The sequence below is a fragment of the Lichenifustis flavocetrariae genome (assembly GCF_026130545.1).
GTDB classification, from domain to species: domain Bacteria; phylum Pseudomonadota; class Alphaproteobacteria; order Rhizobiales; family Beijerinckiaceae; genus Lichenihabitans; species Lichenihabitans flavocetrariae.
Genome location: NZ_JAMOIM010000010.1, coordinates 169,588 through 215,362, shown reverse-complemented (window position 1 = coordinate 215,362; position 45,775 = coordinate 169,588). Strand labels below are relative to the sequence as shown.

Annotated in this window: 49 protein-coding genes and 1 tRNA gene (1 of these 50 cut by a window edge); 22 read left to right on the top strand and 28 right to left on the bottom strand. The window is 65.0% G+C overall.

Going from position 1 to position 45,775, the window contains the following annotated elements; all coding sequences use genetic code 11:
* Window positions 1–129: 129 nt before the first annotated feature.
* Window positions 130–807, bottom strand: a complete 678-nt coding sequence (locus M8523_RS16755) for an HAD family hydrolase (protein ID WP_282586029.1) — start codon at window positions 805–807, stop codon at window positions 130–132.
* Between the two features lie 99 nt (window positions 808–906).
* The gene (locus M8523_RS16750; RefSeq protein ID WP_282586028.1) at window positions 907–2,052 is read right to left on the bottom strand and encodes a histidine kinase dimerization/phosphoacceptor domain -containing protein; all 1,146 of its coding nucleotides are present in this window, start codon (window positions 2,050–2,052) and stop codon (window positions 907–909) included.
* A gap of 222 nt (window positions 2,053–2,274) precedes the next feature.
* Here M8523_RS16750 and M8523_RS16745 point away from each other — a divergent pair, with 222 nt between their 5' ends.
* The gene (locus M8523_RS16745; protein WP_428350737.1) at window positions 2,275–3,315 is read left to right on the top strand and encodes an alpha/beta fold hydrolase; all 1,041 of its coding nucleotides are present in this window, start codon (window positions 2,275–2,277) and stop codon (window positions 3,313–3,315) included.
* A 567-nt stretch (window positions 3,316–3,882) separates the two neighbouring features.
* Here the strand turns inward: M8523_RS16745 and M8523_RS16740 are convergent.
* The 5 genes from M8523_RS16740 to M8523_RS16720 all read right to left on the bottom strand — a co-directional run bounded on the left by M8523_RS16740 (window position 3,883) and on the right by M8523_RS16720 (window position 7,733).
* Window positions 3,883–4,371 carry an Hsp20 family protein gene (locus M8523_RS16740; protein WP_282586026.1) on the bottom strand — a complete coding sequence of 163 codons (489 nt, stop codon included), beginning with the start codon at window positions 4,369–4,371 and terminating at the stop codon, window positions 3,883–3,885.
* Window positions 4,372–4,698: 327 nt separating this feature from the next.
* Window positions 4,699–5,298 (bottom strand): phosphatase PAP2 family protein, encoded by a 600-nt coding sequence (locus tag M8523_RS16735; RefSeq protein ID WP_282586025.1) that lies wholly within the window; start codon window positions 5,296–5,298, stop codon window positions 4,699–4,701.
* Between the two features lies 1 nt (window position 5,299).
* Entirely contained in the window at window positions 5,300–6,790 is a 1,491-nt protein-coding gene (locus tag M8523_RS16730; RefSeq protein ID WP_282586024.1) for a sensor histidine kinase, read from the bottom strand.
* Window positions 6,787–7,455: a response regulator transcription factor gene (locus tag M8523_RS16725; RefSeq protein ID WP_282586023.1), complete on the bottom strand. Its 669-nt coding sequence runs from the start codon at window positions 7,453–7,455 to the stop codon at window positions 6,787–6,789. Before M8523_RS16725 ends, M8523_RS16730 begins: the two co-directional genes overlap by 4 nt.
* Window positions 7,455–7,733: a PepSY domain-containing protein gene (locus M8523_RS16720; RefSeq protein ID WP_282586022.1), complete on the bottom strand. Its 279-nt coding sequence runs from the start codon at window positions 7,731–7,733 to the stop codon at window positions 7,455–7,457. The genes M8523_RS16725 and M8523_RS16720 overlap by 1 nt, the downstream gene beginning before the upstream one ends.
* A gap of 244 nt (window positions 7,734–7,977) precedes the next feature.
* Between M8523_RS16720 and M8523_RS16715 the strand changes: the two genes are divergently transcribed.
* The 5 genes from M8523_RS16715 to M8523_RS16695 all read left to right on the top strand — a co-directional run bounded on the left by M8523_RS16715 (window position 7,978) and on the right by M8523_RS16695 (window position 11,194).
* Window positions 7,978–8,253 (top strand): PepSY domain-containing protein, encoded by a 276-nt coding sequence (locus M8523_RS16715; RefSeq protein WP_282586021.1) that lies wholly within the window; start codon window positions 7,978–7,980, stop codon window positions 8,251–8,253.
* A 43-nt stretch (window positions 8,254–8,296) separates the two neighbouring features.
* Complete coding sequence (locus tag M8523_RS16710) at window positions 8,297–8,830, top strand: cytochrome b/b6 domain-containing protein (protein ID WP_282586020.1); 534 nt, start codon at window positions 8,297–8,299, stop codon at window positions 8,828–8,830.
* A gap of 158 nt (window positions 8,831–8,988) precedes the next feature.
* Window positions 8,989–9,150 carry a hypothetical protein gene (locus tag M8523_RS16705; protein ID WP_282586019.1) on the top strand — a complete coding sequence of 54 codons (162 nt, stop codon included), beginning with the start codon at window positions 8,989–8,991 and terminating at the stop codon, window positions 9,148–9,150.
* Window positions 9,151–9,229: 79 nt separating this feature from the next.
* A complete protein-coding gene (locus tag M8523_RS16700; RefSeq protein WP_282586018.1) occupies window positions 9,230–10,324 on the top strand; it encodes a sulfite oxidase in 1,095 nt (364 codons plus the stop codon).
* Window positions 10,325–10,603: 279 nt separating this feature from the next.
* On the top strand, window positions 10,604–11,194 hold the full coding sequence (locus tag M8523_RS16695) for a PRC-barrel domain-containing protein (protein ID WP_282586017.1): 591 nt from the start codon (window positions 10,604–10,606) through the stop codon (window positions 11,192–11,194).
* Window positions 11,195–11,339: 145 nt separating this feature from the next.
* Here M8523_RS16695 and M8523_RS16690 read toward each other — a convergent pair whose 3' ends face one another.
* Together M8523_RS16690 and M8523_RS16685 are read right to left on the bottom strand one after the other, a co-directional pair.
* Window positions 11,340–12,122 (bottom strand): molybdopterin-dependent oxidoreductase, encoded by a 783-nt coding sequence (locus M8523_RS16690; protein ID WP_282586016.1) that lies wholly within the window; start codon window positions 12,120–12,122, stop codon window positions 11,340–11,342.
* On the bottom strand, window positions 12,115–13,002 hold the full coding sequence (locus M8523_RS16685) for a cytochrome b/b6 domain-containing protein (RefSeq protein ID WP_282586015.1): 888 nt from the start codon (window positions 13,000–13,002) through the stop codon (window positions 12,115–12,117). The genes M8523_RS16690 and M8523_RS16685 overlap by 8 nt, the downstream gene beginning before the upstream one ends.
* Before the next feature lie 277 nt (window positions 13,003–13,279).
* Here M8523_RS16685 and M8523_RS16680 point away from each other — a divergent pair, with 277 nt between their 5' ends.
* Genes M8523_RS16680 through M8523_RS16670 form a run of 3 tightly spaced genes read left to right on the top strand, consistent with a single transcriptional unit; the run spans window position 13,280 to window position 14,843 of the window.
* Complete coding sequence (locus tag M8523_RS16680) at window positions 13,280–13,948, top strand: ferritin-like domain-containing protein (RefSeq protein WP_282586014.1); 669 nt, start codon at window positions 13,280–13,282, stop codon at window positions 13,946–13,948.
* Between the two features lie 23 nt (window positions 13,949–13,971).
* Entirely contained in the window at window positions 13,972–14,628 is a 657-nt protein-coding gene (locus M8523_RS16675; protein ID WP_282586013.1) for a ferritin-like domain-containing protein, read from the top strand.
* Window positions 14,629–14,660: 32 nt separating this feature from the next.
* Window positions 14,661–14,843: a hypothetical protein gene (locus tag M8523_RS16670; RefSeq protein WP_282586012.1), complete on the top strand. Its 183-nt coding sequence runs from the start codon at window positions 14,661–14,663 to the stop codon at window positions 14,841–14,843.
* A gap of 139 nt (window positions 14,844–14,982) precedes the next feature.
* Here the strand turns inward: M8523_RS16670 and M8523_RS16665 are convergent, their stop codons facing one another.
* The 4 genes from M8523_RS16665 to M8523_RS16645 form a co-directional block, all read right to left on the bottom strand.
* Entirely contained in the window at window positions 14,983–15,294 is a 312-nt protein-coding gene (locus M8523_RS16665; RefSeq protein WP_282586011.1) for a hypothetical protein, read from the bottom strand.
* Between the two features lie 79 nt (window positions 15,295–15,373).
* The gene (locus M8523_RS16660) at window positions 15,374–16,753 is read right to left on the bottom strand and encodes a sensor histidine kinase (RefSeq protein ID WP_345894260.1); all 1,380 of its coding nucleotides are present in this window, start codon (window positions 16,751–16,753) and stop codon (window positions 15,374–15,376) included.
* Window positions 16,750–17,832, bottom strand: a complete 1,083-nt coding sequence (locus M8523_RS16650; protein ID WP_282586010.1) for an HWE histidine kinase domain-containing protein — start codon at window positions 17,830–17,832, stop codon at window positions 16,750–16,752. Before M8523_RS16650 ends, M8523_RS16660 begins: the two co-directional genes overlap by 4 nt.
* Complete coding sequence (locus tag M8523_RS16645; RefSeq protein ID WP_282586009.1) at window positions 17,771–17,977, bottom strand: type II toxin-antitoxin system ParD family antitoxin; 207 nt, start codon at window positions 17,975–17,977, stop codon at window positions 17,771–17,773. Before M8523_RS16645 ends, M8523_RS16650 begins: the two co-directional genes overlap by 62 nt.
* Window positions 17,978–18,199: 222 nt before the next feature.
* Between M8523_RS16645 and M8523_RS16640 the strand changes: the two genes are divergently transcribed.
* Window positions 18,200–19,129, top strand: a complete 930-nt coding sequence (locus M8523_RS16640; protein ID WP_282586008.1) for a LysR family transcriptional regulator — start codon at window positions 18,200–18,202, stop codon at window positions 19,127–19,129.
* 136 nt (window positions 19,130–19,265) lie between these two features.
* Here the strand turns inward: M8523_RS16640 and M8523_RS16635 are convergent, their stop codons facing one another.
* The 5 genes from M8523_RS16635 to M8523_RS16615 all read right to left on the bottom strand — a co-directional run bounded on the left by M8523_RS16635 (window position 19,266) and on the right by M8523_RS16615 (window position 23,635).
* Window positions 19,266–19,514: a hypothetical protein gene (locus M8523_RS16635; protein WP_282586007.1), complete on the bottom strand. Its 249-nt coding sequence runs from the start codon at window positions 19,512–19,514 to the stop codon at window positions 19,266–19,268.
* A gap of 984 nt (window positions 19,515–20,498) precedes the next feature.
* Window positions 20,499–21,122 carry a glutathione S-transferase family protein gene (locus tag M8523_RS16630; protein ID WP_282586006.1) on the bottom strand — a complete coding sequence of 208 codons (624 nt, stop codon included), beginning with the start codon at window positions 21,120–21,122 and terminating at the stop codon, window positions 20,499–20,501.
* A 126-nt stretch (window positions 21,123–21,248) separates the two neighbouring features.
* Window positions 21,249–22,028 carry an alpha/beta hydrolase gene (locus M8523_RS16625; protein ID WP_282586005.1) on the bottom strand — a complete coding sequence of 260 codons (780 nt, stop codon included), beginning with the start codon at window positions 22,026–22,028 and terminating at the stop codon, window positions 21,249–21,251.
* Between the two features lie 56 nt (window positions 22,029–22,084).
* Window positions 22,085–22,384, bottom strand: a complete 300-nt coding sequence (locus tag M8523_RS16620) for a putative quinol monooxygenase (RefSeq protein WP_282586004.1) — start codon at window positions 22,382–22,384, stop codon at window positions 22,085–22,087.
* A gap of 147 nt (window positions 22,385–22,531) precedes the next feature.
* Window positions 22,532–23,635, bottom strand: a complete 1,104-nt coding sequence (locus tag M8523_RS16615) for an NADH:flavin oxidoreductase (protein WP_282586003.1) — start codon at window positions 23,633–23,635, stop codon at window positions 22,532–22,534.
* Window positions 23,636–23,780: 145 nt separating this feature from the next.
* Here M8523_RS16615 and M8523_RS16610 point away from each other — a divergent pair, with 145 nt between their 5' ends.
* On the top strand, window positions 23,781–24,674 hold the full coding sequence (locus M8523_RS16610) for a LysR family transcriptional regulator (RefSeq protein WP_282586002.1): 894 nt from the start codon (window positions 23,781–23,783) through the stop codon (window positions 24,672–24,674).
* Here M8523_RS16610 and M8523_RS16605 read toward each other — a convergent pair.
* Window positions 24,622–25,542: a LysR substrate-binding domain-containing protein gene (locus M8523_RS16605; RefSeq protein WP_282586001.1), complete on the bottom strand. Its 921-nt coding sequence runs from the start codon at window positions 25,540–25,542 to the stop codon at window positions 24,622–24,624. The genes M8523_RS16610 and M8523_RS16605 overlap by 53 nt on opposite strands.
* Before the next feature lie 686 nt (window positions 25,543–26,228).
* On the opposite strand from M8523_RS16605, the gene M8523_RS16595 reads away from it, so the two are divergent.
* Window positions 26,229–26,432: a ribbon-helix-helix domain-containing protein gene (locus tag M8523_RS16595; protein WP_282586000.1), complete on the top strand. Its 204-nt coding sequence runs from the start codon at window positions 26,229–26,231 to the stop codon at window positions 26,430–26,432.
* 135 nt (window positions 26,433–26,567) lie between these two features.
* Entirely contained in the window at window positions 26,568–29,207 is a 2,640-nt protein-coding gene (locus tag M8523_RS16590; protein ID WP_282585999.1) for a GAF domain-containing protein, read from the top strand.
* A 29-nt stretch (window positions 29,208–29,236) separates the two neighbouring features.
* Here M8523_RS16590 and M8523_RS16585 read toward each other — a convergent pair whose 3' ends face one another.
* Complete coding sequence (locus M8523_RS16585; protein ID WP_282585998.1) at window positions 29,237–29,977, bottom strand: sensor histidine kinase; 741 nt, start codon at window positions 29,975–29,977, stop codon at window positions 29,237–29,239.
* Window positions 29,978–30,033: 56 nt separating this feature from the next.
* On the opposite strand from M8523_RS16585, the gene M8523_RS16580 reads away from it, so the two are divergent.
* Window positions 30,034–30,273, top strand: coding sequence for a hypothetical protein (locus M8523_RS16580; protein WP_282585997.1), 240 nt, complete (start codon window positions 30,034–30,036; stop codon window positions 30,271–30,273).
* 114 nt (window positions 30,274–30,387) lie between these two features.
* Here M8523_RS16580 and M8523_RS16575 read toward each other — a convergent pair whose 3' ends face one another.
* The 3 genes from M8523_RS16575 to M8523_RS16565 all read right to left on the bottom strand — a co-directional run bounded on the left by M8523_RS16575 (window position 30,388) and on the right by M8523_RS16565 (window position 32,544).
* The gene (locus tag M8523_RS16575) at window positions 30,388–31,479 is read right to left on the bottom strand and encodes a serine/threonine protein kinase (protein ID WP_282585996.1); all 1,092 of its coding nucleotides are present in this window, start codon (window positions 31,477–31,479) and stop codon (window positions 30,388–30,390) included.
* 2 nt (window positions 31,480–31,481) lie between these two features.
* Window positions 31,482–31,898: a DUF3010 family protein gene (locus M8523_RS16570; RefSeq protein ID WP_282585995.1), complete on the bottom strand. Its 417-nt coding sequence runs from the start codon at window positions 31,896–31,898 to the stop codon at window positions 31,482–31,484.
* A 556-nt stretch (window positions 31,899–32,454) separates the two neighbouring features.
* Window positions 32,455–32,544: transfer RNA gene (locus M8523_RS16565), tRNA-Ser, on the bottom strand.
* A 191-nt stretch (window positions 32,545–32,735) separates the two neighbouring features.
* Between M8523_RS16565 and msrA the strand changes: the two genes are divergently transcribed.
* A complete protein-coding gene (gene msrA, locus M8523_RS16560) occupies window positions 32,736–33,404 on the top strand; it encodes a peptide-methionine (S)-S-oxide reductase MsrA (protein WP_282586035.1) in 669 nt (222 codons plus the stop codon).
* 47 nt (window positions 33,405–33,451) lie between these two features.
* On the opposite strand, the gene M8523_RS16555 is transcribed toward msrA, so the two are convergent.
* Window positions 33,452–33,847: a hypothetical protein gene (locus tag M8523_RS16555; RefSeq protein ID WP_282585994.1), complete on the bottom strand. Its 396-nt coding sequence runs from the start codon at window positions 33,845–33,847 to the stop codon at window positions 33,452–33,454.
* Window positions 33,847–34,098, bottom strand: coding sequence for a helix-turn-helix domain-containing protein (locus tag M8523_RS16550; protein WP_282585993.1), 252 nt, complete (start codon window positions 34,096–34,098; stop codon window positions 33,847–33,849). The genes M8523_RS16555 and M8523_RS16550 overlap by 1 nt, the downstream gene beginning before the upstream one ends.
* A 277-nt stretch (window positions 34,099–34,375) precedes the next feature.
* On the opposite strand from M8523_RS16550, the gene mdh reads away from it, so the two are divergent.
* The 6 genes from mdh to odhB all read left to right on the top strand — a co-directional run bounded on the left by mdh (window position 34,376) and on the right by odhB (window position 42,464).
* Window positions 34,376–35,341, top strand: a complete 966-nt coding sequence (gene mdh, locus M8523_RS16545; protein ID WP_282585992.1) for a malate dehydrogenase — start codon at window positions 34,376–34,378, stop codon at window positions 35,339–35,341.
* A 126-nt stretch (window positions 35,342–35,467) separates the two neighbouring features.
* Entirely contained in the window at window positions 35,468–36,670 is a 1,203-nt protein-coding gene (sucC, locus tag M8523_RS16540; RefSeq protein WP_282585991.1) for an ADP-forming succinate--CoA ligase subunit beta, read from the top strand.
* 218 nt (window positions 36,671–36,888) lie between these two features.
* Window positions 36,889–37,776: a succinate--CoA ligase subunit alpha gene (sucD, locus tag M8523_RS16535; RefSeq protein ID WP_282585990.1), complete on the top strand. Its 888-nt coding sequence runs from the start codon at window positions 36,889–36,891 to the stop codon at window positions 37,774–37,776.
* 148 nt (window positions 37,777–37,924) lie between these two features.
* Window positions 37,925–40,885: a 2-oxoglutarate dehydrogenase E1 component gene (locus M8523_RS16530; RefSeq protein WP_282585989.1), complete on the top strand. Its 2,961-nt coding sequence runs from the start codon at window positions 37,925–37,927 to the stop codon at window positions 40,883–40,885.
* A gap of 10 nt (window positions 40,886–40,895) precedes the next feature.
* Complete coding sequence (locus tag M8523_RS16525) at window positions 40,896–41,228, top strand: YciI family protein (protein WP_282585988.1); 333 nt, start codon at window positions 40,896–40,898, stop codon at window positions 41,226–41,228.
* Window positions 41,229–41,231: 3 nt separating this feature from the next.
* Entirely contained in the window at window positions 41,232–42,464 is a 1,233-nt protein-coding gene (gene odhB, locus M8523_RS16520; protein WP_282585987.1) for a 2-oxoglutarate dehydrogenase complex dihydrolipoyllysine-residue succinyltransferase, read from the top strand.
* 27 nt (window positions 42,465–42,491) lie between these two features.
* On the opposite strand, the gene M8523_RS16515 is transcribed toward odhB, so the two are convergent.
* From M8523_RS16515 to ftsE, 3 genes are all read right to left on the bottom strand, one after another.
* Complete coding sequence (locus M8523_RS16515) at window positions 42,492–43,157, bottom strand: YdcF family protein (RefSeq protein ID WP_282585986.1); 666 nt, start codon at window positions 43,155–43,157, stop codon at window positions 42,492–42,494.
* Between the two features lie 103 nt (window positions 43,158–43,260).
* Window positions 43,261–44,244 (bottom strand): cell division protein FtsX, encoded by a 984-nt coding sequence (locus M8523_RS16510; RefSeq protein WP_282585985.1) that lies wholly within the window; start codon window positions 44,242–44,244, stop codon window positions 43,261–43,263.
* Window positions 44,245–44,262: 18 nt separating this feature from the next.
* Complete coding sequence (gene ftsE, locus M8523_RS16505) at window positions 44,263–44,925, bottom strand: cell division ATP-binding protein FtsE (RefSeq protein WP_282585984.1); 663 nt, start codon at window positions 44,923–44,925, stop codon at window positions 44,263–44,265.
* Between the two features lie 288 nt (window positions 44,926–45,213).
* Here ftsE and M8523_RS16500 point away from each other — a divergent pair, with 288 nt between their 5' ends.
* Window positions 45,214–45,775: the 5' portion of a glycosyltransferase family 2 protein gene (locus M8523_RS16500; RefSeq protein WP_282585983.1), read on the top strand. It continues 464 nt past the right edge of the window; only the first 562 of its 1,026 coding nucleotides appear in the window; the start codon lies at window positions 45,214–45,216; the stop codon falls past the right edge of the window.

Sequence of the window (45,775 nt, the reverse complement as noted above, 5' to 3'; positions counted from 1 at the left end):
AGCTTCATGGTCGAGGTGACACCGAGCCGGACGCCTGTGCCCGACTTCCGCGATATCGTTCAGCCTGGACCTTGCTGGCCACGCCCGGGTTGAGGACGGCGGCCGAAGACGCGGCTCCGCCGTCCTTCTTCATGCCGCTTGAAGCACCTGCAACAGGTGACCCGGATCGCGGTAGACGTCGACCGCGCCGGCTTTACGAAGCGAGTCCTCGGAGAAGCCACCGCACAGAAGCCCGGTGCTTTTCATGCCGGCCTTCATGGCCGCCTCGACGTCGTAGGGCGTGTCGCCCACGACGACGACGTCCTTGGCCGGCAGCTTCAGCCGATCGAGCGCCGCGAGGAAGATATCCGGGTGCGGCTTGGACCGTTCGGCGTCGTCCGAGGTGGTCTCGACCGTGGTCATCCCCTCGATGCCGGCCGCCTTCTTGTAGACCTTAAGGTCGTCGGTCTTGGCCGACGAGCCCAATGCGATGGTCTTGCCGGCGTCGATCAGGAAGCGGAACAGCTCCGGCACCTGCGGGAAGCCGATCACGCGGTGGAAATACTCACGCTCGAACAGGTCCTGCCGGTAGGCCTCGATCTTCTTGCCCTGCTTCTCCAGGATATCACCGTCGAGGAAGACGGGCAGCAGCTGGTCGCCGCCCTTTCCGATCTGCTCGCGGACCTTGATCAGGTCGAACTCGAAGCCGAAGGCGGAGAAGGTCCGCTGCCAAGCCTCGGCGTGGAAGTCGACGCTGTCGACTAGGGTCCCGTCGACGTCGAAGATCACGGCGGAGGCGTCGAGGATGGGTGGTCTGGTCTGTGTCATCGGGGGCAACGTCGCGCGACGCAGAAAGGTCACTTCGTCGTTGGCCCTCGTAAGTACCAGCCCCCGGTCGTCGCCCATCCGTCACAACCCTCGGCGGACCTAAGCAGGGGCGGGGAACGAGATGGCGACCCTCACTCCACCATCATTCTGGATATCCATCCTTCCGTCGATCTGCTGGACCAGCGACTTCACCAAGCCGAATCCGAGCGACCCTTCCCGTACGCTCTCCATTCCGGCTCCGTCATCCTGGACGACGATCTCCGCCATGCCCGGACCCTTGCGTTGGGCATGCGTCACGATCGTCCCGCTGGCCGGCGCCGGAAAGGCGTACTTGACGGCGTTGAGGACGAGTTCGGTGATCACGATGCCGAGCGGCACCGCCGTGTCGGCCTCGACCAGGAGGCCTTCTTCCGCATGCGTCTCCAAACGGATACGATCGTCGTCGTCGGTGACCAGCTTGAGGGACTCGCAAAGGTCTCGCACGTAGGTTGCGAGGTCGACGCGTTGGGCGTGCTCGGATTTGCTGAGCAGGTCGTGAACCCGGGCCATCGCGTTGAGGCGGTCCTGCGTGGCATCGAACAGCGCCCTTACGTCCTTGTCGGGCTGACGACGTCCCTGGAGCGCCACAAGGGAGGCGGCGATCGCCAGGCTGTTCTTCGCCCGATGGTTGACCTCGACCATGAGCATCTCTCGCTCGGCCGCGAGTTTGGTCAGGCGTTCATTGGCCGCCTCAAGCTCCCGGGTGCGTTCCGCAACCCTTGCTTCCAGGCTTGCCGTCAAGGCCCGGAGATCCGTCTCCGCGTCGTGCCGCCGGGTGACGTCCAGGTAAGACAGGAAATGATGGGTGACCGTACCCTGACCGTCACCGAGGGGGCTCGCGAACAGCATCGCCCAGAACGGCGAACCATCCTTCCGGTACTGCACGATCTCCAACGTCTGGTCGCGGTCCTGGGCGATGGCCGCCTTGTACTGTCGGATGGCCTCGGGATCGGTCTTCTCCCCGTTCATGAAGTGAGGATCCTGGCCGACGAGTTCCTCCACCGTGTAACCCGACAGCTTGGTGAACGCGGCGTTGGCGAATACGATCGGGTTCCCGTCAAGCCGGGCGTCGGTCACCATCATGGGCATCCGGGTCACCCGGACGGCCTCGACGAAGAAGCCGCCCTCCTCACGAATGGACTCGATGTCACGCTCAGAAGCCGTCCGCTCCGGCGTCCCGGCCATGTTCTCCTGGTAGTCGTTCATGGTGGGCTGATCCGGCGTGCGTCTTACGGAGGCGTGCCCGTATCTCGCCCGAGTGTGAAAGCGGTTTTGACTGAGACGGATTTCGGGCGAAGCACGCACCGATAGCGTCAGGTCGTTCGAGGAAGCCGACGGCGACCGGAACCTACTACGAGCTGGGCGGTTCGGTCCATGCTGCGCTGCACAATGCTGGATTGGGAAGCGCTCAACGGATCGGATATGCGAATGGGCATCGTGAGGACCGTCAGGAAGTCGACCGCCCGGTCCTCACGATCGTGGACGAGCCCACTTGTCCTCGCGACCTTTGCCGCTGCCGGAGCCCTGGCGGCCTCGGCGGTGATCAATCGGCAGGCGACCCAAAAGGCGGAGCGGGACAATCCTCCGACTGGACGGTTTCTCGACATCGAAGGCGTCCGCCTCCACTACGTCGAACGTGGGACGGGAGAGCCGCTCGTCCTGCTGCACGGCAACGGCAGCATGATCCAGGATTTCGAGACGAGCGGGCTCGTCGAGCTGGCGGCCAGGACCTACCGCGTCATCGTCTTCGACCGGCCGGGATACGGGTACAGCGAGCGCCCGCGAAGCACGGTGTGGACCGCCGATGCCCAGGCCGACCTCATCCATGCGGCGCTCCAACGGATCGGCGTCAAGCAAGCGACCGTCCTCGGACACTCTTGGGGAGCGTCCGTCGCCGTTGCGCTCGGCCTCCGCCATCCAGAAATGGTCGGCAGCCTGGTGCTGGCGTCGGGATACTATTACCCGACGCTCCGCGCCGACGTCGTCACGGCTTCGGGGCCGGCGGTGCCGATCCTCGGCGACCTGATGCGCTACACCGTCTCGCCGCTGCTCGGCCGAATGATGTGGCCTTTGTTGCTGCGGAAGCTGTTCGGTCCCTCGCCCACGCCGACCAAGTTCGACGGCTTCCCGGTCGGCATGGCGCTGCGGCCCTCCCAAATCCGAGCCGGCGCGGCGGAGTCCGCCCTCTTGCTTCCGGATGCGTTCGCGGCGCGCGCCAAGTATGTGCGCTTGAAGATGCCGGTCGCGATCATCGCCGGCGAGGAAGACCGCATCGTCGACATCGATCGGCAGTCGCAGCGTCTGCATGACGAGATTGCCCAGAGCACGTTCGACCGCGTCCCCGGGGTCGGTCACATGGTGCATCAGAGCGCCACGGAGCGGGTGATGGCGGCCATCGATCTGGCCTCGGAAAAACAGACGCGAACGGCTTCGACTGACAAGGTCGTGCCGTTCGCGGCGAAGGGATAAGGCTGCGAAAGGGCTCATACGGACCTGAGCGGGTCTTAGACCCCGGAGGGCCCTAAGGGCCCGTCGTTCAAGCGTAAGCCGGCACCAGGGCCTGAGCGGCGGGAAACGGGCCGGGCGGAGGACGGAACGCGGCGACGGGACAGGGCGGCGGATCGTCGTCATCGTCCCTTCGGGGCCGAACGTTCGTCCTTCCCCGCCACCGGGCTAGCAGCTTCGCAGACGTCAGTGGGAACGGGCTCGCGAAACAAGCCCCGTCTTCCCCCGGACGCTTCTCGGGAGCGCCTTCATCATCGCCGAATGCAAGACCCCCGCCCTCCCGCCGGGTCACCGTATCGGACGGGCGTGACAAGAAACTCCGTCCGTCGTGATCGATTCGAAAAGCGGTTCACTCGCGCGGATCAGCTCCGATCGGGGCGGGCCCTCATCGTCGACCGATCGTGTTGACCAGACTGACTTGCCGACATCCTCGTTGAACTCGAACCTGGGTTTCATCTCCGTTCTCCGCAGTCAGGGCCTCCCGGCGAGGGCCGGGAGGCGGGGATCACAGTGTTGGGGGCGTCGAGCTGCTCAGGCCGCCTTGGTCTGTCGACCAGGATCCTGATCGATCTGCCGGGAGCGAATGTCCTGCACGTTCGAGGTTCCGCTTCCGGCCGCGATCTCGATCCGCCGCGGCTTGAGCTGCTCGGGCACCTCGCGGACGAGGTCGATCGAGAGCAGGCCGTTCTCCAGGTTCGCCGCAGCGACCTTCACGTGATCGGCGAGGTTGAACGTCTGCTTGAAGTTGCGGGATGCGATGCCCTGGTGGAGGACCTGCCGCCCCTCGTCCGAGGCCTTCTTCTGCCCCACGACGATCAGCGTCGTGCCGTGCTGGGTCAGTTCGATGTCGTCCGAGCCGAAGCCTGCGACCGCCATGCTGATGCGATATTCGTTCTGGGCCTTCTTCTCGATGTCGTACGGCGGCCAGTCCGGTCGCGCCGTGTTGTTGTCGAGGAGGTCGAAGAGGCGGTCGAAGCCGACCGTGGAGCGATACAGGGGCGAGATATCGAAGGTTCGCATAGCCACATTCTCCTGATGAGCAACATGGATATCGAAGGGTCGCGACGGGGCGACGCCATCGATGTCGGGCCTTTCTGACCGACGAGCGGCGATTTGGGAGGCCCGAAGAACGGCTTCAAGAGGTCCGCCCAAAAAAATCGAGCCATTCCCGCTTCCGTTGCCGACCCTGAACCCGCGCCGCGTGTCGACGTCGTGCTTCACTGGGCAAGGATGTCACCGACCGGTAATCCGAGCGGAAGGAGACGCTGCCAAAGTCCGAGGCACTTCTCCTCGCCTAGTCAGGTTGCCTCGCGCAATCAACCCGCAGGCTACATTCTGCCGAGACTCTCAGGGCTCGACCCACCCTCGTCGGATCGGGACCACGAAAAAGCGACGGTAGAGCGGCTCGATCCAGCGGGGCGTCAACGTCCGTTCAGCCCAAGAACGGAACGGCGCGACGACCAGTAAGCCGGCGCAGGCGACCGGGATTGCGCCCACCATGTCGAGGGGAAAGTGTATCCCCAGGAACAGACGGGACCATGCGACGGGTACGGCAAGGGCCAGGGTGAGGAACCCCGCCCATCGGTGATGCGACAACGCCAACAAGCCAAGGCCCACGGCCACCAGGAACGTCACGTGGTCGCTGGGAAAGGAGCTGTCGGCGACGTGCTCGACCAGGGTCCGCCCGATCGGGACTTCGAAGGGGCGCGGGTGATACCAGACCGCTGCGGCGAGCTGGTTGAAACCCAGGGCTACCTCGGCGCCGCAGAACGCGAGCAACAGTCCGCTCCGGCCCCCGCGTCCGCCCCAGAGCCATAGGCTGGCGAGGAGGGGAGGAACGAGGAAGATCGCCCCCTGCGCGATGGCAACCGCCAGCGAGACCACTCCCGAGTTGGGATGTTCGGGCGCGTTCAAGGCGAGAAAGACGGCTTGGTTCCAGGCTTCCATGTCAGTCCTGTCCTTGATGATCGAGGTCGGCCGCCGCAGTCATGTTCCTCCTTGGAGGAGCGTCAGCGTGCCGACCTGCCATGCCGTCTCCAGCACCGCGCCTGATGGACAGAGGCCCGTTCCGTTCGCGGGATCCCTTTGCTGCCGGCAATCGAACTTCGGCCCTCAACCCTCCCCAGGTACCGGTTTCCAGCGTGATCACGCCCCCATATGCTTCGCAGAGGTCGCCCACGATGGCGAGACCGAGCCCGCTTCCCGGCTTCGACTGCGGCAGGCGGCCGCCACGGCTGAGCGCCATCTCCCTCCGGTCGGCGGAGATCCCGGGGCCATCGTCCTCCACCGCGATGCAGAGCGCCTCGCCCTCGGCGCGGGCGGAGAATGTCACGCGATTACGCGCCCACTTGGTCGCGTTCTCGCCCAGGCAGCCGATGACCTCGGAGAGGTCCTGTGGATCGACATCCGCCCGCAGGTCCGAGGCGATCTCGATCGCGAAGTCGAGGCTGCGGCCGGCCGGCAGGCGGCTGAGCACCCCGACTACGCTCTTAACCAGCGGGAGGAGCGGCTCCGCCATGCCCCGCGATACCCTCGCCCCGGCCCGTGCCTGGGCGAGTTCCCGCTCGACGGACCGACGCATGGTGTCCGCGACCCCCGCGATCTCGTCGGCGACCTGGTGTTCTCCCCGTGACCGCAGGGCCTCGGCGTCGCCCTGAAGCACCGCGAGTGGCGTGCGCAGGGCATGGGCGAGATCGGCGGCGCGCGCGCGGGCCTTGTTGATCGCGCCTTCCTGCGCCAGCAGGAGCAAGTCGACCTCGGCCGCGAGGGGAAGCACCTCGTCGGGGAAGTCGGCTCCCAGTTGCGTCCGGCGACCGCCGCGCACGTCGGCCAGCCGGCCGCGAACGGCATCGAGCGGCCTGAGCCCAATGGTTACTTGCAGCCAGCCGGCGCCGAGCAGAACGGCTCCCAGGGCGCCAAGGAAGGGAAGGAGATCGGTCAGGAAGTCGCGGGCGGCGGTGGTCAGCTCCGTCCTGTCGATTGCCACGACGGCGCGGACGTCGCCACCGCCCATGGCCTTGGGGAGCCCGACGACGCGCTCCACCGCGAACAGGCTGACAACCCTGGGACCAGAGATCACGTGCTGGTGGACCGCGCCATCCGCGATCCTGTCGGCCGGCAGCGTGAGGGCCGCGTCCCAGAGCGAACGTGATCGAAGGGCCGCGCCGCTCGGCTCGGGCGAGACCTGCCAGTAGAGCCCGCTCAACGGCTCGGCGAAGCGCGGTTCGGCAAGGGGTCGAGCGAGCTGCAACGCGCCGTTCGGCCCCCTTTCGATTCCGCTGACCAGCTGCCGGAGATGCGATCCGAGTTCGAGCGCGACCCGACGTTCGACGTGGCGTTCGAACAGGAAGTACAGGCCAACCCCGAAGACCGTGAAGACGACGACGATCGAGACGGCACCGACTGCGAGCAAGCGGAGTTTGAGAGCGCCGCGCCTCATGCGTGCGCCGCGTCGGGGATCATGTAGCCGAACCCGCGCCGGGTTTGAATCAACTCGACGCCAATCTTCCGGCGTAGTCGACCGATCAGCACCTCGATCGCGTTGAGGTCACGGTCGTGGTCATGGGAATATAGGTGATCCATGAGTTCGGTCGGGGCGACCACCCGTCCGGCGTGATGCATCAGGAAGCTCAGGCAGCGATATTCGAGCGTCGTGAGGTTCACAGGTGCGCCGTCGACCGACGCCAGCATCTTCCGCGTGTCGACGGTGACCGGCCCCGCGACCAGGAAGGCGGAGGCTCGTCCGGCGGCGCGGCGGGTCAGGGCCCGCACGCGCGCCAGCAGTTCCTCCATGGCGAACGGCTTGGTGAGGTAATCGTCGGCCCCGCCGTCGATGCCCTGGACCCGCTCGGCCCAGGCCCCCCGAGCCGTGAGGAGCAGGACGGGGAAATTCCGACCTTCCTCGCGCCAGCGGGCGAGGACTGCGAGGCCGTCCAGCTTCGGCAGGCCGAGATCGAGGATGACCGCGTCATAGTCCTGGGTGTCGCCTTCGAACCAGGCGCTCTCGCCGTCCGAGACCACGTCGACGGCGTAGCTCGCGGCTTCGAGCGCGGTTCTCACGTTGCGGATGATGCGGGGGTCGTCCTCGACGAGCAGGATGCGCATCAGTCGTCATCGTCCCTGACGGGCTTGCCCGAGGCAGCGTCGATGTAGACACGGCGCAGCTTGCCCCCGGGCGTGACGACCTTGAATTCGTAGATCCACCGGCCGTGTTCGCGATTGAACGCGGTGCCGACGACCTCGCCGCGCAGCTGTTGCTTCGCGCGCGCCATCACTTCGGGAAGCGACAGCGCCTCACCGCGCTCGACGGCCCCGAACGCACGATCGTGATCGTCATCGTCGGCCCACGCCGGTACGGACGCGACGATCAGGGCGACGCTCAAGGTCAAGACCGCTGCTGGGCGGAGGTAGGACATCGTTCGTTGTCGCACCTTCAAGCTGTCGATTGGCTGACACCTCCGCTGCATAGCGCAACCAAGTCGCGGCAGTGAGGGGCGTGAAATCCATCAGATGTCAGCGAGCCGACAGTTTCGGCCTGCTAGCCATGGTCCATGACGCGCCGACAGGCCGCCATTGGAGGCATGCAATCGACATGTCCATCCTCGACCTCGCGCAATGGAGTTCCTCATGGTTCGCACGACCCTATTCACCGCCGCCGCCCTCTTGATCGCCGGACCGGCGTTCGCCGCCGGCGGTTGCAGCACCGCATCCGCGTCCAAGTTCCAGCCGAAGGCGACGCTCGAATCGCAGCTCAAGGCCGAAGGGATGACCGTTCGCCAGATCAAGACCGAGAAGGGCTGCTACGAGGTCTATGCCGTCGACAAGGCCGGCAAGAAGGTGAACGCCGCCTACAACGCCGAAACCCTCGCGAAGATGGCCGATGCCGAAGCCGGCGAGAACTGATTTCGCAGCCGCGATGAGCCCAGACGCGAGTCAGCGTCGACCCATGACGCGCGTCTGGGACCCGGTCGTGCGCCTTTTCCACTGGAGCCTGGTGCTGAGTTTCGCCGTGGCATGGTTCACGCCACGGTCGGCGGAAACGGTTCACCACTGGGCCGGCTACGCCGCCGCAGGCCTGATCCTCATGCGCCTCCTCTGGGGTCTGGTCGGCACGCGTCACGCCCGGTTCTCGCAATTCGTTCGCGACCCGGCGACCGTCGCTCGCTACCTGTCGGATATCGTCACCGGCAGGGAAGCCCGGTACCTGGGACACAATCCGGCGGGCGGCATGATGGTCATTGTGTTGATCGCCGCCATGGCGAGCACCGCTGCCACGGGATGGATGATGACGACGGACGCCTACTTTGGCGTGGAGTGGGTCGAAACCGCCCACGACCTCGCCGCACACGGGCTCCTGGTGCTCGTCCTTCTCCACCTCGGCGGCGTCGCGCTGGCCAGCGTTCGCCACCGCGAAAACCTGGTCGGCGCGATGGTCACGGGGCGAAAGCATGCGGCCAGCGTCGGCGACGTGGACGACTAAACGGAGCGCGGCCGGTGTCGCTAATCCGATTGTCGCTCCGACTGGCGCCCGACGACCAGGCCTCCCCATTCGGCCCGGCGCACTGCCGTCCAGAGGGTCAACAGCCGATGTCCTCAACCCGTAGACCGGCACCCATAACCCTTGACACGGAATCGGAATTGCCCCCGCGAATCCAAGACCTGATCGACCGGCTCGCGTCCCTCAACACGCATGATGGCAAGCTGCTGAAACTCCTTCAGGACCTCGCGCGTGGGCCGCCGCAGCGCATGGCGATCCTGGTGGCCTGCGGCAACTCCGCGGTCGCTGCCGGCTCCCGGTGATCCGTTTCCTCGCGATCGCCTGAGGAGGCAACGCGAACGCCTCGACATGCATTGAAGCAGGTCCATTCGGAGTCGCTGCTTGTTCGTCCTTTCCAATCCCAAGCGCGACTTCATCGTGCACCGCTCCGAGCCGCTGAACGCCGAGCCGCCGCTCGATCGGCTGCGCGCCGGCTTCGTGACCAGAACGGAGGACTTTTACGTCCGCTCACATGGCGCCTTGCCGGACCTCGATGCCGCCACGCACAAGGTTCGGATGACGGGCAAGGTGACGCGGACGCTCGAATTCACGGTGGGCGAACTGAAAGACGGCTTCATGCCAAGGACGATCACCGCCGTGCTGCAATGCGCCGGCAATCGCCGGGCCGACATGCAGCAGGTGGAGAAGACGACAGGCGATCCATGGGCGCCCGGCGCCATCGGCAATGCCGAGTGGACAGGCGTGCCCCTGGTAGACGTCCTGCGGGCCGCGGGCGCAAGCGAGGAGAAGGACCTGCACGTCGCCTTCGAGGCCATGGACGTTGCCGAGAACGAGGGAGCCGAGGACGGGCCCTTCGGCGTCTCGATCCCGATGGGCAAGGCGATGTCGGGAGACGTCCTGCTAACCTGGGCGATGAACGGGAACCCGCTCAAAAGCGAGCATGGAGCGCCGCTCCGAATCATAGTTCCGGGCTACGCCGGAGTGCGAAGCGCGAAGTGGCTCGGCGAGATCCGGGTTCAGGACAAGCCCTCCGACGCCTTCCAGCAGGCGAAGGACTACCTGCTTTTCCCGCCCGACATGCGCAAGGAGACTCAGGACCCGGCCCGGGGAACGACCATCTACGAAATGCCGCTGAACGCCGCGATCTGCGAACCGGCCGCCGGTGCCGAACTGAAGGCCGGGAGGACCGAGGTCAGGGGCTACGCCATCGCGACCGATCGCGCGATCACCCGCGTCGACGTGTCGAGTGACGGCGGCCGGCAGTGGCGGCAGGCGACGATCGAGGACCACGGCAGCGCGCGCTGGAGCTGGACGTTGTGGCACCTGACGCTCGACCTCCCGGTCGGCGAACACGAACTCGTCGTGCGCGCTTGGGACGCCGCCGGCCAGACCCAGCCCGCCCGGCCGGACGACGTCTGGAACTTCAAGGGCTACTTGAGCGCCGCCTGGCATCGGGTGCGCGTGACCGTCGCCTGACCCCATTCTCCCGGATCGCGCCTGCATGGGACTCCAGATGAAGTTCGAGGCTAGCGCGGGCACGTCGAGGACGGCGCCGATCGGCCGCGCGACAGACAACGCCCGGGATCGAGGGTCCCTCGCATCGATCGAAGGAACGCGACAGCAAATCTTCGCATACGTGAGACGCGAAAATGCAGCGACCGCTCGATGCGTCGTCCCACCCCTTTCAGCGGTTTCCTGTCTGGAGATCCCTCGAAGCAGGGAGCGCCACACCTCCCCAGATCCGGAAAGATCACGATGTCTCACCCCTTGGTTTCCGCCGGCTGCTTGGCAGCCATGTTCGCATTCTCGTCAGTCAATGCATTCGCCGCCGGCGAGTTGACGCAGGAGAGCCCAAGCCAATGGCGCGCATCCAAGCTCTCGGGCGTCATGATCTACGGCCCGGACAATCGGAGCGTCGGCAAGATCAGCGACGTCCTCATGAGCAAGGATGGCAAGGCCGAGTACGTCATCATCGGAGTGGGAGGGTTCCTTGGGATAGATCAGAAGGACGTCGCCATTCCCTATGGCGAGGTGAAGTTCACGGACGTGCCGATGACCCCTCCGATGAACCCGGCTCCAGCGACGGGCAACATGGCCACGACGGCGCCGAACGCCATGACCGGCGCGACCGCGACAGGCACCGGCGCGATGGCGAACGGTACCGTGGCGACGAGCGGCGGCGTCCCGACCAGCACCGCGCTCGGGATGGGCACGACCGGCAACACCGCGACTGACGGCACGATGGGGGCGCCGATGGCCCGGAGCACGGCCTACCCCGATCACGGGACGATCGACATGACTGCGGCCCAGCTCAAGAACGCGCCGACGTTCCACTTCGCGAGCTGATCGGAAAGACCGTCCTGCGGTTGGCGAGGGCAGATGCTGCTGTCCTCGCCCTATGACAAGACGGTTCGAGGGACCGGCCTCTGGACATCGATGGTCAACGCGACAGCCCGGCATTCGGTGGTCGCGTCCGACGTCGGCGACATGGTCAGATCCCCGCATACCATTGGTAGCCGGAGTCCTCCCAGTAGCCGCCCTTGCCCTGGCCGATGTCCTTGAAGTCCTCCATGAGCTGGATGCGCCGGATGTACTTCGTCATCTTGTAGCCGAGCTGTCTTTCGACGCGGAGGCGCAGCGGGGCCCCGTATTTCACCTCCAGCGGTTTGCCGCCCTTGTCGTAGGCGAGGATGGTCTGCGGGTGCCGCGCGGCGAGCAGGTCGATGCTCCCGTAGAAGGGCGTGGGACCGGACGGGTCGCCGTCGTCCATCGTGTCGAAGCAATGGAAGACGACGTAGCGCGCGGTCGGCTTCACCCCGGCCCGGTCGAGCACGCCCTGCAACGGCGTCCCTGTCCACTGGCCGATGCAGCTCCATCCCTCGACGCAATCGTGGCGGGTGATCTGCGTCCGGGCCGGCATGGCGCGAAGCTCGGCCAAGGTCAGCTCATACGGATGCTCGACCAGCCCGTCGACGACCAGCTTGTAGGAGTCGAACCCTTTGGCTGCCATCGCCTTGTAGTGCTTGTCGTCCGGATCGGTCGACCCGTTGGCGTAGAAGCTCGTCGAGACGTCGCCCAACTCGTATTCCTGCGCCAGTTGCTCCTGTCCCAGGATCGCTTCCTGCACCCTCCGGTTCAGGCCGCCGACCCCACCGAGTATCCTCTTGGCCAAAGGGATATCGGTGACGTTCTCGCAGCCGGCGAGGCCCAAGGTCGCGAACGCGGCCGCTCCCCTCGCGAGGAGGGCACGACGCGTCGTCGGACGGTCAACCATGGGTCCCGCGCTCCTGCCCGATGTCGTACCAGCCCGTGACCATCGAGCGCATATTGTTGAAGAGGCCGGACAGAAGAACCAAGGCCACGTGGACGACCACGAACAGCACCACCCCGAACGCCGCGAGGAAGTGGACCGACCGGGCCGTCTGGCGTCCACCGAAGACGTGCAGAAGGAAGGGGAAGGCGGCATCCAGACCCGGCGACATGGTCCAACCCGCCACGACCAGGAGCGGCAGCAGGACGAAGACGACCGAGAAATAGGTGATCTTCTGGATGGCGTTGTACTGCCGGGCCTTCTCCCCTTGGGGAAAGCGTAGCCGCGCATGGTCGAGGATCTCGCCGCCGATGTGCCGCCATTGGGTTCGGCTCGGAAGGAAGTCACGGCGGAAGTGGCGGGTCGCGAAGCCCCAGACGAGGTAGACAAGCCCGTTGGCGACGAACAGCCAAGCGAACACGAAGTGGATCGCCCGTCCCGTGCCCAGGTCCTGTTCGCCCGGCAGCGTGGCCCAGGAGGGGAACGCCCGCTCGGCAGGCTTGCCCTCGAAGGTCGACAGGCCGAGGACGCCGGTCGTGTCGAAGCGATGCTCCCCGATGCGCACGTACCCGCGCGCCCGGCCGTCGACCTTGTCGGAATCGATGGCGACGGGCGGGTGGTCGAAGTCGGTCTTGATGCCGAAGTCGAGCTGCGGTCGCGCGTTGAAGATCTGGAGGCCGCTCATCAGCAGCATGGTGAGGCACAGGACGGTGATCCAATGCGTCACCCGGACCACGACGCTGTGGCGCTTCAGCAACGTGACGAGACGTTGCTCCTTCCCTTTCGGGACGGCGTCGTCGTTCGCCACGACGGGATCGTCCAGCTCCGTTTCGGCCGATGACATCGAGGTTCCGATCGCTTCGTCTTTCCGAGAGGGTCGAAGGCTCGACGGAGAAGATCGCCGAAGGCCGCCGGTCGGCACGTTCCGACTTCCGTTGCGGATTCCGCCCGGACCGGTAGACGACGCACGGCGTCGTTGAATCGTGACGGTAAATTTACGCATAGCGGGAACGCGAAATTGGAATCACCTTGCGACGCATCCAGCCGTCGATTCCCGCGTACTTAAAAAGCAGTGCAAATCAGCCGCTTACCGGAGGCTGAATAGCGACATGGGAGACGGTATGACCAGCATAGACCGAAACAAACCTAACCATGGGAGCAATTCCCGTCGTTCCATCCTGAAGTGGGCCGGCGCCACCGCCGTGGCCGCCGTAGCCTTCGGCGTCGACGTGCCGGGCCTGAGGCTTAGCCGGGCGTTCGCCCAGGCGGGGGTCGACCTCGGAGCGGGGGATCTCGGCATCCTGAACTACGCCTACGCGCTGGAGCAGCTCGAAGCGGCGTTCTACACGCAGGTCCTCGCCTCGCCCTACGGCGGCATGACTCGGGGAGAGCGTTCGCTCCTCCAGGACATCAAGGCCCATGAGATCGCCCACCGCACGTTCTTCGCCCGCACGCTCGGCGGAAACCGCATCCCGGACCTGACGCCAAACTTCTCGGCGGTCGACTTCTCCAGCAAGGCTTCGGTCCTCGGTACCGCCGCCACGTTCGAGGACCTCGGGGTCGCGGCCTACAACGGCGGCGGTGCCGCGATCCAGAGCCCGAAGATCCTCGCTGCGGCCGGCTCCATCGTCTCGGTGGAAGCCCGGCATGCGGCCACGATCCACGCCATACTCGGCGACTTCGGACCTGTCGATCAGAACGGGCTCGATCAGGCGCTGCTGCCCTCGCAGGTCCTGCCGATGGCGGCGCCATTCATCGCGACGCCCGTCACCGCCTCGCAACTTCCCTGATCCCCTCCCCAAGGAGTCCAACGATGTCCCACGACATTGCCATTCTCGACGGGATCGATCCCGACCTGTCCAACCGGCTGACCAATCGACGTGACCTCTTCGCCGGCGCAGCCGTCAAGCTGGGCGCCCTCGCAACCGCCCCTTTGATGCTTGCCGCCGTCTCCTCCCAGGCGTTCGCGCAGGTGCCGCAGCAGGTCGCGGACATCCTCAATTTCGCGCTCACGCTCGAATACCTGGAAGACGAGTTCTACCGGACGGCGCTGGCCCAGGGCGGGCTTATCCCGGACTACGCCGGCGGCACGTTCCAGACCATCAGCCAACACGAAACCGCGCACGTCGCCTTGCTGCAATCGGTGCTCGGAGGGGCGGCGGTCGCCAAGCCCCAGTTCGACTTCACGGCACGCGGCAAGTACCGCGACGTGTTCACGAACTTCAAGACGTTCGCGGCCGTGTCGCAGGCGTTGGAGGACACCGGCGTCGCGGCCTACAAAGGCCAGGCGCCCAATCTCGTCGGCGGCGGCAAGCTGCTCACGACGGCCCTGGAGATCCATTCGGTCGAGGCCCGGCACGCGGCTTCGGTCCGACTTCTTCGCAAGCAGAAGCCCTGGACGGGCGCCTTCGACAAGCCGCTCAGCAAGGCCCAGGTCCTCGCCATCGCAGGTCCGTTCATCGCGGGATGATCCCGCTTCGAAGGTACAACAGGAGAACAACCATGACCAAGACCAAGAGCCTGATCGTCGCGTGCGCGGCCATCGCCTGCTCGCTCGGCGCCGTCGTCGCGCCGGCGTCCGCGCAGATGATGAAGAAGCCGATGATGCATCACCACATGATGCACGGCAAAATGATGATGCATAAGAAGATGATGATGCACAGGAAGATGATGCATCGCATGTGAAGCCGAGCGAGGCGCTCCGTGAGCCGGAGCGCCTCGGCGATCGGGAAGAGCGGTCGAAGCCGAGGCATCTGCCTCGGCTTCGACGTGTTCAGGCCCGGTGTTCCCCCCAGCCGGGCACGACAAGGCCGATCACGCCGCCTTACCGCAGCCCTCTGCGAAGTAGGCATTCGTCGAACACGACACGACATTCCGCGCTCAAGTCGGCGCGCTTGCCCTTCATGCAAGTCAGTATCTTGTCCTCGTCTTCCCCGGCATTGCCGCAAAGGCTGATGACGTCGGGACCGCACGCGGCCTGCTCGGCATCCGTCACCTGATACTTGTTCTCGGCGGCCTGCGCGGGGGAATGTGACGGAAGCAGCAGGCAGGCCGCGATCGCCGCGATCGGGATGTTCCTCGTCATCTTTGGCTTTCGTGTTTTGCGGGAGAACGGAACGTCGAGCGCCGACGCCATCGTCTCGGTCGATCGAAGCACGCCAGTCCCACATCGGATACGACATCCACGAACCGAAGGTTGCAGGCGTCGCGAACCGTCACCCTCCGAGCCTGGCCCTGCTGGTCCTCAGGACGACCGTGACGCCCTCGGAAAGCCATTCGAAGACGATGGTGCCGCCGAGTTGGCCCGCCACGGCATTGGTCATCAGGCGGCTGCCGAAGCCGGCGTGCCCGTTCGGAGGCGACACTTCGGGGCCGCCCCGTTCCCTCCAGGTGACCGCCGCCCCGTGGTCGTCGCCGACGCAGGAAACGTCGAGCGTCCCGGTCGCGGTCGAAAGGGATCCGTACTTGATCGAGTTCGTCGCCAGTTCGTGGACGACGAGGGCCAGCGTCGTGGCCGAGGCCTCGCCGACGAGCAACTCCGGTACGTCGATACGGACGCGCTCCCCGTCGAGCCCGCCGCCGGCATAGGGGGCCAGCAGCACCGCGAGCAGGTCGCCGAGTTGGGCGGCCCTTTTCGGATCGCCCAGGACCGGCCGGACGAGATCGTGGGCGCGGTCGAGGGCGGCCAGCCTCAGCCTGAGATCCTTCGACATCTCCTTCGTCGTCGACGTCGAGCGTTCGGAGATCACGGTCAGGGCGGACGCGATCGTGAACAGGTTCTTGACCCGGTGCCCCATCTCGCCCGCGATCATCTCGCGCGCCTCCTCGGCCATCTTGCGCTCGGTGACGTCGAGGAAGACCCCGAACATCAGGCGACCGACGATCCCCTGGTCGTCGCCCCGTCCCCGGGCGGAGACCCATCGCACCTCCTTTCCGTGAAGGATGCGGAAGTCGATCTCGTAGGCGCCCAGCACTTCCCTCGTCGACGCGAACGCGGCCCTGACCCTGTCGAGGTCCTCCGGATGGATATGTGCGGACAGGTCCTCGAACGTGACCGGTCCGAGCGGGACGCCCCATAGGCCGTGCGCGCGCTCGTCCATGTAGATCGCGTCGGTGTCGACGTTCCACGACCACAGGGCCACGCCGGCGGCCTCGGTGGCGATCCGCAGGCGGTTCGCGTCCCAAACCGCCGGAGCCGTCCTCTTTTCCGGCTCCTCGCGATCACCGTGGATCAGCAACGTTCCCAGGACATCGCCTAGCATCGAACGCTTGAACGGCTTTTGCAGCATGGGGCGTTCGAGGTACGCCTCCTTCAGGCCCTTCCTCCCGTAGCCTGTCGAGAAGACGAACGGCACGCCCCGCGCCGTCAGCGCATCCGCGATCGGGTAGCACTTCTCGCCGTTGAGGTTCACGTCGAGCACCGCCGCGTCGACCTCCTCGGAACCGAGGATCGCCAGCGCCTGGTCGACGCGCGCCGCCGGCCCGACGACCGCGCAGCCGAGCTGACCCAGCATGTCCTCCAACATCCACGCGACCATCACCTCGTCCTCGACGACGAGGATGCGCCGGCCGGAAAGCTCTCCGACACGGCTCATGTATCGGTCCCTTGCGAAATGGGCATCACGATCTCGCACGTGACCCCCGTGGCCTCGAAAGCGAGGCGGACCTCCCCGTTCAGGTCCTGCGCCAAGCCACCCTCGATCAGGCGCCGGCCGAAGCCCTTGAAGGAAGGCGGGGTCACGGGGGGGCCGGCGCTCTCGCGCCAACGCAACCGGATTCGATCGCCTTGCGGCGGAGCTTCGATCCGCCAAAAGACGTCGACCTTCCCGCCGGCCCGGGTCGAGAGCGCCCCATAGGCCACGGCGTTGATGGCCAGCTCATGGAAGGCCAGGGTGAGGGTCAACGCCTCCTTCGGCCGGAGGGGGACCTTGTCCCCCTCGATCGTGACGCGCTCCCCCAACCCAAGGGTCTCCAGCGTCCGGTCGAGGACGTCCCGTAATTCGACCCTGTCCCAATCCTCGGTGCCGAGGAGGCTGTGGGTGTTCGACAGCGCGAGGATGCGCCCCTCGAAGGCGTCGATGGTCCGCTCTTCCGCCATGCCGCGCAACGTCTGCCCGGCGATCGCCAGGACGGTCGCGAGCGTGTTCTGGGTCCTATGGTTGAGTTCGTCGAGCAGGAGCCGAAGCCGCTCCTCTTCGCGCTTGTGCCGCGTCACGTCCACGAAGGAAGCGAAGTGCTGCACGATGGCGCCGGCGTCGTCCCGCACCGGCGTGATGAAGACGGTGACCCAGATCGCGTCGCCGTCCTTGCGGCGGAAGCGGACCGGCGTTTCGAGGTCGCGGCCGCCTTCGAAGGCCGTCCGAATCTCGGTCAACGCCTCGGGGTCGGTCCCTTGTTGGATGAGGAAGTCGAACTTCTGGCCGAGCACCTCCTGCTCGTCGTACCCCGTCAGGTCGAGGAAGGCCTGGTTGACAAAGACGATCGGATTGTCCGGCACCTTGGCGTTGGAGAACACCATCGGCATGCGCGTCGTCTCGGCGGCGACGACGAAGGGACCAAGGTTTTCACGAAATTCTTCGACGTCGGACTCGGCGACCTTCTGCTCACCGGACTTATTGGCCTGGTCCGGCATGGTGATCCCTTTCGCCATGTTGCGCAGGAGGACGGGTGCCATCCAGCGGCTCTTCCCGGTCGAGCATCCGCAGGGCGGCGCGGACGACCTCGCTCGCCGTACGGTAGCGGCCGGTGGCGATCCGGGCGGAAACCGAACGCTCAAGCTCGGGCGTGATCGAAACGTTCATGGTCTTGCGTGTCGGCATGGATGGCGGCCCCTCGGGAGTTCATCTGGACCTGTGCCAAGCAATGTCACAAGGCTCGCCATGCCCGTTCGGCCGCATATATCCGCATAGTCGGAATGCGTATTTGCACTCGCCGGTCTTCAGCGGATTGATCGCCCCATGCTGCTGGAATAACTTGGACTGCATGGGCAGGTGCCGGGCCTACCGATCTGGCGTCTCGATCAACGAACCACGAAGAAGGCGTTGATCGAGTTCAATGACGCTGGACTGACGGCGATGCTCGACTGGGATGATCTCCGCTTTTTCCTTTCCACTGCCCGACACGGAAACCTGATGGCTGCGGCCAAGGAACTTCGCGTGGCACAGTCCACGGTCGGACGTCGACTGGCGTCCCTGGAAACCAGCCTGGGCGTCCGTCTCCTGAATCGAACGCCTGACGGGTACGTCGTCACCTTGGCGGGGGAGCGGGTCCGCAGGGAAGCGGAGCGTTTCGAGACCGGATCGTTGGCGCTCGAACGCGAGGTCGGCGGCCGTGACGCGCGGCTGGCAGGCTCCGTCCGCGTCACCTGCGCCGAGAGCGTCGCCAATCACGTCCTCGCGCCATGCCTCGCCGAGATGCACGTCAAGCACCCGGACATCATGGTGGAATTGATCCCGGACGCGAGGGAGCTGAGCCTGTCGATGCGGGAGGCGGACGTCTCTGTCCGGCTCAAGCCGTCGACCCAGCACGACCTCGTCGTCCGCAAGATCGGCAGCATGGCCTTCGGCCTGTATGCCAGCCCCGGCTACCTCAAGACGCACGGCGAGATGGACTTCGAGGCGGGATGCCCGGGGCACCACATCGTGGCGCAGCTCGACGATCTCCAGGACTCCGACCAGACGAACTGGCTCGCCTCTCTCGCCCCACGCTCCCGCATATCCTTGCAGACCGCCGGTCATGAGGCGGCGGTGATCGGGACCCTTCACGGGGCCGGACTGGCGTGTCTCGCCCGTTTTCGGGCAGATCCTGAAGCAGGCTTGAGGCGCGTCGCAACACCATCCCCGGTACCGGACACGGACATCTGGCTGGTCGCCCACAAGGACAACCGTCGCAACGCGAGGATCAGGGCCGTTCTCACGCACATCACCGAGGGCATTCGGGCCCAGGCGCCAAGGCTGTCTCCGGCGGACTGACGAAGGTCCACGACAGAGGGCCGGCAAACTGGTCAAAAGGTCCGTCTCAGCGTCGACACGCGCCCCGATTGCGGTTTGGAGGAACTCCAGGCCTGCCGCTCATCCGGCTGGGGACGAAATGGCGGTCGATAGCGCGTCAGCCGGCCAACAGGCGAGCAGAGTTGGCCTGGACGTGCTCGCGATAGCGGTCCACCACGCTCCTCGTCGATCCGCCGGTCAGGAGCGTCGTGGCCGCCTCGATGGAGGCGGCGACCTTCTCCGGCACCATGAGCAGGGCTTCGTGCCGGGCGGCGCTCCCGCCGAAGGCCATCGTGGTCAGGCGCAGCGCGATGACGCCGTTGGACTCGATCGCCAGCATCATCGACGCATACCAAGGGAAGAACATGGGAGACCTCGCGTGCAGCTATGCACGGCCAATCGCCAATGTCCGAAATGGTTCGATCATTTCGATTCTTAATTCGACTTCCCGACATCCATTTTTGGAGCGCGTATTTCAGGGTAACGAGGTTGCCATTACGCGAGGCAAGCCGCATGGTCGCGTCGCAACTTCTTGGTTGCATGCCCTCCTTGGGCGTTTCCTCCCTAGACTTGGGCCGCCCCTTGGGGCGGCTCCTTTCGTTCGGGAGACTACGTTCGATCGGAATTGTCGGTTTCGACATCTTGCGGGTGGGCAATCAACCCGGATCGTTCGCCTCCAGCGCACTTCCCCAACCCGCCGGCGTGCTCCATGCCCGTCCTGATCGGACTTTTTTTCTTCTGGTCAACGCCGTAGGGGCCTGACCACGGTGCAGTCCGGGTTCAACGGCGCCTTTAACAAGGCAAACGTCAAAGCCCGCCGCGCGCGCTCGGGTTGCGACCGGCTCGCCGGTGGCAAAGGCAACGGAGTGTCCCCGTTCGCGCGCCGCTGCGGCTAGGGGAAGCAACGGCTGAAAGTGGCCACCATTGGTCGACAGGTGAAGAGAACCTTCATGTACGCGACCTCGACCGTCGCCGAGGATGCAGTGGGATCACTGCCGCGCTGGCGCGGTTGGACGAAATCCGCAGGTTTGGGAACGCGTGTCGAGACCATACGAACATACGCGGTGTCGCGCCACACGGAAGACAGCCAGGACGTGATGATGGCCCTCGTGGAATCTCCCAAGGCTTCTCTTTTGCGGGGGGCCGGGAACGGCCGCCCGTCATGCACTTCCGCGATCCGCACCGCGAGAGTCGAGGCCGTCGATCTTACCGTCTCCTTGGGGTCGATAAGCTCGACCCACGCCGCCCTCCGCTGCCAGCCGTCCTGACGGATGCGGCGTCGAGGCTCCAACTCCGCACGGTCGAAAGGCCTCTTGCCCGCCGTCAATCAAACCGGCTCGGACCCCAGGCCCTAAACCCGATCGAACGCCTCCAGCCCGCGCTTGACGGCGGGGCGGCCCTCGATCCGTTCGAACCATTTCCGCAGACTGGGGAGCTTCGGCCACGGCAGATCCATTTCCATGGATCGAGCGATGGTGAAGGCGGCGATGTCTGCCGCGCTGAACGTCTCGCCGGCCATGAATTCGTCGTGGGCGACGTACCTTTCCGCCGTCTCAAGGGTCGCGAGCGCTCGGTCCGCCAGGATCTTCTGCCCCTGCTGGGCGCTCGTGGCGCGAAGCGAAAACGCCGCGTGACTGACGGCTATGACGTCGGTCACGAAGAAGAAGAAGCGCTCCAAGCAGATTGAGCGGTCACGATCGCTTCCGGGCAGCAATCGACCCGGTGCCTTCCCGGCGGCATACAGGATGATCGCGTTCGATTGGGTGAGGATGAAGGGCTCCAGGCCTTCTTCCTTCTCGACGAGAACGGGGACCTTTCCCGCCGGGTTCAATGCGAGATGTTCGCCGCGCAGATGCTCGCCGATGGAAAGGTCCACGATCCTGGGCGTGTAGGACAGGCCTGCTTCCTCAAGCGCGATCGCGGCCCTGAAGCAATTGCCGGTCTGGGCGCCGTGAAGCTCAAGGGTGGTTTTCATGCCTATTCCTTTTCATCCATGCCGCGCCGTGATCCCGATCGAGCCCGGTAGGGCACTTCGACGGCAGGGTCACACCGGACCGATCCGAAACTCGACGGCCGCCGCGCACACCGGCCACCACCGCTATCACGCGACCGCGCGGGCCGCCTTCTCGATCACGTCGACCACGACGTCCGGGAAAACGACGGGGATCGCGTGCGAGGAGTTCAGCTCGATGACGTGGGAGTGGGCGCGATCGGCCTCGAACTTGAATTCCTCCACGGGGATGACGGGATCCAATAGTGGCCTGATTTGCCAGCTTGGCTTGCTCGTCCATGCAGCCGTCGTCAGCTTGTCGTTGAGGGCTTGCAGGGCGATGGGGCGCTGGGTGGCGATCATGAGGGCGAGCTTGTCCGCATGCACGTCGGCGGCGAGGAGGTAGGCGTACCTGTCGGCCTTGACGAGGACGTTCGTGCCGCTGGTTCCGTCTGGCAAGGTGTATGGGATCAGGTCGACGGACGAGGCGAAGTCGCCACCGGGGAAGCGTTCGAGGCAATCGTTCGTGGATTCCCCGACCCCGGGCATGGGTGAGCCCGCGTAGACGAGGCCCTTGACCTTGGGGTCGTCCCCGGCCTGGGTGATCACGGCCCCGCCGTAGGCATGGGAAACGAGGATCACGGACCCCTCGATCGTGTCCAGCAGGCTCCGCAGGTAGGCCGCGTCGACGGCCAGGCCCCGCAAGGGATTGGAGAAGACCTTGACCGGGTATCCGTCGCGCTGGAGCCGCTGGATGACCCCATGGGTCCAGAGCGACGAGTCCTCGACGGCACCGTGCACGAGCACGATCGTAGGTTTGGTTGTCTCGATGTCCATTGTGATCCCTTCCGAAAAGCGTGGCGCCAGGAGATGGGCGGCAGGCGTGTGCATTGAGCCAAGCCGCCCAAGATCATCATCGGGTTGGAGAAAGAGCTGTAGGTAAGACCCTACTTCTGGGCGACGATCTGAAGGCGATGGACCTTGGGAGTCACGGCGAACAACTCGTCCGCCTTCTCCACAAGCTCCTGTCCAGCCTCGCCGTTCAAATGGGCTTCGCGGGCACCCTCGTCATCGAAGGTGTCGAAGACCCGATAGACGCCGGTCTCACCTTCGATTTTCGCCGCGTGCCACGACAACGTGCCAGGCTCACCCCTGACCAGGGTGGCTTCCTTTTCCAGGAACGCCTCGACTTCCACCTCCTTTCCCGGTTTGGCCTTCAACTCAACAAGTAGCGCGAACTTAGCCATTTGGATCTTCCTCTCATGAACACCCTGCGGGTGTGGCCAGCGCTGCATCCGCAGCGATTCCGAATCCAGAGGGCATTCCGTCTGGACATCCCTTCGGCCGGTCTTCGACCGAGGGCATATCTTCGAGCCGCGACAGTCGAGGCGCCGTTACATCGCTAGCTCGGAGTCCTTGATGTCGGCGAAGGGACCCAAGATCGACGGGTCGAAGTCCTTGAGGACGCTGCGATCGGACCAGCGCCGAGCAAGGTCGGGATTCGCCAGCGCACCGCGGCCGATGGTGACGATGTCGGCGCCGTCGTCCAGCGCGGCCACTGCCCGCTCGACGTCGTGCAGGCCGCCGTTGGCGAAGACTGCTGCCTTGGGCGCGTAGCGCTTGGCGAGGCGCATCAAGGAGGGGCCGCTCTCGGGGAAGGCTGGCTTCCAAGCCTCATGCTCGGTCACGTGGATGAAGTCCGCACCGGCCTCGGCGAGGCTGCCGAAGATGATCTCCGCGTCGCGCTCCGTATCGGCCCACTTGTGATCGTGGTCGTTCACCTTCCCCTGGGAGATGCGGACGCCCACCGGCACCTTAACGCCGACCCTCGCGCGCACCGCCTTGAAGGTTTCGAGGATCAAGCGCACGCGGTTCCCGGTGGCGCCGCCCCATCGATCCGCCCTAGCGTTGGCGTAGTCGGTCAGGAACTGGTCGAGGAGATACCCATTGGCACCGTGGATCTCGACGGCGTCGAACCCGGCAACCTCGATCGCGCGCCCCGCCGACGCGGCGAAGCCGTCGATGGCGTCGGCGATCTGCGCCTCCGTGATTTCGGCGGGCAGAACATAGCGGTCCTTGCCGTGGTAGAACGCCATCTGTTCGCCCTTCGGCTGGACCGGGGACGGCCCTACCGTTGTCCCTCGGAAGCGATTGCCCTGGCGCAGCGCGCCGGCGTGCATCAACTGGGCGATGGCGAGCGCGCCGTGCGCCTTGATGGCGCGGACGACCGGCTTCCAGGCATTGGCCTGCGCCTCGTCTGTCAAGCCGGGCTGATGGACGTAGCCCTGCGAGAACGCCTGGTCGGTGTAGATGCCTTCGGTGATGACCGTCCCGAAGCCGCCCCGCGCGAAGCGCTCGTAGTAGCGGGTCATCGTCTCGGTCGCCCGACCGTCCTCCGTGGCGGTGATGCGGGTCATCGGCGCGACGGAGAGGCGGTTCTTCACGGTGTGGCCGTTTATAACGGTCGGCGCGAAAAGCGCGCTGGTGTCGATGTCCATCGTCCAGACCTCCGGAAGCCTTTCCATCGGACGCCTTCCTCCCTGTAGGGCAGGATGTCCGCTTGCTGGGATTGGATTTAGTCCTTGGGGACCGGACGCAGAAGCCGGGATGGACGATAAGGACTGTATCGTCTAGCGTTAAAGTATGGATCTTGCGGATGTGGCCCTGTTTCGCGCCATCGCGTCGGTCGGCAGCCTGTCGGCCGCGGCGCGTCGAATGGGCACGTCGCCGATGTTGGTCAGCCGGAGGTTGGCGGGCCTGGAAGCCGAGTTGGGCGCGCGCCTGTTCCACCGCACCACGCGGTCCCTCTCGCTGACGCCGGAGGGAGAGGCCTTCCTACCCCATGCGGCAACGCTTATCGAAGCTCGCGATTCGGCATTGAACGCGGTCTCGTCCGGCGTCTCCGCCCTCTCGGGCGTGTTGAAGATCACGGCGCCGAACGTCATCGGCCATTCCGTCATCGTTCCCGTCGTGGCCGCGTTGATCACCGAGAACCCCGCGCTGCGCGTCGACTTGACCCTGAGCGACGGGGTCATCGACATCGCGACGGCAGGACTGGACGTGGCCGTTCGCGTGGCGGTGATGAAGCCTTCGGACCTGATCGCGACGAGGGTGGCCGACAATCCCTTCACCCTCTGCGCATCGCCGACCTACGTCGGGCGCTTTGGTGAACCCGCCACCACAGCGGACCTTGCGGGGCATTCGTGCATCAAGCTTCACGCGATGGACAATTGGCCCTTCACGCGCGACGGGGAGATGCACCGGGTTCGCATCGGTGGTCCCTTGTCGGCCAGCACCGTCGATGCGGTGCGGGCGGCCTGCATCGCGGGCGTCGGCATCGCCATGCTGACCTACTGGGACGTGCATGAGCACATCGCGCGCGGGGAGTTGGTTCGAATCGTCCTCGCTGACGTCAAGCCGCTGGAGGTGGGGATATGGGCCGTCTTCCCGACGCGTTCCCAGTTGCCTTCGAGGGTGCGGGCTTTCATCGACGCATTGCGGGATCGGCTGCTTGTCGACGCCGAAAATCGCCTGTGACAGGCTGAGCAAGCCTGCCGTGGCCATGGGTGCAAGGGGGGCTCCGGGGCCGCTTCCCTTCCTGGATCGCCTTCGTTCGCCGGGATTGCCCATTCCTCGATCGGGACGAGAGGGTCTCCTTGAAGTAATTCCGTGCGTTCTCGATGAAGGCGCCGAGGTTGGCCGAGGCCATGCGGCGCGCTGGGTAGATCGCGCTGACCGGAAGCTTGCCGGCGGTGAAACCGACCAGGAGCGGGACCAGGCGGCCGGCGAGCACGCTTGCCCTCACCTGGTAGGACAGGGTCCTGGAGATTCCAAGGCCCGCCTCCGCGGCCGCGATCGCCGCATCGGCGCTGTTCACGGTCAAGCGGGGCTCGACCCGGACCAGCTTGCCGGCCGGTCCGAAGCGCCATTCGTTGGTCGTGTCCAGACTCTCGAATGCGATGACGTCGTGGGCGGGCAGGTCTTTCGGCGTCTTCGGCGTTCCGCGACGCGCGAGATATCCGGGGCTCGCCACCAGGACTTGGCTGACGGACCCGAGGCGGATCGCCTTCATGCTGCTGTCGGCCAGGTCGCCTACCCGGACCGCCACGTCCACGGATTCCTCAGCCAGGTGGACGTTCCGATCCGACAGCGTCAAATGGACGGTCAGGCCCGGATGCTTCGTCAAGACACGGCTGACGATCGGCAGCACGTGCAGGCGCCCGAACAGGATGGGCGCGGCGACCTTCAGCGATCCCCGCGGCTCGGCGTCCTCGCCCTGGGCGCGGCGCTCGGCTTGCTCGATGTCCTCCAGCACCTGCCGGCAGCTGTGAAGGAACACCTCGCCACGTTCGGTCACGCCAGCATCAACGACGTCGCGATCGGAGAGGCTGATCGAAAGTTCCACTGGGATCGTGTCGGACCGCGCCCCACTGACTACCCCGGCCTCAGTGCATTGGGGCTTTGATGACGCTTCGGGACGGGTCCAACGGCGACGCTCCGTCGATCCGTTGCGAGACCGGCAGCGCGGCGGTCGCAGGGCCCGGGACGACCAATCCTGCGTCGCCCATCCACTTGGACCTCCTTGCGCAACCGTCCCTACACGGAGCGTTCGTCGATTCGATGCGGCTGCAAGAGATGACGCGTGGGCGAGTTCGGGATCGAGGCGTTCACGCCAAGGAAAGTCGAGTATCAGGCCGAGATCCTCCGCTGCCCGAGGCCAGCTCCGCCGGGCTCGGATGCGTCGAATGGTCAACCGGACCGGGGAAGCGCTGCTGATCGGTGCCGGCGCGCTGGCGGCCGCCCGGCGCAAGGCAGCCGCCTGACGAGCTGCTGCGTCAGGCCCGGTGCATCGCGGCGCGGGGCGGTGCTGAAGGGGTACGCGGGTCACGCCGAGAACTCGGTGCTCGACCACGGCCCGCTCGACCACGGCATGCACGTTCTGACCAAGCGGTTCGACATGACAAACTTGGCGACCCGCATCGGGGACCGTTCGCGGACAAGCCTCCGGGTCGGGCGCTTGTGCATCGAAACACCGCGCCGGTGGGAGATGGAGAAACACCCGCGGCGTCGACTGTGTGGTATGTCTGGGGCATGCCGGCCACGTACTCTCGCCATATCGCCCTGACGGGGCCCCTCAAGGATTGGGTCGACGCCCAGGTCGACCGGGGTGAGTACCTCTCGGTCAGCGACCTCATCCGCACGGCCATCCGGCTCCTGCGGGAACGGGACGAGGCCAGGATCGACCGACAGCCGTGCGCATCGCCAGGGCCATCACGCGGGCAAGGTCAGGTCTGAGCGATGCCGGAGAGCCGATCCTTGCTCCCCGATGGCGGGACGATGGGCGCGCTGTTGCGTGCGCACGACTGGACGAACTCACCGCTTGGCGAGCCAAGATCCTGGGGGCCCTCCTTGCGGATGAGCGTCAACCTGATGCTGGGATCCGCCTTCCCGATGTTCCTCGCGTGGGGACCGGACCTCGGGTTCCTCTACAACGACGCCTACAGCGAAATTCTCGGGGCCAAGCACCCCGAGGCGATCGGTCGGCCCTTCCAAGCCATTTGGTCCGAGATTTGGAGCGACATCGACCCGCTGATCCAGAAAGCCTTGCAGGGGCAATCCACGTTCCTGGAGGATCTCCCGCTCGTCGTGACCCGGAACGGGCATGAGGAGGACGCCTGGTTCACCTTCTCCTACTCGCCGATCCGCGAGGACGAAGGCGCCATCGCGGGCATGTTCTGCGCCTGCACCGAGACCACGCGGCAGGTCCAGGCGCGTCGTAGGCAGGCGTTCCGTGTCGTCCTGGACGATGCCCTGCGCAATCTGAGTGATCCCGCCGACATCAAGGCTGCGGCCTGCGCGACGCTTGGCCCCCATCTCGGGGTCGACTGCGTCGGCTACGCCGAGGCGAACGAGACGGGCGAGCGCACCTTCATCGAGCGTGATTGGACGGCACCCGGCTTCGCCAGCGCTGCCGGCCCCCACGTCCTCGACGAATACGGTCCGGCCATGAGCGCCGAGTTGCGGGCCGGACGCACGGTGAGCATCCGGGATACCGATGCCGACCCGCTCACCGGTCCGGAGACGGCCCGAGCCTTCGCGGCGATCGGCACCCGGGCTTTCCTGAACACGCCGCTCGTCAAGGACGGCAAGCTCGTCGCCCTTCTCTATGCCCTGAGCGGAAAGGCCCGCAGCTGGACGCACGACGAGGTCGGCCTCCTGGAGGAAGCGGCCGAGCGAACGTGGGCGGCCGTCGAACGGTCCCGGTCCGAGGTCGCCCTCAAGGAAGAACAGCGAACCTTGGAGACCCTGAACCGGATCGGGACGGTCTTGGCCGCCGAACTCGATCTCGAACGCGTGGTCCAGGTGGTCACGGACGCGGGGGTGGAACTGACCGGCGCCCATTTCGGGGCGTTCTTCTACAACGTCCTCGATCCCAAGGGCGGAAGCTACATGCTCTACACGCTGTCTGGGGTCGACCGTTCCGAGTTCGACAAGTTCCCCATGCCCCGCAACACCTCGGTCTTCGCGCCGACCTTCGGCGGCGAGGGCGTGATGCGGTCGGACGACATCCTGGCCGATTCGCGTTACGGGAAGAGCGCCCCGCATCACGGCATGCCGAAGGGCCACCTGCCGGTGAGGAGCTACCTCGCCGTCCCGGTCGCCTCACGCTCGGGAGAGGTGATCGGCGGGCTCTTCTTCGGGCATCCCGAGACGGCCCGGTTCCAGCTTCGGCACGAACGGCTCATGGTTGCCGTCGCGGCGCAGGCCGCCATCGCGATCGACAACGCACGCCTTTTCAAGGCGGCCCAGCGCGACCTGACGGAACGGCAGGCCGCCGAGACGCGCCTGAGGGAGCTGAACGAGAGCCTCGAACACCGCATCGCCATGGCCATGTCCGAGCGCGCGGCGATCGACGAGGCCCTTCGTCAGTCGCAGAAGATGGAAGCGATCGGCCAGCTCACCGGCGGCGTCGCACACGACTTCAACAACCTGCTGACCGTCATCAAGTCATCGACCGACCTCCTCAAGCGGCCCGACTTGGTCCCTGAGCGCCGGACACGCTACGTCGCGGCGATCTCTGAAACCGTGGATCGTGCCGCCAAGCTGACGGCGCAGCTCCTCGCTTTCGCGCGTCGCCAGTCCCTCAAACCCGAGGTGTTCGACGCTGCCCACAGCGTGCGCACCATCGGCGACATGATGGGCACGCTGACCGGATCGCGGATCAAGATCGTGACGCAGTTGCCGGAGGAAGCCTGCTTCCTGAATGCCGATCCCAGCCAGTTCGACACCGCGCTCGTCAACATGGCCATCAATGCCCGGGACGCCATGGATGGTGAGGGGCAGCTCACGATCGAGGTGCAACCGGTCCGGCAGATGCCGGCGGTGCGGACCCACCCCCCCGTCCAGGGTGCCTTCGTCGCCGTGTCGATCACCGACACCGGCACCGGCATCCCGGAAGCGCAACTGGAGCAGATCTTCGAGCCGTTCTTCACCACGAAGGGCGTGGGCAAGGGAACCGGCTTGGGCTTGTCGCAAGTCTTCGGCTTCGCCAAGCAATCCGGCGGTGAGGTCACGGTGGCGAGCCAGCTTGGAAAGGGAACCACCTTCACCCTGTACCTTCCCCGCGTGGATGGAAGGGCGCGAGCGGCGGAGGTCGGCGAGCCCGAACCCCTGGTGGACGGCCATGGCACCTGCGTGCTGGTGGTCGAGGACAACGAGGACGTCGGGACCTTCGCCACCCAGACGCTGGCCGAACTCGGCTACGTCACCGTGTGGGCCGCCAACGCCGAGGAGGCTTTGGCCGAGCTGGCGATGGACGCCGATCGGTTCGACGTCGTGTTCTCGGACGTGGTAATGCCGGGCATGAACGGCATCGATCTCGCGCACCAAATCCGTCGCCAGCACCATGACCTGCCGGTGCTGCTCGCATCCGGCTACAGCCACGTGCTGGCCCAGAACGGCACCTACGGCTTCGAACTGCTGCACAAGCCGTACTCGGTCGAGCAGCTCTCGCGCCTCCTGCGGAAGGTCGCGACCTGGCAGCGACGTAAGCGCATCATGGGGAAGTAGCCCGGCCGGGCCTGAAAGACCGCCCGTGCTTATCCCGGCCGGATCGCCGCCGGGATGCGGAATGTGAACCTCGTCCCGTCGCTCGACGACAAGGCTTCCAGCGTCCCGCCGTGGGATTGCGCGATCTCCGACGCGATATAGAGGCCCAATCCCAGGCCCTGCTGACCGGGGCGGACCGCGCCGCGTTCGAAGGGCTGGAAGATCCGTTCCAGTACCTCGACTGGTATCGGCTTGCCTTCATTGGCGACCGAAAGCTCGAAGGCGGCGCGATCGACGATCGCTTCGATCCGGACAGGTCGATCGTCGGCACCATGGGTCAGGGCATTCGCGAGCAGGTTGGAGACGAGCTGTCCAACGCGGCGCCCGTCGCAATCGACGGCTTCGATTCCCCGAAAATGTGTCTCGATCGTACGGTCCGGTTGGCTGCTCCGGAGTTCGTCGACGACCTGCCGCAGGATCGGTTCCAGGTCGCATCGTTCCCGCGAGAGCGAAAGGCCGCCACCGAGCCGTCCCCTGGCGAAGTCGAGCACGTTGTCGATGAGGCCGGCCATCCGCCTGACGCTGCCCTGGATCAACGTCACGATGGTTGCCGCCTTGTCGTCCTTGACGATGCGGCCCAAGGCCCTGGTTCCGGCATCCACGGAGGCGAGCGGGTTGCACAGGTCGTGACCCAGGACCGCGATGAACTGCTCCCGCAGCTCCGACGCCTGTCGCTCGTCCAGGATGGTGGCCTCGCTCAGCTTGAGCCGACGCTGCGCATCGAGGTTCAACGCGACCAGTTCCGCGAAGATCTTGAACAGGCCGAGCGTCTCGGGCGTGTTACGTCATGTACGCCACCTCTCGGCCTAACTTCGAGGCCGGCAGCGATGGCGAACGGGTTCTTGAATTGGCGCAGAAGTACGGGATCAGCATCGTCCTGGCCGAAAAGCCGGACGCGGTTGAGAGTTGGAAAATCATTCTCGACGCCGTCAGGCATGAGCCCGACCCCGCGCGTTTTGATCGCTTCCTTATGGACCTGCCGGGAGATGAGATGCGGAAGCAGCTGGCTAAGTGGAAAGGCGATTGATCCGAAGGCCGCACCCCATGCGCGAGCTAGGTCCTCGCGCTGAGACCCAAGGCCGATGAGATAGCAGGTAGCGCTCCCTGCTACCTCATTGGATAAATTGAGCCGGGCGCCGCCTCAGCTGCGGCCTTCAATCTCCCTCATGAGCTTTCTGATGTCGGCCGTCTCCATGCACGTATTGTCGTTGCGCCAGTCAGCAGGCGGGCGCCGTTTCTGCACGGCATAGGGCGGGCCCTCTGCGCCAATGCGGTACGACGTGGAGCGACCATTCAGCGTGGCCATGCCGTCCACCGACGTCCAATCGGCGAGCGACGAACGGGCAGTGGAAAGCTCCGCGAGGAAGTCGGCAGCGGTCACGAAACGATCGGCTGGATTCAGCCTGCAAGCCCTCCTTATCGCCCGGGTGAACATGTTCGGTGTCCAGGGGCAGACGGTGGTGAGGTCCAGGACCTTGCCCCGGGCGATCCTGCCCTTGATGCAATCATCGGCGAAGATCGTATTGTCGGGATAGGATTTCGCCTGGTACTCGCCCAGCTCCTTAGCCGTCAGCCACGCCGCCTCCTCGGTCGGAAGGTGGCCTCCCATCAGGAAGAACAGGATCATGCCGACTTGGTAGATGTCGCCGGGCTTGCCGTACCGGTCGGACTGGACCGACTCCGGCGGTCGGAACAGGAGTGAATGCCGCGATGCAGGGACCTCCGACTGGCCGTCGGGGAGACGAACAAGGGAGCCGAAATCGCCGATCACGGCCCTCCCGTCGTGGAGGTAGATGTTGCCCGGCTTCAGGTCACGATGAAGGTAGTGCGATCCGTGGAGGTACGTGAGTCCGGTCAGGATGTCCGACACGATCGAGTGCGCTTTGAGGACCCCTACGGGCCTGTCGAGTTTCTGCAAGCTCCTCTCAGCGCAAAACGGGGAGACGTAGTAGGACCATGACTGGTCCACCACGCCGGCGTCGAGCACCTTGAGGACGTTCGTCGAAGCGAAGCCTGTGAGCACCTGAGGCTCCAGGTGATATCGGTGATCGCCCTCCCAGTTGTAGAACTTGATGACGACCTGAGTGCCCAGGACGCGGTTGCGTGCCATGAACACGAATCCATTCCCGCCTTCGCGGTTCTCCTCCTCGATGAGATAGGTGTCGCCCAGACGCTCCACGGTCAGCCGGACGGCGTCCGGCGTATTTGGCCCGAAGGTGAACCCGGGAGCCACGGCTACTCGGCCATACCCGCGCAGGCGGCGAAGAACGCCTCTTCCTGGTTCTTGAACAGCCCGGCCGACTTCATGAAGGCGTGCTTCTTTGCCTTCGCCGCGATGGTCTGCGGCATGAGGATCCGTACGGCGCAGCCGTCAAGGCTCTGGAGGAGCCCCTCGATCTTGAACGTCACGCTTCCGCCCGCGAATTGGCCCGAACCCGAACGTCCCCGCAGGAACAGGGTCTCGATGTTGTTGTTGCGGAAGAAGCCGCCCAGCGCGTTGTGAAAGGCGCGCACGGAGTCCTGGTTCGCGTCGTCATTCAGCGTCATCTTCCGCGACGCGTCCTTCTCGAAACCGTGAGCCCCGTCCTCGGTTTTCGTGACCGTGACCAGGAAAAGGTCACTGCCCTTGATCGACGCCCCGCAGCAACGCACGTCCGCTCCCTCTCCTTCGGGCCCGCGACGAATCGGCTCGCCGTCCCCCATTCGACAAAGGTGGATTCGGACCGATTCGACAAGGTGCGCTGTTCACCTCCCTCTCCTGCTGCACCTTCTCGGTCGCCTCCTTGAACCGCGATCGCTTCGGTGCTGGCGGAAGGCGGTCCTGCAAGGAGGGCGCGGGGGATCACGCGGGCTCTGCCCGAAGCGACCACCTCGGAATCAGGCTTAGCTTGGAACCGAGTTGTCGGGATCTCCCGGGGAAACAACGCGCGCAACGATGTCAACCTCGGGTGGAACGGGAGCGTAGTTCACCGCCGGATGCGCTCGGTCCCACCGTACGCGGTTAACAACAAGAGCTTGATTCACACGAAGGCGACTGGAGCGGCTACAAACGATGACTTTTCTAGCAACAACTCTAAGGCGTGAACAGCATCAGAATGAGATGATTACCGGTCGAGGACTTGCCTCACGCCAACCCGCGACAAGCGACTCGGGGCGGCTTAACTTGGAACCGAATCAGTTCAGGTTTGTAGCGACATCAGGATCGAAATGGCGGAGGGAGCGGGATTCGAACCCGCGATACGGTTTCCCGCATACACACTTTCCAGGCGTGCGCCTTCAACCACTCGGCCACCCCTCCGGCCGGCCCGGCCGGCCACGAAGGGCCGGGAAGGGGGCGGATCGGCGCGCACTATAGTCGGGCCGCGAACAAGCGCAACCTGCCATGACGTTGTTGCGCAGAAAATCGCTGCCGCCGTCTGACCATCGTCGAAGCAATACCTACATGAGGGGAGCGGCAGGTTGCCTGCCTTCGCAAGGATCATCACGATGCTGTCGTTTCTTCGAAAGGCCGCCACGGTGCCGGCGGCAGGGCAAGCGCTCCCGGGGCGACCGGAGCCCCTCCCGACTGCGGCTGAGAGCCGGGTCGGAGGCCGTCATGCGCTGAAGGGGCCGTATCCGCCCGGGATCGAGGTCGCCTATTTCGGCATGGGGTGCTTCTGGGGTGCCGAGCGCATGTTCTGGCGCCTCGGGCCCGGCATTCACGTCACCGCGGTCGGCTATGCGGGCGGTGAAACCCCCAACGCGACCTACGAGGAGGTCTGCTCCGGCCAGACCGGGCACACGGAGGTCGTGCTCGTGGCCTATGACCCGAAACAAATCTCCTACGAGGCGCTGCTGAAGGCCTTCTGGGAAAATCACGATCCCACGCAGGGCATGCGGCAGGGCAACGATGTCGGAACCCAGTATCGCTCAGCGATCTACACGACCTCGCCGACCCAATTGGAGGCCGCGCGGCGCTCGAAAGTGGCTTATGGCGAAGCGTTGAAGGCGCGTGGGGGCGACTTCGGCCCGATCACAACCGAGATCAAAGAGGCGCCGCCCTTCTTCTTCGCTGAGGAGTACCACCAGCAATATCTCGATCGGGTCCCGCACGGCTATTGCAACCTCTCGGGGACAGGTGTGAGCTGCCCGGTCGGACTCGGCGTCGCGGCCGAATGACCTGATCATGCGGCTGGATTGAAAGGATCGGTCCGGCCGCGACCCGCTTAGCGTCCCGGCTTCGACGCACCCGCCGGGCAGCGGGTGAAATGCAGGCTGCGTGAGAGTTTGAGACGCGCCGTCTGCCGCGTGAGGACCATGCTGTCCGGACCCGTCATGCGAATGACCTCGCTGATATTGGCGGGCTTCTCCCCCTGGCGGTCGCAGCGCTCGAACAGCTCATAGCCGCCCGACCCGGACGCAACGCGGCGGATCGTGCATTTGCTGCGATTGGAGATGACGTCGCGCGCCGTGTAGACGCGCTCACGCGTCGGAGAGGCCGTGCAGGACCGATCGGCGCGGATCCAACTGCCGACGAATGGATAGGAGGCGTCCGCCGCCAGGGCGCTTCCCGAACCAAGGCTCAGTGTCAGCAGAAAGGCCGCGAACTGGAAACGGCGCATCAGCTCACCCCGCCGTCATTGGCGGTGGTCAGTTGGTCCACCGGGATGAAGCCACCCGCCGCGGCAGTTCTTGCCCGCACTCCGTCGTCGTCGATCAATTCGATTCCATGCGTGGCGAAATAGATATTCAAGGCGCTGACGACATCGCCTTTTCCGGTTTTGCCAGCCTCCAGGTCGGTAATGGCCGGCCCGGGGACTCCGGACTCACGGGCGAGATCGTCCACGCTAAGGCCGAGGGCTGCGCGGGCCATCTTGATTTGTACTGGCTGCATCGACGGTCCTGGCGGTTGGAATGAGACGACTGGCTGAGATCCCCCGCATTTCTACGGCCTGCGGGGGCACAGGGCAACGCGTGGGTCGGGAGCCCCGCAGATTTCGCTGTTCTCCCACGCCCGCTCCGCATCGCTTGCCTAAGGTTGTGACTTGCAACAGGCGGCGGATTGGAGAAAAAGAGCGCAGCCGTCGGCTGCCGTCGGCGATGTGTGTTTTTCGGTGCCGCTTCGGCGCCGCCCGCACGAGGGACCTCTTATGCCTCGCAAGAAGATTGCCCTGATCGGCGCCGGACAGATCGGTGGGACGCTGGCGCACCTCGCCGGACTGAAGGAACTCGGCGATGTGCTGATGTTCGACATTCTGGAAGGGACCCCGCAAGGCAAGTCGCTCGACCTCGCTGAATCTTCCCCGGTGGAAGGGTTCGACGCGAAGATGACCGGCGTCAACGATTACAAGGATATTGCGGGCGCCGATGTGGTGATCGTGACGGCCGGCGTGCCGCGCAAGCCCGGCATGAGCCGCGACGACCTTCTCGGCATCAACCTCAAGGTGATGGAATCGGTCGGCAAGGGTATCGGGGCCCATGCGCCTGACGCTTTCGTGATCTGCATCACCAATCCGCTCGACGCAATGGTGTGGGCGCTGCAGAAGGCCTCCGGCCTGCCGGCCAACAAGGTGGTCGGGATGGCCGGCGTGCTCGACTCGGCGCGCTTCCGCTATTTCCTGGCCTCGGAATTCGACGTGTCGGTGGAGGATGTGACCGCCTTCGTGCTTGGCGGCCATGGCGACGACATGGTGCCGCTCGTGCGCTACTCGACGGTGGCCGGCATCCCGTTGCCCGATCTCGTGAAGATGGGCTGGACCACGCATGAAAAGATCGACGCGATCGTCGAGCGCACCCGCAAGGGGGGCGGCGAGATCGTCAACCTGCTGAAGACCGGCTCCGCTTTCTATGCCCCCGCTTCGTCGGCCATCGCCATGGCGGAAAGCTATCTCAGGGATAAAAAGCGCGTGCTGCCCTGCGCGGCCTATCTCGATGGCGAATATGACGTGAAGGGCATGTATGTCGGCGTGCCGGTGGTGATCGGCGACAAGGGTGTCGAGCGGATCCTCGAAATCGAAATGACCAAGGACGAACGCGATATGTTCGCGAAATCGGTCGAGTCGGTGAAGTCGCTGGTCGAGGCCTGCAAGGGGATCAACCCGGCCTTCGCGGGCTGACCCACACCGTCGTCGTTGCGAGGCGGCGGAGCCGCCGTGGCAATCCAGTGAGCGGCTCAGACGTGGATTGCTTCGCTCGCTCGCAATGACGGATTCGTTCGCTGAAGGCATACCGGGGTTTCGTCCATGAACATCCACGAATACCAGGCCAAGGCCGTTCTCAAATCATTCGGCGTGCCCGTCTCCAAGGGCGTGCCGGTGGTCAAGGCCGAGGAGGCCGAGGCGGCCGCCCGCCAGCTTCCCGGTCCGCTTTGGGTGGTGAAGAGCCAGATCCATGCCGGGGGGCGTGGCAAGGGCAAGTTCAAGGAGGCCAAGGCCGGCGACAAGGGCGGCGTCCGGCTCGCGAAATCGGTCGATGAGGTCAAGGAATTCGCTGAGCAGATGCTCGGCTCGACGCTTGTCACGATCCAGACCGGTCCCGCCGGCAAGCAGGTCAACCGCCTCTATATCGAGGATGGCTCCGATATTTCGCGCGAGCTCTACCTCTCGGCGCTCGTCGACCGCACCACCTCGCGCGTTTCCTTCGTGGCCTCGACCGAAGGCGGCATGGACATCGAAGAGGTGGCGCATAAGACGCCTGAAAAGCTCCACACGATCTCGGTCGACCCGGCGACCGGCATCATGCCGCATCATGGGCGGGCGCTGGCCGAGGCCCTCGATCTTCAGGGCGATCTCGCGAAAAGCGCCGCGAAGCTGCTCGGCCAGCTCTTCACGGCCTTCGTGTCGACCGACATGGAAATGCTGGAGATCAACCCGCTGATCGTCACCAAGTCGGGCGAGCTGCGTTGCCTCGACGCCAAAGTGTCCTTCGACAACAACGCGCTGTTCCGCCATCCCGACATCGCTGAGCTGCGCGACGAGACGGAAGAGGACGCGAAGGAGATCGAGGCGTCCAAATACGACCTCAACTACATCACGCTCGATGGCACGATCGGCTGCATGGTGAACGGTGCCGGTCTCGCCATGGCCACGATGGACATCATCAAGCTCTACGGCGAAGCGCCGGCGAATTTCTTGGACGTCGGCGGCGGCGCCACGAAGGAGAAAGTCACGGCCGCCTTCAAGATCATCACGGCCGACCCGAACGTGAAGGGCATCCTGGTCAACATCTTCGGCGGCATCATGCGCTGCGACGTCATCGCCGAAGGCGTGATCGCGGCCGTGAAAGATGTCGGCCTGCAGGTGCCGCTCGTGGTGCGGCTTGAGGGGACGAACGTGGAACTGGGCAAGAAGATCATTCGCGATTCGGGGCTCAACGTGATCCCGGCCGATGATCTCGACGATGCGGCGCAGAAGGTGGTCGCGGCCGTCAAGGCCGCGAAGGGCTAAGGCGGCATCGTGACCATTTCTGAACTCGGCGCGTCACCGCCATGCCCCGCCTTGAATAGGGCATCAGAGCCGGATTGCGGGCTCGCGCTCCTCAAAGACGGCCGCATCGAGGCGTGGATGGCAGGGTCGAGCCCGGCTACGACGGCTGAGGGCCCGGTTGACTCAGCAAGAATTCTGTTCGCGATCCTAGATCGCACGACTTTCACGGAAACTGCCGCATGTCCGTCCTGATCGATCGCAACACCAAGGTCCTCTGCCAGGGGTTCACCGGCAAGAACGGCACCTTTCATTCCGAACAGGCCATCGCCTACGGCACCAAGATGGTCGGTGGGACCTCGCCCGGCAAAGGCGGCCTCATGCACCTGAACCTGCCGGTGTTCGACACCGTGAAGGAGGCCCGTGAGGCGACCGGAGCCGATGCCTCTGTGATCTACGTGCCGCCGCCGGGCGCCGCCGATGCGATCTGCGAGGCGATCGATGCCGAGATCCCGCTCATCGTCTGCATCACGGAAGGTATTCCGGTCGCCGACATGATCAAGGTCAAACGATCGTTGTCCGGCTCGAAGTCGCGCCTCATCGGGCCGAACTGCCCGGGCGTGATGACGGCGGGCGAATGCAAGATCGGCATCATGCCGGGCAACATCTTCAAGCAGGGCTCCGTCGGCATCGTGTCGCGCTCCGGCACGCTGACCTACGAGGCCGTGTTCCAGACGACGCGCGAGGGCCTCGGTCAGACGACGGCCGTCGGCATCGGCGGCGACCCGGTCAAGGGGACGGAATTCATCGACATCCTCGAAATGTTCCTGGCTGACCCCAAGACCGAATCGATCGTGATGATCGGTGAAATCGGCGGTTCGGCCGAGGAAGACGCGGCGCAGTTCGTGCTGGACGAAGCGAAGCGGGGCCGCAAGAAGCCGATGGTCGGCTTCATCGCGGGCCGCACCGCGCCTCCCGGACGCCGCATGGGCCATGCGGGTGCAATCATCTCGGGCGGCAAGGGCGGCGCGGAGGACAAGATCGCCGCGATGGAAGCCGCGGGCATTCGGGTGTCGCCGTCGCCGGCGCGCCTCGGAAAAACCTTGGTGGACGTGTTGAAGGCGGGTTAGTCGGGGTTAACCGCGTGTCTCGAAAGCCAAAGGTGCCGGCTGCGCCGTAACCTGGTTGTTAGAGACATCGGGCAACCTCATGTAAGGCCCATCTCGTTTCGCAATTTGCGACATTGGAGCCCATCGGGGCTCCCAGGACGTTTTGATCATGGCACGTGGAGAGCAACCCCAAGGCGCGGTTGAGCCGAGTTTTCTTTACGGGGGCAATGCGGCCTACCTGGAACAGCTCCAGGCCGCCTATGAACAGGATCCATCGAGTGTCGACCCGCAGTGGCGCTCCTACTTCGACGGGTTGAACGACGACCCGTCCGCTGTCGAGAGCAATGCCCGCGGTGCCTCATGGAAGGCCCCGAATTGGCCGCAGGTCGCCAACGGCGAACTCGTCTCCGCGCTCGACGGCAACTGGGCCACGATTGAGAAGGCGGTCGGCGACAAGATCAAGCTGAAGAAGCAGGAGGCCGGTCAGCCGGTGTCCGGGGCCGACGTCAAGCTCGCCACGCAGGACAGCGTGCGGGCGATCATGATGATCCGCGCCTTCCGGATGCGCGGCCATCTGCATGCCGACCTCGATCCGCTCGGGCTCGAACCCACGCGCGACCGCGAGGAGCTGAGCCCGTCGAGCTTCGGTTTCACCGAAGCCGACTACGATCGTCCGATCTTTATCGACAACGTGCTTGGGCTGGAATACGCGACCGTGCCCGAGATGGTCGCGATCCTGCGCCGCACCTATTGCTCGACCATCGGTTTCGAATTCATGCACATGTCGGATCCCGACGAGAAGGCATGGATGCAGCTCCGTATCGAAGGGCCCGACAAGGAGATTTCCTTCACGCCGGAAGGCAAGCGCGCCATCCTCAACAAATTGGTCGAGGCCGAAGGCTTCGAGAAGTTTCTCGATGTTCGTTACACCGGGACGAAGCGCTTCGGGCTCGATGGCGGTGAATCGATGATCCCGGCGCTGGAGCAGATCATCAAGCGCGGCGGCGCGCTCGGCGTGAAGCAGATCGTGCTCGGCATGGCCCACCGGGGCCGGCTCAACGTACTGAGCAACGTCATGCACAAGCCGCACCGGGCGATCTTCCACGAGTTCAAGGGCGGCTCCGCCTCGCCGAGCGAGGTGGAAGGCTCGGGCGACGTCAAATACCACCTGGGTGCCTCTTCGGATCGCGATTTCGACGGCAACACCGTGCATCTCTCGTTGACCGCGAACCCGTCGCATCTCGAGATCGTCGATCCGGTGGTGCTGGGCAAGGTGCGGGCCAAGCAAGATCAACTCGGCGACACGATCGACCGGACCCAGGTCCTGCCGCTGCTTCTGCACGGCGATGCCGCCTTCGCGGGCCAGGGCGTGATCGCGGAATGCTTCGGCCTGTCCGGGCTGAAGGGGCACCGCACCGGCGGCTCGATCCACTTCATCATCAACAACCAGATCGGCTTCACGACCTATCCGCGCTATTCGCGGTCGTCGCCCTACCCAAGCGACGTCGCCAAGATGATCGAGGCACCGATCTTCCATGTGAATGGCGACGATCCGGAAGCCGTGACATTCGCGGCTAAGATCGCGATCGAGTTCCGGCAGAAATTCCACAAGCCGGTCGTCATCGATATGTTCTGCTATCGCCGCTTCGGTCACAACGAAGGCGATGAGCCGGGCTTCACTCAGCCCCTGATGTACAAGAAGATCAAGGGTCACCCTTCCACGCTGGACATCTACGCCAAGAAGCTGCTTGCCGAGGGCGTGGTGAGCCAAGCCGAGGTCGATGCCGCGAAGGCCACATGGCGCTCGCGCCTCGACGCCGAGTTCGAGGCTGGGCAGAGCTACCGTCCCAACAAGGCCGATTGGCTCGACGGACGCTGGTCGGGGCTGAAATATGCCGGCGGCGAGATGAGCGACGAGGAGCGTCGCGGCGCGACCGGCGTTGAACTGGGCAAGCTCAAGCTCATCGGCAATCGGATCACGACCGTTCCCGAGGGGTTCAACGTCCATAAGACGATCGGCCGCTTCCTCGACAACCGGCGCAAGATGATCGAGACCGGCGAGGGGCTCGATTGGGCCACCGCCGAGGCGCTCGCGTTCGGGTCGCTCCTTGACGAGGGAAGGCCGGTTCGCCTGTCGGGACAGGATTCGGAGCGCGGCACCTTCTCGCAGCGCCATTCCGTGCTGATCGACCAGGAGACCGAGGCCCGGCTGATCCCACTCAACAACATCCGGGACGGCCAGGCCAATTACGAAGTCATCAACTCGATGCTGTCCGAAGAGGCCGTGCTCGGCTTCGAATACGGCTATTCGCTGAGCGAGCCCAATGCCCTGACGCTGTGGGAAGGCCAGTTCGGCGATTTCGCCAACGGCGCCCAGGTGGTGTTCGACCAGTTCGTCTCATCCGGCGAGCGCAAGTGGCTGCGCATGTCGGGCCTTGTTTGCCTGCTGCCGCATGGCTACGAAGGCCAGGGGCCGGAGCATTCCTCCGCCCGCCTCGAGCGCTTCCTGCAGATGTGCGCGGAAGACAACATGCAGGTCGCCAATGTGACGACGCCTGCGAACTACTTCCACATCCTGCGCCGCCAGTTGAAGCGCGACATCCGCAAGCCGCTGATCCTGATGACGCCGAAGTCACTGCTGCGGCACAAGCGGGCCGTGTCGACGCTGGATCTCCTCGCCGACGGATCGACCTTCCATCGCGTCCTGCTCGACGATGCGGCGACGAGCACCGGGCCGATCACGCTACAGCCGGATGCCAAGATCCGCCGTGTCGTTCTCTGCTCGGGCAAGGTCTATTACGACCTGTTCGAGGAGCGCGAAAAGCGGGGCATCGACGATGTCTATCTGATGCGCGTCGAGCAGCTCTATCCGTTCCCGCTGAAGCGCCTTGTCGCGGAACTCGGTCGCTTCAAGAACGCCGATGTTGTGTGGTGCCAGGAAGAGCCCAAGAACATGGGATCCTGGACCTTCGTCGACCCTTATCTCGAATGGGTGCTGAACCAGTGTGACATCAAGGCGAAGCGCCCGCGCTACGCGGGCCGACCGGCTGCGGCTGCCACGGCGACCGGTTTGATGTCGAAGCATCTGGCTCAGCTCAAGGCCTTCCTGGACGACGTCTTCGCGGGCTAACGGACGGACGATGGCCTATTTCTTCAGCCGGCTCAACGCACCGCGGCCGACCATCGCGCATGACATGACGGACGCCGAGGCGGCCGTCATGGGTCGGCACGCCGATTACTGGAACGAGTTGCTCGCTCGCGGCAATGCCGTCGTGTTCGGCCCGGTGCTCGACCCCAAGGGGGCCTGGGGCCTCGGAATCGTGCGGGCCGAGACCGAAGCGGACGCGCGCGCCCTCATCGAGGACGACCCGATCCTTGGAGCCGGCCTCGGTTTCAGTTACGAGATATCTCCGATGCCCCGAACCTATGTTCGCGGCTTGACCGCCGACCTGCAAACCACCGCGAGACGCTGAACGATGGCAACCGAAATCCGCGTGCCCACACTGGGCGAATCGGTCTCCGAGGCGACGATCGGCAAGTGGTTCAAGAAGCCCGGCGAGACCGTCAAGGCGGATGAGCCGCTGCTGGAACTGGAAACCGACAAGGTCACGCTGGAAGTCAATGCGCCTGCAGCCGGTGTCCTCTCCGAGATCGTGGCCAAGGACGGCGAGACGGTGGAGCCGGGCGCGTTGCTCGGGCAGATCGATGCCGCCGGGGCTGCGCCTGCCGCCAAGGCCGAAGCCCCGAAGCCCGCTGCCGCTCCTGCACCTGCTCCAACGCCGGCCGCCAAGTCCGGAACCAGCATGCCGCCGGCGCCCTCGGCGGCCAAGATCGCGGCCGAGAATGGCCTCGACACCGAGTCCGTGGCGGGGTCCGGCAAACGCGGCCAGGTTCTGAAGGGCGACGTTCTCAGCGCATTGCGTGAGGAAGCGCCTGTCGCGGCGCGAGCTCCCGAGCCGAAGCCGCAACCCGCGCCGGTTCCACGTGCGCCCTCGAAGCCCACCGACGCCGCGCGCGAAGAACGCGTCCGCATGACGAAGCTGCGGCAGACCATCGCCCGGCGCCTCAAGGACGCCCAGAACACCGCCGCCATGTTGACGACCTTCAACGAGGTCGACATGAGCGGCGTCATGGCGCTCCGCAGCCGCTACAAGGATGTGTTCGAGAAGAAGCACGGCGCCAAGCTCGGGTTCATGGGCTTTTTCGTCAAAGCCTGCGTCAGCGCGCTACGCGAATTGCCGGCCGTCAATGCGGAGATCGACGGCAACGACATCGTGTTCAAGAATTTCTACCATGTCGGCATCGCGGTCGGCACCGAGAAGGGGCTCGTGGTTCCCGTGGTGCGGGATGCGGACGCGCTCAATCTCGCCGAAATCGAAAAGACCATCGCGGCCTTCGGAAAGAGCGCCCGCGACGGCACCATGAAGATGGAGGACATGCAGGGCGGCACGTTCACCATCACCAATGGCGGCATCTATGGGTCGCTCATGTCGACCCCGATCCTCAACGCCCCGCAATCGGGCATTCTGGGCATGCACAAGATCCAGGAGCGTCCGGTGGTGATCGGCGGCAAGGTCGAGGTGCGGCCGATGATGTATCTCGCCCTGTCCTATGACCATCGCATCGTCGATGGACGGGAGGCCGTGACATTCCTGGTGCGGGTCAAGGAAGCCCTGGAAGATCCCTCCCGGCTCGTGCTCGACGTTTAGGCGCGCCGGGGTTCGCGAAGGAAGCCGTCAGCCGCCCTGGGCGATGACGGCGGGACCGCTGGGTTTTGGGCGCGGCAGCAGGGTCTGCCGCACCATGACCACGACGTATTTCAGATATTCCGACGCGATGAGTCGGGTGCGATGCAGGCTTTGCCACCAGGGGCAATCCTTGGCCGTCTCACTGACCACGGGGTAGGGTACCAGCTCCACGTCGTCGACCGCTTGAGCGATTTCGGCGAGCGCGCGGGGCATGTGGTAGTTGGATGTGACGACGATCAGCGACCGGATGTGATTCGCCGCCACCCATTGCGCCGTTTCCTTGGCGTTGCCGCTCGTATCGAGCGCCCGGTAGCCGAGCGTCACACAGCAGTCCACAAGGGTCCGGACTTTCGGCACCCGTCGGGCGAGGCTTTCAGGCGAGGTCGTCGGATTGACGCCCGTGATGAGAAGCCTGTCGGCTCTGCCGTCGACCAGCAACTCGACAGCGTCTGACACCCGATCGGCGCCTCCCGTGAGGACGACGAGGCCGTCCGCATGCCGGGCCGGGACGGTTTCGCGGGTCGTCAAACTCTCCGCAAAACGCAGAAACCCGAGCCCCATCGCCACGGTGCCGATCAGGACCACACCACATGCGACGCGCCACGCGCGCCCGGTTGGGAACGGGAGTGCCGCCGCTCGGTCGCGACCCTTCATGCGCGTCCGGTCCTCCCGCTTCGGCTGTTCGGTGCGATGACGATCATTCCTCCGCCAATGAGGCCGTCATACGGCAGCGGGTGCGAAGGAGGGGGAGACCGCATCACCCCATCTTCTGCAGGTGACGGAAGACGATCGCCCGCGACATGGCGCCGGTCGCGACCGCGATCGAGAGGGAGATCGCGACGATCGTCGCGTAGCCCTTGAAACCGAGCGAGAACGTTCCGAACAGAGCTTCCAGCTCATCGCCGCCCGGCGTCGCTTGCAGATGCGCCCGGACGAGCCCTGCGGCGAGAAACGACGCGACGGCACAAAGACCGCCGATGGTGCCACCACGCAGGCCGAGGCGCAGGAAATGGTGCTGGAACTCGCGCGCGATGAAACGATCCTCGGCGCCGACGAAATGCAGGATGCCGATGATCTCGTGGTTTCCGGCCATGGCGCCACGCGTCGCAAAGGCGACAGTGAGAAACATGGCGACGAGCACGAGCGCGAAGATCAGGCTCGCGATCACCACGACCGTATTGGCCATGGTCGCGAGCCAGGCGAACCAGAGCTGGTGATCGTCGACGCTGGCGCCGGCAATCGCCGCCGCGAGGCGTTGGCGGAGCGCCGGTAGATCGGGCGGATGGCTCGGGTCGGTCTTGACCGCGATGAGACGCGGCACGGGCAACTCATCGAGGTTCAATCCGGTCCCGAGCCAGGGTTCGAGCAGCTTCTCGGAAGCGTCCTTTGCATAGACCTCGACGCTCGACACCCCCTCCGTGGCTCGCACGATGGCGGCAGCCTTGGTGACTTCGTCCTCGAGATCATGCCCGGCCAGCGGACGGATCTGCACCGTCATCTCGCTTGCGACCGAGCGTTGCCAATCCTGCGACGCCCCGGCGATCAACAGGCCGCTGCCCGCCGCGAGCGCGCTGAGAAACGTCATGATGGCAATGACGGTCACGAGCGATCGGCTCGCGATGGAGGCCGCAGGGACGAGTGGGGCGTTGCGGCTGAGCGTGAGCTCATTCGTGTCCGTCGCCGGCGCAGCGGCCGCAGTTGGATCGACGCGAACGACCTGTGGCGCCGGTTTCTCGCTCATCGCCCGGGTGCCTCGCGGTCAGTCATAGACATGCAGGCGGCGGTCGCCGAGCACCAGCCGGCGTGCGTCCTCGAACTGCTCCATCAGTCCCAGATCATGCGTGGCGATCACCACCGAGGTCCCGGATTTGTGCAATTCGACGAAGAGGCGCAACAGCCGTCGGGCGAGAGGCGGGTCGACGTTACCGGTCGGTTCGTCGGCCAGGAGGAGTTCCGGCCGTACGATGAGGGCCCGGGCAATGGCGGCGCGCTGCTTTTCACCCCCTGAGAGAACCTGGGGCAATGCATGCATTCTCTCGCCGAGCCCGACCCATTTGAGCAATTCCACGACTTCCGCCCGATAGGCCGTTTCTTCGCGACCCTGAACCCGCAGTGGCAAGGCCACATTCTCGTAGGTGGTCAGATGATCGAGCAGGCGGAAATCCTGAAACACGACACCGATCTTCCGACGCAGCGCCGTGATGGCATTCTTGTCGAGCGTGGTCGCATCCTGGCCAAACAGGGTAATGAGACCCCGGGTGGGTTTCAGGGACAGCAAGATCAAATGCATCAGCGTCGTCTTGCCGGCCCCTGAGGGCCCGGTGAGAAACTGAAACGTCTGAGGTTCGATCGAGAAGGTGAGATCCTTGAGGATCTCCGGCCCCATCCCGTATCGCAAGCCGACATTCTCAAAGCGGACCAAGCGGCACACCCTCACGCGTGGCGACGGCTTTGGGGGCGGCCGTTCGGTTCGCCTTCAGATTGATGCCGGACACCGATTTGTCCCTCTGTAGTCCGGCAATGTTAATCCAGCATTAACTACGATGCGGTCCGATAAGCTATCCGGATGGCAGTGTTGGTCGGCCGTTCGTACGGCGCCAGCCTGAGGGCCACGCTCAAAGCGCTAGGCCAAATGATCTTCAAATCTCTCGCGCCTCTTTGTGGGCATTTTTCCCACCTATCGTTTGATCAGCATGGCGAGGGAACCACGATGCCGGAACGGGATCAAGAATCGCTGACAATTGCGGCGGTTGTCCCGCTCTACAATGGGGCGGCTTTCATTGAAGCGGCGCTGATGAGCATCGTCACGCAAATCCGGGCCGCCGACGAGATCATCGTCGTCGACGACGGCTCCACGGATGACGGTCCCGCCATCGTGACGCGTTTGGCCGCGGTGTATCCGATTCGTCTGGTCGCAAGGGGCAATGGCGGCCAGTCCTCGGCGCGAAACCTGGGCGTGCGTCTGTCCAACGGCTCTCACATCGCCTTTCTGGATCAGGACGACCTCTGGTATCCGTTTCACCTTGAGGAGCTCGAAAGGACGATCCTGCACTCCGAAGCCGGCAGGCTCGGCTGGGTCTACAGCAACCTCGACGAGATCGATGAAGCCGGCGCCGTCGTCCTGCGCCGTAAGCTCGACCGACTGCCCAGCCGTCATCCCAAAACCTCGGTCCAGGATTGTCTTCGCGACGACATGTTCGTCCTTCCTTCTGCGTCGCTCATTGTGAGAGCCGCGTTTGACGCCGTCGGCGGCTTTGATGAGCGTCTGTGCG

What these genes read in the sequence shown, in the direction of transcription:
- M8523_RS16635 (WP_282586007.1), bottom strand. Translation starts at nt 19,514, where the DNA reads ATGTTCTTCCCTTGGTATGCGTCGATGATGCTGGCGATCGAGTCCAAC.
- M8523_RS16735 (WP_282586025.1), bottom strand. Translation starts at nt 5,298, where the DNA reads ATGGAAGCCTGGAACCAAGCCGTCTTTCTCGCCTTGAACGCGCCCGAA.
- odhB (WP_282585987.1), top strand. Translation starts at nt 41,232, where the DNA reads ATGGCAACCGAAATCCGCGTGCCCACACTGGGCGAATCGGTCTCCGAG.
- M8523_RS16730 (WP_282586024.1), bottom strand. Translation starts at nt 6,790, where the DNA reads ATGAGGCGCGGCGCTCTCAAACTCCGCTTGCTCGCAGTCGGTGCCGTC.
- M8523_RS16550 (WP_282585993.1), bottom strand. Translation starts at nt 34,098, where the DNA reads ATGGCCCGCGCAGCCCTCGGCCTTAGCGTGGACGATCTCGCCCGTGAG.
- M8523_RS16695 (WP_282586017.1), top strand. Translation starts at nt 10,604, where the DNA reads ATGTCTCACCCCTTGGTTTCCGCCGGCTGCTTGGCAGCCATGTTCGCA.
- M8523_RS16660 (WP_345894260.1), bottom strand. Translation starts at nt 16,753, where the DNA reads ATGAGCCGTGTCGGAGAGCTTTCCGGCCGGCGCATCCTCGTCGTCGAG.
- M8523_RS16680 (WP_282586014.1), top strand. Translation starts at nt 13,280, where the DNA reads ATGACCAGCATAGACCGAAACAAACCTAACCATGGGAGCAATTCCCGT.
- M8523_RS16740 (WP_282586026.1), bottom strand. Translation starts at nt 4,371, where the DNA reads ATGCGAACCTTCGATATCTCGCCCCTGTATCGCTCCACGGTCGGCTTC.
- M8523_RS16615 (WP_282586003.1), bottom strand. Translation starts at nt 23,635, where the DNA reads ATGGACATCGACACCAGCGCGCTTTTCGCGCCGACCGTTATAAACGGC.
- M8523_RS16750 (WP_282586028.1), bottom strand. Translation starts at nt 2,052, where the DNA reads ATGAACGACTACCAGGAGAACATGGCCGGGACGCCGGAGCGGACGGCT.
- M8523_RS16690 (WP_282586016.1), bottom strand. Translation starts at nt 12,122, where the DNA reads ATGGTTGACCGTCCGACGACGCGTCGTGCCCTCCTCGCGAGGGGAGCG.
- M8523_RS16630 (WP_282586006.1), bottom strand. Translation starts at nt 21,122, where the DNA reads ATGAAAACCACCCTTGAGCTTCACGGCGCCCAGACCGGCAATTGCTTC.
- M8523_RS16745 (WP_428350737.1), top strand. Translation starts at nt 2,275, where the DNA reads ATGGGCATCGTGAGGACCGTCAGGAAGTCGACCGCCCGGTCCTCACGA.
- mdh (WP_282585992.1), top strand. Translation starts at nt 34,376, where the DNA reads ATGCCTCGCAAGAAGATTGCCCTGATCGGCGCCGGACAGATCGGTGGG.
- sucD (WP_282585990.1), top strand. Translation starts at nt 36,889, where the DNA reads ATGTCCGTCCTGATCGATCGCAACACCAAGGTCCTCTGCCAGGGGTTC.
- M8523_RS16590 (WP_282585999.1), top strand. Translation starts at nt 26,568, where the DNA reads ATGCTGGGATCCGCCTTCCCGATGTTCCTCGCGTGGGGACCGGACCTC.
- M8523_RS16675 (WP_282586013.1), top strand. Translation starts at nt 13,972, where the DNA reads ATGTCCCACGACATTGCCATTCTCGACGGGATCGATCCCGACCTGTCC.
- M8523_RS16710 (WP_282586020.1), top strand. Translation starts at nt 8,297, where the DNA reads ATGACGCGCGTCTGGGACCCGGTCGTGCGCCTTTTCCACTGGAGCCTG.
- M8523_RS16755 (WP_282586029.1), bottom strand. Translation starts at nt 807, where the DNA reads ATGACACAGACCAGACCACCCATCCTCGACGCCTCCGCCGTGATCTTC.
- M8523_RS16665 (WP_282586011.1), bottom strand. Translation starts at nt 15,294, where the DNA reads ATGGCGTCGGCGCTCGACGTTCCGTTCTCCCGCAAAACACGAAAGCCA.
- M8523_RS16580 (WP_282585997.1), top strand. Translation starts at nt 30,034, where the DNA reads ATGTACGCCACCTCTCGGCCTAACTTCGAGGCCGGCAGCGATGGCGAA.
- M8523_RS16725 (WP_282586023.1), bottom strand. Translation starts at nt 7,455, where the DNA reads ATGCGCATCCTGCTCGTCGAGGACGACCCCCGCATCATCCGCAACGTG.
- sucC (WP_282585991.1), top strand. Translation starts at nt 35,468, where the DNA reads ATGAACATCCACGAATACCAGGCCAAGGCCGTTCTCAAATCATTCGGC.
- M8523_RS16715 (WP_282586021.1), top strand. Translation starts at nt 7,978, where the DNA reads ATGGTTCGCACGACCCTATTCACCGCCGCCGCCCTCTTGATCGCCGGA.
- M8523_RS16645 (WP_282586009.1), bottom strand. Translation starts at nt 17,977, where the DNA reads ATGCCGACACGCAAGACCATGAACGTTTCGATCACGCCCGAGCTTGAG.
- M8523_RS16555 (WP_282585994.1), bottom strand. Translation starts at nt 33,847, where the DNA reads ATGCGCCGTTTCCAGTTCGCGGCCTTTCTGCTGACACTGAGCCTTGGT.
- M8523_RS16625 (WP_282586005.1), bottom strand. Translation starts at nt 22,028, where the DNA reads ATGCACACGCCTGCCGCCCATCTCCTGGCGCCACGCTTTTCGGAAGGG.
- M8523_RS16650 (WP_282586010.1), bottom strand. Translation starts at nt 17,832, where the DNA reads ATGGCACCCGTCCTCCTGCGCAACATGGCGAAAGGGATCACCATGCCG.
- M8523_RS16670 (WP_282586012.1), top strand. Translation starts at nt 14,661, where the DNA reads ATGACCAAGACCAAGAGCCTGATCGTCGCGTGCGCGGCCATCGCCTGC.
- M8523_RS16610 (WP_282586002.1), top strand. Translation starts at nt 23,781, where the DNA reads ATGGATCTTGCGGATGTGGCCCTGTTTCGCGCCATCGCGTCGGTCGGC.
- M8523_RS16510 (WP_282585985.1), bottom strand. Translation starts at nt 44,244, where the DNA reads ATGAGCGAGAAACCGGCGCCACAGGTCGTTCGCGTCGATCCAACTGCG.
- M8523_RS16595 (WP_282586000.1), top strand. Translation starts at nt 26,229, where the DNA reads ATGCCGGCCACGTACTCTCGCCATATCGCCCTGACGGGGCCCCTCAAG.
- M8523_RS16620 (WP_282586004.1), bottom strand. Translation starts at nt 22,384, where the DNA reads ATGGCTAAGTTCGCGCTACTTGTTGAGTTGAAGGCCAAACCGGGAAAG.
- M8523_RS16515 (WP_282585986.1), bottom strand. Translation starts at nt 43,157, where the DNA reads ATGAAGGGTCGCGACCGAGCGGCGGCACTCCCGTTCCCAACCGGGCGC.
- M8523_RS16525 (WP_282585988.1), top strand. Translation starts at nt 40,896, where the DNA reads ATGGCCTATTTCTTCAGCCGGCTCAACGCACCGCGGCCGACCATCGCG.
- M8523_RS16685 (WP_282586015.1), bottom strand. Translation starts at nt 13,002, where the DNA reads ATGTCATCGGCCGAAACGGAGCTGGACGATCCCGTCGTGGCGAACGAC.
- M8523_RS16530 (WP_282585989.1), top strand. Translation starts at nt 37,925, where the DNA reads ATGGCACGTGGAGAGCAACCCCAAGGCGCGGTTGAGCCGAGTTTTCTT.